Source organism: Cobetia sp. 4B, assembly GCF_018831605.1.
Classification (GTDB): Bacteria; Pseudomonadota; Gammaproteobacteria; order Pseudomonadales; family Halomonadaceae; genus Cobetia; species Cobetia amphilecti.
The window spans coordinates 1,779,283-1,835,824 of the sequence record NZ_CP059843.1 but is presented as its reverse complement, the minus strand read 5'-3'; the positions used below and the strand labels follow the sequence as shown (position 1 = coordinate 1,835,824).

The following is a 56,542-nucleotide window of genomic DNA, read 5'->3' as shown; positions in this document are numbered from 1 at the left end:
CACACGGCTCTGCGGCGTGATGGCTGCAGCCAGATCCTGTGGCTGCAAAACGAAGCCATGCTCCATGCGCAGCGGTACCGGCTGCAGGTCACCGCCGGCGCCGCGGATCACGCCCTCATAGGTGGCGTAGTAGGGGTCGCCGGTCAGCACGCCGGCCCCCTCCTCCACCAGCGCCAGCATCACCGCGAACAGCGCCGTCTGCGTGCCGGGGAAACACAGCACGTTGTCTGCGCTGATCTCGGGCATGCGCGCGGCGTAGCGCTCGGCCAGTGCCGCGACCAGCCCCGGCTCGCCACGGCCATCGGAGTAGCGGGTACGGCCAGCGCGCAGCGCCTCGACACAGTGCTCGACCAGAGCCGGATGCGTGGCGATATCCGGCTCGCCGATGGTCAGCTCGATGATCGGCTCGCCGGCTTGGATACGCTGACGGGCAGCGCTGTGAACGGCCCATTTGTCACCGCCCAGATCACTCAGTCGTTCGGTAATGGTGGCGTAGCGCATGCTCAACTCCTGTGAGGTGGGGGTGATGTCGTGATAGCGACGTGCTCAAGCAAGATGCCCTGTGGCAGCCGCAGAATGCCCTCTGCCGCCCGCATGGCGATCGCGGGCAGCCGCTCGACCGGATAGAGACCATGTTCCAGCCCGCCTTCCAGCCATAGGCCATCGATCAAGCCATTGAGGGCGATCGCCTGCTCCTGACAATCGCTCTCGGTGGCGGGCAGCGCGTGGGCGCTCAGCACCGGCTGAACCAGCTGTGCAAGCAGGTCGAGAAACTCGCGATAGGTTTCCTGGTGCACCGCCGAATAGCTGGCATCGTGGCGTACCCGGCCGATGAAGGTCGCCCATAGGGAGATCTTGTGGGCGGCCAGATTGGGCTGCGTGAGACTCGCCGCGATGAAGTTCGCCAGACGACACGCCGGGGATTCATCACTGGCCGGACTGGCATCGGCGATATCGGAGGTCAGCTGGCCCATCATGTAGGCGTAGGCGGCCCGCACCATGTCGTCTTTGGTGCCGAAATGATGGCGAATCAGTCCAGGCGAGACCCCGGCCGCCTCCGCCACGCGGCGCACGCTGGCGCCGGCCAGACCGTGCTGCGCGACACAGCTCAAGGTGGCTTCCAGCAGGTCGCGACGACGCTGATCCTGGGAAAGCCGCTGGAATGCCTTGCGACTCATCGTGATGTCTCCCGTCCTGTCGCTGTCCCACGCATCAGGCACTCAATGGCCTCTCTAACGACGATGCTTTTAGCGACGATGGCCTCAACGACGCGCCCTTCAACAACGATAGTCACAGCCAAGGCCCTCCAGCAGTCGCAGATGAGACTCCCACTCCAGCGCCAGATCTCCCTCCTCGTGAATGGCCATATCGTACTGACCGACCACATGCTCACAGATCTCAGGCGAGAGGCGGCGCACCGGCTGGCCCATGGACAGGGTCGCGACCTGGATCTCGCAGCTGCGCTCGAGATAGAACATGTTGTTGAACATCTCGGCGGCAGAGGCGCCGGTGGTCAGCAGGCCATGATTGCGCAGGATCAGCGCCGGATTGTCGCCAAGGCTCGCCACGATGCGTTCGCGTTCATCCAGATCCAGCGCGATACCCTCGTAATCGTGGTAGGAGACGCGGCCATGGAACTGCAGGGCGATCTGATTCAGTGGCAAGAGCCCTTCTTCCAGGCTCGACACCGCCACACCGGCGCGGGTATGGGTATGCATGATCCAGCTGGCTGAGTGACTTGCCGCATGAATCGCCGAGTGAATGGTGAAACCGGCCGGATTGACCCGCGCGGCACTGTCATCGACCTTCTGGCCGTTGACATCGATCTTGACCAGCGAGGACGCCGTGATCTCCTCCCAGCGCCAGCCATAGGGATTGATCAGAAAATGCCCTTCCTCATCCGGCACCCGCGCCGTGATGTGGGTGTAGATCAGGTCGGTCATGCGATAGTGCGCTGCCAACCGGTAGCAGGCCGCCAGGTCCAGGCGTGCTTGCCACTCCGCGTCACTCATGGTCGATGCCGGCATGTGCTGTCTCCTGTGGTCACAATGTCGCTGTCTGGGGTCGAGAAAGGCTCGGCTGAGCCTTGAGAGGCATTGAAGCGTTCACCTTCGGGGCTCAAGCGCCGCGGGTCTCAATCGCTGCGGCCCTCAATAGCCGCGCTGACGATCCACGCCCAGCGTGAGCGGCAGGTCATCGCGCAATTCACGCGCCGTGGCCACCACCTGCTCGGCCACCACCTCGGGGAGCGAGTCACTGGCCACATGCGGCGTGATGCGCAGGCGCGCGTCCTGCCACCAGCGGTGAGTGGGCGCCAGCGGCTCCTCGCGAAAGACATCCAGCGTCGCGCCTGCTAGTTGCCCGGCGTCGAGAGCGGCTTCAAGGTCCGCTTCCACCAGATGCTCGCCGCGGCCGATCTGCACCAGCCAGGCGCCACGGCGCAGCCGGGCAAACAAGGCAGCATTCAGCACGTTCTCGGTCACCGGTGTCAGCGGCAGGATATTGATCAGATAATCGGCACCGTCGGCCGCCGCCATGACGGCAGCGTCACCGGTCAGGTAACGCACACCCGGCACCGGCGCGGCCGGTTCATTGCGACAGGCGACCGTCACCGAGAATCCCAGGGTCGACAGCGAAGTGACCACGGCGCGCCCCATGCTGCCGTGGCCCAGCACGGCCACCTGTGCCTTCTCTGGCGCACGCATTGCCAAGGGCTGCCATTCGCCACGCGTGGCATTGTCGGCCATGACGGCAAACTCGCGCTCGCGATGCAGTACCTCGTGAGCGGCGAAACCGGCCATCAGATACGCCTGATGCGGGTCGCGCACCCGTGCGACCTGAACCTCGGCCGAGAGCCCCGGATGCCCCAGCAGGGCATCCACCCCCGCCGCGATCGACATGGCAAGCCGAAGATTCGGGTACGGCGTGAAGGCGTCCTCCCCCGGCTGCCAGCAGATGGCGAACCGCACCGCGCTCGGGTCCTCGATCTCATGCGGATGACGCAGCACGACATCGTCGCCCAGCTGGCGCAGCGCTTCACCGTAGAGGCTGTCCAGGTCCAGGGATTCACTCAGATAGACACCCAGAATCGGGGCTTGGCTTGGCATTGGCTCTCCTTGTGATACGACTGGCAGCGAGTGGGTTGCCATGGATTCACTCACACTATTACACACTCGTATAATTACTGCCAGCTGGCTTGCGCTCCCCCGTGCCTTCATCGCCCTGCTGGCGCAGCGCCGCCTTGAGCCACAAGGAGAGACGGAAACATCTCTTCACTCTCCTCCCTCAAATCGTGGCATCGCGGCGCCAGGGATTGAGCAAGCAAGAACGCCCGCGATCATCGAGCAAGTGCTCGTGAACGCGGGCGTCAGTCCTCAATGTCTCTTCACACGATTCAGTCCTGCTGATTCTCCAGCAGCGACTTCAGGCCATGCGGCTGGCAACGCAGGTACTGGGGCGAGGCCTTGAGGGTGTCACCCAGCTCAGCGGCCGCATGCCACGGCCAGCGCGGGTCATAGAGGATGCCACGCGCCAACGCGATGGCATCGGCACGCTCGTTCGCCAGAAGGTCTTCGGCCTGCTGCGGCTCGGTGATCAGGCCAACCGCAATCACCGGCATCTTCACCTGCGCCTTCAGGACCTGGGCGTGCGGCACCTGATAGTTGGGCGCTACCGGAATCTGCTGCTGCGCGCTGAGCCCGCCACTGGAGACATGCAGATAGTGGCAGCCACGACGGTCCAGCGCCTTGGCAAGTTCGATGCTCTGCTCGAGGTCCCAGCCGCCCTCGACCCAGTCCGTCGCGCTGATCCGGATACCCAGCATGACGTGCTCCGGGATCGCGGCCCGCACGGCGTCAAAGACCTCCAGCGTCAGCCGCATGCGGTTCTCGAGCGAGCCACCGTAGTCATCGTCGCGCTGATTGCTCAACGGCGACAGGAACTCATGCAGCAGATACCCATGCGCCGCATGCAGCTCGATGCCGTCCAGGCCAATCTCGACGGCGCGCTGTGCCGCCGCCACGAAGTCCGCGATGGTGCGGCGGATCTGCTCGCCACTCATCGCCTCGGGGAGCGGCCCGCCTTCGCTGAAGGGAATCGCACTGGGGGCAAGTACCTGCCAGCCATTGTCGTTGCCTGGCGCGATGGCAGCACCGCCATCCCAGGGCTTCTGGCAGGATGCCTTGCGTCCCGCATGACCGATCTGCACCGCCAGCGGCATCGGCGAATAGCGGCGGATACGCTCGACGACCCCCTGCATGGCTTGCTGGCAAGCCTCATCGTAGAGCCCGACATCGCCGTGGGTGATGCGCCCTTCCGGGGCAACGGCGCTGGCCTCGAAGATCAGAAGCCCAGCTCCGGACTGGGCGAGATTGCCAAGATGCTGATCATGCCAGGCCTGCATCTGGCCCTTCTCGGCGGAGTACTGACACATCGGCGCGATGATGATGCGATTGTCCAGCGTGAGCGGGCCGAGGGTGAGCGGTGAAAACAGTGTGGACATGGAGTTCCTCTGGATGCAGACAGGGCGGGTTCGGCAAGGCGCAGGCGCGAACATGGCGAGAAGGTCCGTGCTGCCAAAGCCAATGCAGTGCAAGCACAATGCGGGCACCGCGGAGGCGTCACAAGCGCAAGTTGGCCATGGTGGCGGCAACGCTGAGTTGCCCATGCTTCACGCACGCCCTGCCAGCGCCCCACCATCAGCGACTCGCCTCGCCCTCCAGCACTTCCTTGACCACCAGACGCCCGACATCGGCAATCGCGGCATTGCGCGCTGCCAGGTCCGCCTCGCTTTCGGTCAGATAGACCGCCACGATCAACGGGGCACGCAACGGCGGCCACAGGATGGCAACGTCATTGTTGGTGCCATATCCCCCGCCGCCGGTCTTGTCCGCGATCTGCCAGTCATCGGGCAAGGCCGCCCGCAGCTTGTCATCGCCAGTGGTGTTGGCCAGCATCCAGCCCTGCAGAGCCAGGCGCGATGGCTCGCTCAGCGCATCCCCCACCAGCAGTCGCTGCAGGGTGGCCGCCATCGCGTGCGGCGTGGTGGTATCGCGCGGGTCACCGGGAGTGGCCTCATTGAGCGCCGTTTCACGTCTGTCCAGCCGCGTGCTGTCATCGTCCAGGCGCCGCAGATAGGCCGTCAGTGCGGCCGGGCCGCCCAGGGCGTCGAGAATCAGGTTGCCCGCGGTATTGTCGCTAGTCGTGATGGTGGCATGGCACAACGCCTCGAGCGTCAGGCCTCCATCCCGGGTGTGGTGCTCGGTAATGGGGGAATAGGTCACGAGGCCCGCCGGGCGAATCTCCACCTTGCGTGACAACGATTCCTGGCCTTCGTCCACCCGGGAGAGCAGATGACCACAGGCCAGCACCTTGAAAGTGCTGCTCATGGGGAAGCGCTCATTCCCCCGCCAGCTGAAACGGGTGCCATCGGCGGTATCCAGAACAGTGACGCCGATTCGCGCGCCGACCTCTGATTCGATGTCATGAATGGCCGACGCCGAGAGCGGCTTGTCAGCGGCCTGTGCGCCCAGCGGCAGACAGGCAAGCGCGGCGACGGCCAGCCACTGTTTCCAGCACCTTGAGGGCCTGACGGCAGGCTTTGCCGCGAGGCTGGCGGAGTGCCAGCGAAACGAGGGGTGATCAGCACCGCACAGGCGCTGAGGGGATGAAGGCATCAATGACATGTCCTGATCATGGGGAGGGGCCGTCTCGCAAGACACGACCCAATATGCAGCATGCTACATGTACCATAGTCGCGTATGCGCGGACATGTCGGCCATCTCACCGCGGGCCGCGGTCTGGCAGAGACTTGATCTGGGTCAATGCCAGCGCACGCTGCCCTCACTCATCGAGAACCTTGAGCGTTTTGTTGCGCTTGGCGCCGGGCTTGGCATGCCATGACAGGCGAATATCGAGGCGATGATGATCATCCTCTCGCCGCGCCGTGACCTTGAGGGTCATCAGGCCGCGCGGTGCCAGCCGTATCTCGCCGTCCTCATCGCGAAATGACAGCAGTCCCTTGCCCAGCCCCTTGATGATGGCCTTGAGAATGTCCTGAACGCCATCGATGGACTGCAATGACTCATGTCGGAACAGCGACTTGTCCTGCTTGTCGTCTTTCACCTGCCTCTCCTGTGCGTGTTTCAGGGCGCGTAGACCTTGACCTCGGGATGGTCATTGCTGATGCCGACGATGCGTCCACAGGCTTCTATCAGCGTCGCCCCCATGCCCACGCCATCCAGCCCTTCCTTGCGGCGTGAATTGCGATCCAGGGTGACGTCACCCTCGATATGCAGCAGCCCGTGGCGCCAGCCCAGTTGCTGGCCCGCCTGATGATTGACGTGACCATGCATCACGGCACGAATGCCGACCTTGTGCAGGCGCTTGACGCCCGCGGCGCTCAGCACCATGTCGCTCTTGCGATATTTGGTGCGCAGTACATTGGCCAGCTCACCGTAATAGAAGGTGAACGGGTCTTCGCGCAGGATGCGCCGGAATTCCTGATTGACCTGCGAGACCTTCTGGCGGCCGAGTCGTCTGGCAAAGGCATCGTCCACGCCTGCATGGACATGCAGGAAGGCGCCACTGCGATAGGCGAGGCGCATCTCGTCGAAGAACCAGGCAAAGCGCCCGCCGGGCTTGAGAAACAGCTCGTGGGCCTTGAGCGCGGCGGCATAGGTCTGGCGCAACGAGAGACCATGTTTCTCACAGGCATGCTCGAAGCCATCGGCCTTGGCGCTCAGGCGAGTGATCTCCTTCTCCAGCGCCTCCCCCTTGAGCACATGGCCTGCCGATTTGCGAAACTGCTCCGCCCAGTCCGGCCCCGGGTACAGGCGCCGACGGCATTCACTTCGCGAGGGAATGCTCTTCATCGCCCGCGGTCTGTCCGCGAGATAGTGATCGAAGACTTCCTTGAGCAGCGCCAGGCCCTTGGCACCCATGCGCACGAACAGATGATCGGTCCGCGCCGAATCATCATGACTCAGCCGCATCAGCGCCAGCATCAGCCGCATGTCGTGATTGCCCGCCAACAACTTGAGACGCGCTCCGCTGCGCATCAAGGTGCGCAGGGCTTCCAGCAGTTCCAGATTGCTGGGCCCCTTGTCGAGGCAATCACCGCCGATGACGAAGACGCTGCGCTTGCCCCGCGCCGTCAACACCAGGTTGTCCCGCGAGGTCAGGCGCACACCGCCACTGGCCACCAGAGACGCGATGAAGGCTTCCGCGTCGGCATGCGCATCGGAGATGAAGATGACATCGCGGCGTGGCCAGTCCTTGCTGCCCAGCTTGCGAGCGGCGCGGGACACCTTGTCACCGGCGCGCAGGTGCTGATGTGTCTCGGGCCACTGAGCCGCGTGACTGGGCAGCGCCTTCAGATAGCGCGTCGGGCCTCGGTAACGCGGTACGGCGTCGCTCATGGGGGGACTGAGGGTCATTGGGCTATCTCCTTGTGGCATCTGCTTGCCTCGTTGAACTCACCGGCTTGTGGCAAGCAAGCGCCTTGCCGCTCCTTGGGGACCATCCGGGGGCATGCGGAATGAGGTCACGAGCACAGGGCGACAAGCTTATGACCGTTTGATCACAGAAAGATGACAGACTCGCATCACCCTGATGCGCTGGCCTGCTTCTCTGCTGTCAATGACTCCGCCCATACCCTGCTCTCCAGCACCCCGCCCGCTCACGGCACTTCAGTACCCCGCCGGCTGGCCGCCAACTCAGTCCTGCGCGGGCTCGTGACGCTGGCGCACCTTCCACTCGCCAGCCACATGCCGCCATGACCCTGACGGAGTTTCCTCGATGACCACCGGCCGCGCATGGTGCATGCTCAGCCCGGCAATCTGGTCGAAGTCCAGCACGCCCAGCAGATGCGCCGCATGGCGCAGCGCTGCGCCATGGCCGACGATCAGCGTCAGCGTGGCGCCCGGTGTGGGGGGTGATGTAGGAGCCGAAACAGAAGGTGTTGAGAAAGCCGGTAGCGAAGCAATGAAGTCGGCCACCCGCTGACCGGCCTGCATCAGGGATTCAGCCCCCGGCAGCGGCAGGCGAAAGTGGCTGTTGGATTTCCAGTCGGCCGGCAGGAAATCCACGCGCGGGTCATGACGCACCGCTTCGGCGATCTGTGCCGTGGTCAGATTGGCGGCGCTGCCCAGACTGCGCTCCCACAGGGCATCGTGTGCCATGAGCGAGAACTCACGCTCTGTCCTGTCACCCATGACCTCGTTCATCACCTGCGCCGTCTGCCAGGCACGCAACAAGCTGGAGGCATGTAACGTGCTGGCCGGTTGCCAGCCATGTGCCTGACACAGCGCCAGCACTTCCTCGGCTCCCTCACGCGCCTGACGCTCACCGCGACGGGTCAAGGGAAACGGCTGCAGCGCGCTCGGGGTATCAATCTGCTGGTGATAGTCGGCATGACGAATCAATGCCACACGTCGGATTGTCGGTTCATCAGTCATCGGCCGTCGCTCTTCCCGTCTTCACTCGGTATTGATTCATGCTGGCGGTCCTCGCCATGCGTCGACACGTAAGGTGCTAGTGGCGCCAATGGAGCTAAAGGCGCCAGTCTCCCGCGCTCACGTCGCCTGGCGCGACTGCTCAAGCCGTGCCAGCAACGCCATGGCGGCGTGCCCCATCTCGTGGTTCTTCAACAGGCTCGGCACGACCTCCGCCGCCACCCAGCGCCGACTGCGATGCGGTTCCTCCCGCTCGCTCTCTTCCTGCTCATGCACGACTCTCACGGCGTGCAGACTGGCCGCGACCGGAGCGCCCCACTTCTCGTAACTGAATTCCAGCGCTGCGTGGTCCAGCGCCTCCGCCTCGATGCCCGCTTCCTCGCGGGCTTCCTTGAGCGCGGATTCAAGCGGACTCATGCCCGGCTCGACGATCCCCTTGGGCAGGCTCCAGTGACGATTGGAGGAAGAGCCGATGAGCAGCACCTCCCACTGGGCATCGTCGCCTTCCCCCTGCAGACGACAGGGCAGGACGGCCGATTGACGGTAGTAATAGGCGGGGCGTTCGCGTCGCTCCTCACCGGCCGGGAATGGCCAGGGGAAGCCATCCGGCAAGGCACGCACGCGCTGGATCAGCTTCAGGCTCATCTGGCCGGAGCGCAGGTCTTCCCAGCGCCCCTCGAAGGTCAGCTTGACCACCGCCGCCGTCGGCAGCAGCTTGGTCTCCTTGGGCGGACGCGGCCGCTTGCCGGTCAGCCAGACCAGCGCATCTTCCAATGCCGGGTTATGGCCGATGATCATCAGTCGCTGCACGCTGTCCGGGCAGGCACGCACCGTCTTGAGCAGCGGCGCCTCGTCCTCGCAGTAAAGCGCAGGCTTGAGCTCGATCATGTCGACGCCGAGGCCCATCGACTTCACGCACTTTTCCGCCGTGGCGCGCGCGCGAAGGGCCGGCGAGCTCAGGATGGCATCCGGTACCAGCGCCTCCTGGGCAAGCCAGGCTCCCATGCGCTGGGCGCCGCGCTTGCCGCGCTCCTTGAGGGGGCGATGGAAGTCGTCAGCTGCCACTGACCAGTCCGACTTTCCGTGACGCATCAACAGCAGTTCACGACGCATGTTCAAGCCTCCAGCAAGGGGGTCAGGTGGTTCTCGACCAGCGCGGCGAAGTCCACGCGCCCGGTCACCTCAAGCACGCGGGTTGCCGCCAGGCGCTCCAGATACGGCGCGGGATCAAGGCTTGCGCCATTGGGCACGAAACGGCCATCCCGCTGCTGATGGAAGGGCCCAGGTGTCTTCATCACCGCGCGTATCAGCGCTTCGCTGCGGCTGACCTCGACCTCGCGCACCTCGAGCGGTGCCTCGCTGCCGCGCGTCCAGTTGAGTATCACCATGGCCGCAAGCTCGCCGCTGGCGCGGATACGCCCGGGCCCGTAGACGTCCTCGATGATCAGATCGTGCTTCTCTTCGAGACCCCACAGCGCTTCCTGCGGCATCGCTTCATAGCCTGCGATACGTGCGGGGTCCAGCAGCGGGCGCAGACGCGGATTGTTGAGCATGGTGCCCGGATTGATGCGTGGCAACTTGGCGACGCCGCGGGCACGCAGCGTCCCCTCCCGCCCGGGGCGGTCCAGGAACAGCCGGTCATTGCTGATGAAGTCGAACTCGGGATTGTCGAGCGCCTTCACCATGGTGGTGGACTTGCCGCCGCCCGAGAAGGCGGCGATGGCCACCGCGCGATCACCTTTCGACAGCGCCGAGGCGTGACAGATCAAGCCGTCATTCTGCTGCAGATGCGACATGTGCAGATTGAGCAGGAAGTTGATCACCTGGCTTTCATTGTCTTCACAGGGCCCGAACGCCAGGTTGTGGTCGTTGCTGCGCAGAAAGGCCATGCCCGTGCGCACCTTGTGGATCAGGCGCCCGTCGGCCAGGTCGATGATGGCATCCTTGCGGCGTGTCTTGCCGGGCTCCGGCATCCAGTCGACGAAGGCCTCGGGCACGATGCCGAGTCTCGCTGCCGCTGGCGTGTCCTTGAGGGCCGGCGCCTCGAGCACATGCACGAGCCTGGCTCCCCCCGGCACAGTGTCGAGCGCCACGATGCGCGCGCAATGGCGAAAATATGTCGCCAGACGTTGCAGCAGCCGAGACATGTCCGTCATCACGCACAGGCAAAAGTCATCCACCTCGAACAGCAGCGCCTCGCTCAGGCACTGGCGTGACGGCGTCAGCGCCGTGAAGCAGGCGGCGGCCGTCCACTCTGCAAAGGGCAGCGTGGCAAGACTGGCCGGGCTGTCACAGGTCGTCGCGCTCATGCCAGACACTCCATCACGTGATCGAGATAGGCGGTGGCCGCATCGACACCGGCACCTTCCAGCGCCCCGCGGAAGCCGCCGAAGGCCGAGACTTCGAAGATGATCGGGCCATTGTCGGTCAGCGCGACATCGACGGTGGTGAAGTCGAGCTTGAACGGTGCCTGGGCACGCTGCGCCAGCGCGATCAGCTCCTCGGAGGGCTCGAAGGGCGCGTACTTGCCACCGGCGTGGATGGTGGTATTCCAGGCATCGCCCCCACTGACACGGGCGTAGCTGCACAGATAACGGCCACCGACGAAGACCATGCCGTAATCCTGCCCCGGCAGGTCGAGGCGCTGCTGCAGATACATCATCGGGTGCTCGGCGGCGAACTCACGCACGGCAGCTTCCAGCGCGGCATCATCGCCGGTGTCCTCGATGATGCACATGCCCCGCGCCTTGGTGGAGAAAAGCGGCTTGAAGACGGCGGCCTTGAAGCGCTTGACGGCTTCGCAGGCCGCCGTCACGTCTTCGGTGACCAGCGTGGCCGGCATCGGGATGTCGGCATTGGCCAGCGTGACGGTGCAGCTCAGGCGGTCGATCAGGCGAATCATGCTCTCCGCGCTGCTGAAGACGCGCACGCCCCTGGCTTCGGCGACACGCAACAGCTCCAGGCGGTCCAGGCTGCCCGGGGAATATTCCGCGCTGATCTTCTTGACGATCAGGGCATCCAGCTCGGTCAGGTCATGACGCACCCCGGCAGAGTCACGGAATTCGAGGCAGTTGCGGGTCAGGTCCAGCGAGACGGCCGCCATGTCGATCACGAGACGAAAGCCCGTCCGTGCTTCGATGGCATCCGCCAGCACTTCGGTCGACCACTTGCCGGGAATACCCACGACGCCAATCTTGAAATCAGTCAACGAACAACTCCTCCAGGGGAATACGGTAATCGGCCGGCCGTTCAGGGTCGGCGCCAAGCACATGCTCGAGTATAAAGCGTGCGCGGTTGAACATGCGCCCTGCCAGCCCGGCATCGAGGATGAAACGTGTCGAGGTGGCAAAGGAGCGCGCCAGGCCAAGTGCCAGACGCCATTCAAAGGTGGTATCGCCCTGCTCATGGGCAAAGCGACGCATCTGCTGACCGAAACTCAGGGCCAGCGCCAGAATACGGGCCCGCAGCGCCGCATCCGTCAATTGAAGACGGTAATGGGACACCATGTGCACGGACACGTCCTGCACATAGTCCTGATAGGCCGAGCGGTGAAGATCGATGAAGCGGATGCTCTGCTTCGCCGGATCGAAGAGGATGTTGTCGACATTGAAGTCGCCGTGGATATAGACGGCGAAGGGAGCCTCGAGCGAACGTTCCAGACCTGCGGCCTGCTCGATCAACGCTTCCAGCGAGGGCATCTCGCGCCCACACAGCGAGGCACCGCAGTGGCGAAATTCCGGATGGATCTGATAGACATCACTCAGCCGCTTGAGCAGCTGGCGCATGTGCCCTGCAGTGACCGGCTTGTCGCGGCGGGTGGTGGTCCACACCGAGTGTAGCGTCTCGACCAGCGCCTGCTGGGCGGTACGATTGAGACGTGACGATTCATTGATCAACAGATGCTCGAGGGTCATGCCCGGCAGGTGCTCGATCAAGAGTGCCGCGCTGTCGCCCTGCTGATGGTGCGAGAGGATGCGGGGGGCGATGCCGGGATAGATGTCGTGCCAGCGCTCGACGCCCTGACGCTCCTCCTCGACCTTGCGCCCCAGGCCATCCTTGAAGATGGCCAGATACTCCGGCGAGGTCAGCGGCAGATCACCGGCTGACTTGCGGTCCCTGGATTTGCGGTCCCTGGATTTGCTGCCCTTTGACTCGCTCGCATCAGTCTTGCGGTCCTTTGACTTGCTGCCCTTTTGCTTGCTGCCCTTTTGCTTGCTGCCCTTTTGCTTGCTGCCCCCTGACTCGCCAGCCTTGCTGCCCTGTTGTTTGTCGTTGGCCGGCTTGCCCTTGTCATTGCCCTTGTCACTGACCTTCTCAACAGCCCTCTCACTGGGCTTCTCGCTGGCTATCCCCGAGATCCGGCTGCCGGAGCGTGTCTCGGCCAAAGTGTCGACGCGCATCTCGCCCGCCGTCTGACTGCCATCACCGAGTTCATTGACCAGGTGCGTCAGCGAGGCATAGCGCTCGAAGTTGAGTGACTGACCGAGGGTTGCCGAGATGACCGCCTCACCCAACTGCCCCAGCACCTCGCCCATCTGGCTGATTTCCCGGGCCACGAACAGCAGATGTGTCAGGTCTTCGGCGGGAGCGCGCTTCTTCTTGAGCTGGCCAGTGAGTGCCCGGATGCGGCCTTCACTGTCCCGCTTCAGCTTCTCGCGACTGCGCGCAAGCTTCAGGGCCAGGGACAGGGAGCCGTTCTCCAGCGACATCTCGCTGCGCAGAATGCCGCGACGCACACGGCGCAGTGACTTGACCAGCACGACATCATCGACCAGCTGGACATCATCGACGCGAATCAGCTGCTCCAGACAACTGCGCGCCAGCTCACTGAGCCGTGCCAGGCCACTGGCGACCTCGACCAGGCTCTGCTGGAAGCGGGCCCGCGCGTGCGAGCGCTTGTGGTTTCGGGCTTCAGGGCATGCCTGTTCGATACGCTGGCAGAGGTTCTCGGCGTACCCCTGGCGCTCCAGCAGCTTGCGCGCCATGGCCGCCGTCGGCGCGGACACGAACGCCTGCAGCCAGCCATATTGGCTATCCACTTCCGAACACAGAAATCGAAGGTTGTCGCGCGTGCTTTCAGGCCAGGCCTGATCCATGCCATCTCTCCATCCACTCGGAAATCATCCCAATGCCATAGTATTCCACGCAAAGATGACAATCCGCGACACGCGCTGGAGGAATCGACTGTCTTGTGGGTGGTCGGCCGGGCTGAAGCGCGGTTTTTTCATTGAATTCCACCACCCGAACGCCTCCCCCTAGACGTATCGCCTATAGCTGGACAAGACCGGATTCGGTGACAGTAGCGCAAGCGACCCTGCCAGCCCCCGCGTGACCCACCACGGATGGAGACCCGCATGACCATCACCTGCATCAATGACCTGCAACGCCTGGCGAAACGCCGCGTGCCGAAGATGTTCTACGACTATGCCGATTCCGGCTCGTGGACGGAGTCCACCTATCGGGCCAACGAGGCCGACTTCGCCGCGATCGGGCTGCGCCAACGGGTGATGGTCGACATGGACAATCGCACTCTGCGCACGAAGATGCTCGGCGAGGAGGTGGCCATGCCGGTGGCGATCGCGCCGACTGGCCTGACCGGCATGCAGCATGCCGATGGCGAGATGCTGGCCGCGCGCGCGGCGAGTGACTTCGGTATCCCCTTCACGCTCTCGACCATGAGCATCTGTTCCATCGAAGACGTCGCGTCGGTCAGCTCACGGCCCTTCTGGTTCCAGCTTTACGTGATGCGCGACAAGGATTACATCGGACGACTGATCGATCGCGCCAAGGCCGCGGAGTGTTCCGCGCTGGTACTCACCGCTGACCTGCAGATCATCGGCCAGCGCCACAAGGACCTGATCAACGGCCTGAGCGTGCCCCCTCGCCCAACCGTGGCAACCGTGCTCGACCTGGCCACCAAGTGGCGCTGGTGTGCCGGCATGCTCAAGACCAGGCGCCACACCTTCGGCAATATCGCCGGCCACGTGAAGGATGCCGAGAACCTGAGCTCCCTCTCGAAATGGACCGCCAGCCAGTTCGATCCGAGCCTGAGCTGGGACGACATCAAGTGGATCAAGGACCGCTGGGGCGGCAAGCTGATCATCAAGGGCATCATGGAGCCGGAAGATGCCGAGCTGGCCGTGCAGGCAGGCGCCGACGCGGTGATCGTCTCCAACCACGGCGGACGTCAGCTGGATGGTGCCGCCTCCTCCATCTCCGCCCTGCCGGACATTCTCGCGGCAGTCGGCGACAGGACAGAGGTCCACATGGACGGCGGCATCCGCTCCGGACAGGATGTGCTCAAGGCGGTGGCGATGGGCGCCAAGGGCGTCTATCTGGGGCGCGCCTTCCTCTATGGGCTCGGCGCCATGGGCGAACAAGGGGTGACCAAGTCCCTGGAGATCATCCACAAGGAACTCGACACCACGCTGGCCCTGTGCGGACTGCGTGATATCCATGACGTGGACACACGGATTCTCAGGCCCGGCACCTATCCGGTGGCCAGCTCGCAGAGAGAAGCTGAAGCAGCGCGAGAATCACGCCGCCGGGTGCCTCATGACCCGCTGGGCACGACCTCCTGAACACGACGGGGTAGCAATAACGCCCTGAAAAGCACAAGGCCGATATGCGCCGGTGGAATCCACCACGGCACATGTCGGCCTGTCATCACTGGGTAGCGACCCTCTCAAGACTCACTCAAGAGTCACTCTAGAATCACTCAAGACCCTCTCAGGGCACACTCAAGCTCCGCTCAAGACTCAATGCACCTTGAGACGCGGCCCCATGCTACGGCGCAGCACGTCACTGACCACCTCGGCGGAGCCCTTCAGCGGCCCCAGCAGCAGGAACTGGTGCTGGCGCTGCAGCCCTTGATAGGCGGCACGCGCGAAGCGTCCTCTCACCTGCAGATCATCATTGCCCTTGCTGCCCTGGGCATTGCCCAGCTTGTCACTCAACTTGCCGCTGAGCTCACCGACGCTGCCGGCACTGGAGAGTGACAGCAAGGTACCGCGGTCCTTGAACTCGAAGGCCTGAGCCGGCTCCCCCAGCTGGCGACGCGGCAGTTCCTCGGCGAGAAACTCGGCCTGCTCGCTGGCCACCTGAGCGGTGGGCGGCAGCGGTGTCTCATCGATGTTGGCACAATCGCCCAGCGCGAAGATGCTGTCGTGGCCGAGGCATTGCAGCCCGGGCGTCACCGTGAATTGACGCTTCTTGTTGCTTTCCAGGGCGCCGATTTCCTCGACGATGGCGGGCCCGACGCGCCCTCCCGCCCAGACCACCAGATCCGCGTCCCGCGTCACCGACTCGTCGCCTTCACTGATCTCGACACTGCCGGGAGACACCTTGGCGACCTGACGAGACAGTTCGATCTTGATGCCCTGCTCCTCGAGTCGCTGATGGATCGACTCGCGCAGTTCCTGTGAGACACCGGGCATGAAGGTCTCGGTGGCCTCGAGAATCGTGATCTCGACCTTCGCGCCCTTGGGTGCAGGGGCGTCATGCATGCCACGCGCCTCATGCAGGTAGGCGGCAAGTTCGACACCGGTGGCGCCGGAGCCGACGATCACCACCTGATACGGCCGCCCCGGGGACTGCTTGGCACTATCTTGCGTGCCTCCCTCAGTGCCCACCTGAGCGCCGCCCTGGCTGGCTGACAGGCCAGCATCGCCTGTCGGTGCTGTTTCCATCGCCACATGGTTGGCCAGCAGGCCACGCGAGAACTGCTGGGCGATGCGCTCGGCGTCGTCAGGGGAATCCAGCAGGCAGGCATGCTCCAGCACACCCTCGACCCCCATGTCCGGCGTCACACCGCCCAGGGCCAGCACCAGCTGACGATAGCCCCTGACGCGCGCCGGCACCTCGGCGCTCGCGTGATCTTCCCTGCCCGGGATCGCGGCCAGGGTGATCTGGTGCTGTTCAGGGTCCACGCCTGCTAGTGTGCCGCACTCATAGCGGAACCCCCACTGCTCGGCCAGACCGGCATACCCCAGCTCATCGACCTGACGCCGCCCGAGGCCCGCCGCGATCTCATGCAGTCGTGGCTTCCATACGTGACTGGTGTCGCGGTCTATCAGCAAGACGTCCTTGTGGCCTGCCTTGGCAAGGCGAACCGCCAGCTCCAGTCCGCCGGCACCGCCACCGACGATGACGATATCGGCGTCGCGCGTTGGCTGAGGATCATGCGTTTCCATAGAGGCCTCCTTTAGCGGGGTCGAATATAGAAACCTTATGTCAGACCACGCGCTTTTCAAGACTGACACACATGACTTCGCCAATGCGCTGCCTTTGATGCGACGCGTCATTGGCGTGATCGCCTGCGCAACGCTTGAGGCCACCTTGGGGTTTGACAGCGCTCGAGTCCGCGACTAAAGCTTATTTATACGAATAAATATAACTGACTCGCTGCCGCTCAGGACATCGCATGCCGACATCGCCCTCCCCCCTGGACACTTCACGTGCCAGCACCAGTGCCAACGCCTCCGGCGCCCACCTGCCCAAGCGGCAGAAGCTGGCCGAGCTGATCAGTGATGACCTGAGGCGCAGCATCGTGCGCGATGGGTTGAGCGAAGGTGACCGGCTGCCCAACGAGAAGGCGCTGATGGCCCAGTACGGCTGCGCCAAGGGCACGCTGCGCGAAGCCCTCAAGATTCTCGAGGTCGAGGGCTTGATCACCCTGAAGACGGGGCCCAATGGCGGCGCCGTGCTCAATGCGCCAAGCATGGAGCCGGCCAGCCGCATGCTGAGGAGCTTCCTGCATTTCAAGACACTCAATGGCGCTCAGGTCTATCAGCTACGCCGACTGCTGGAAGTCGAGATGGCGGTCTCGGTGGTGGGCCTGCTCAGCGAAGAGGACCTGGTGACGCTCGAGAACAATGTCCATGACTGCAGCTGTCACCAGCCACAGGACGAGGACCAGCGGCGCCAGCGCTTCCTGGAAATCGAATTCCATCAGGTGCTGGCCCGCGCCTGCCCCAACCCGCTGCTCAGCTTCATGTGCCAGTTCCTCAACGACATGCTGCATGAGCTGGTCGTCATCAAGAAGGCCTACCTGCCGGAGCGCAAGCAGTTCGACCAGGCCAATCAGCATTACCACTCCGGTCTGATCACGGCGTTTCGCCACGAGGACCATGAGCAGGTCAGACAGCTCATGACAGAACACATGCAGGATGCCGAGCACCACATGACGGCACTCGAGGTGGAGATGGCCGACCAGTTGCTCGTCACCCCCGCGCAGCTGATGGCCGACAGCAGAACCTGACCCGAAGCCTGGACCAAAACAAAAGCGGAACCGGAAGCACAACAACAATATCCACGAGAGGATGAAGCCGATGACCACTGCCCAGATGGACACATCACCCGCGAATACCCTGAGCGAGCTGCGTACCGACAGCGATCGCCTGTGGCAATCACTGATGACCCTGGCCGAGCTGGGCGCCACGCCCAAGGGCGGCGTCAACCGCCAGGCGCTGACCGAGCTGGACCGCCAGGCGCGCGACCTCTTCATTCAGTGGTGCAAGGCCGAGGGTTGCACGATCCGTATCGATGCCATCGGCAACATCTTCGCGCGCCGCGCCGGCACCGATCCGGACGCACCGGCGGTGATGACCGGCAGCCACATTGATACCCAGCCGACCGGCGGCAAGTTCGATGGCTGCTTCGGGGTGATGGCCGGGCTTGAGGTCCTGCGCAGCCTCAACCAGCACGACATCAAGACCCGCTGCCCGGTGGAAGTGGTGGTCTGGACCAATGAAGAAGGCTGTCGCTTCGCGCCCTGCATGATGGGGTCCGGCGTGCATACCGGCCAGTTGTCACTGCATGAGATGCTCGCCCAGCAGGACAGCGACGGCGTGACCGCCGGTGAGGCACTGGACGCCATCGGCTATCGCGGCAGCGATGAGATCCCCCGCGAGAACGTGCGCGCCTTCTTCGAGAGCCACATCGAGCAGGGCCCGATTCTGGAAGATGAAGCGACCACCATCGGCGTGGTGATGGGCGCGCTGGGCCAGCGCTGGTTCGATCTGACCCTGACCGGTCAGGAGGCGCACGCGGGCCCCACGCCCATGTCGCTGCGCCAGGATGCCATGCTTGGCGCGGCCGAGATCACCGTCGCCGTCAATCGCATCGCCATCGATCACGCGCCGCATGGCCGCGGTACCGTGGGCGTGATGCAGGTCCACCCGGGCTCGCGCAACGTCATCCCCGGGCAGGTCAACATGACCATCGACCTGCGCTCGCTGGAACCCGACTCCCTCACCGCGATGGTCGCGGAGCTGAAAGAAGTCGTCGAAGCCGTCAGTCAGCGGCATCGCCTGACCTACGAGCTTACCCCCACCGCCGACTTCGTGCCGGAACACTTCGCCGACAACTGCGTGAACGCGGTGCGCAATGCCGCCAGCCAGCTCGGCTACTCGCATCTCGACATCGTCAGCGGCGCTGGCCACGACGCCATCTTCATGGGCCGTATCGCCCCCGCCGGCATGATCTTCGTGCCCTGCGAAGGCGGCATCAGCCACAACGAGATCGAGAACGCCGCGCCCAAGGACCTGCACGCCGGCTGCAACGTGCTCTTCCATGCCATGCTCGATCAGGCCGAGATCGTCAGCTGAGCATCAGGCACGGCTCGCTGAACGCTGATCGCATAAGCTGCTGAAACGAAAGCCCCGCTCGAGTCGCCATCGAGCGGGGCTTTCGTGTCTTGCAGGCCAGCGGCTGTCAGGCATGCTCTGACACCTTCACGCCAGTGAGCGTTTCCAGAGACTCTCGATGCTGTCCATCTCCGCCGGACCGAACAGCGCCTCGGGTTCGCCGCGGTACCAGGCCCAGAGCTGATCACCGAAATCGAAGTGCCACCATTCGCTGGGCAGATTGGTAAACCCGGCCTCGGTCATGACGTGATAGAGCAGACGCCGGTTGTCGCGTGCCTCGGCCTGGGGCGTATCGCTGGCAGGCGGATGGCGCTCGAAATGATCGGCGTGGGACTCGGGGGTCGCCTCGTCAAACAGCGTCCCCATCTCGAGCAGCAAGCCATCGGCGTCACACAGGGTGACATCGACGGCGCCGCCGGTGAGATGCGGACTCGGCGCGTCCGGGTCACGGCTGGGCAGCGAGACGAATTCGCGCGTACGCGCCAGCAGCTGGGCCTCATCAAGCTCGGGGTCATGCGTCTTGAGCGACTGATACAGCGTCTCGAACAGATACTGCTGCACCCGCCAGGGACGCCAGCCATCCATCACCACCAACGACAGCCCTTGCGGCAAGGCGCGCGCGGCCTGCAACAGGCGCTGATACACCGCGCGCCGCACCAGACATTCATTGACCGCCCCGGGGATACCGAGGCGCGCGTAGGCAGGATAGACCTTCAGACATGCCGGCCCGAGACTGGTCGGCACCAGAGTACTGTCACAGCCCTTGACGGGGATTCGGGTGACCTGCGTCCAGTCCGGCTCGTCATGACTCGGGATGGTGGGAATTGGGCGATTCAATGTTGACGTCATGAGTTGTTATCCAGACAGGGTCGGCAACCACAGGGTAAGAGGCGGGAAGATGATCAGCATCAGCAGCACCGCGACCGCCACCAGCACGAACGGCCAGATGGTGCGAAACAGCGAGGTGATCTCGAGCTTGCTGACCGCGGCGGCCACGAACACGCAGGCGCCCATCGGCGGCGTGATCAGCGCGATGGTGATATTGAGCGTGATGATGACCCCCAGGTGCACGGGGTCGATGCCGGCGGCCATGGCCACGGGCACGAAGATCGGCGTCAACAGCATCAAGGCCGAGACTTCCTCCATGAACATGCCGGTAACGAAGGTGATGGCGCTGAGCAGCAGCAGGATCAGGATCGGGCTGTCGATATAGGGTGTCAGCAATGCCACGAACTGATTGGGCACCTGGGCATAGGACAGCAGCCAGCTGACGATGGACGACACCGCCATGATCACGAAGATGGCGCTGGTCAGACGCGCCGTGTCCTTGATGGCACCCCACACATCGACAAGCTTGAGCGGCCCTTGGCACAAGCCGCAGAGCAGCACATAGGCCACGATCAAGGCGCCGGATTCGGTCGGGGTCACGATGCCCAGCACGATACCGGAGACGATGATCACCGGTGCCACCAGCGCAGGCAGTGCCCCGATGACTGCTGCGATCACTTCGCGACGCGCCGCTGCCTGGCCACGTGCCTGCAGACCATGACGCCGGGCATACCAGGCATTCATCGCCATGAATGCCACCGCCAGCACCAGACCGGGTACGACACCGGCCAGGAACAGGCTGCCCACGGAGGTGTTGGTCAGCGAAGCGTAGAGGATCATGAAGATGCTGGGCGGGATGATCGGCCCGATCAACGAGCTGCCCGCCGTCAGACCTGCGGCAAAGGAAGTCGAATAGCCCTCCTTGCGCATGGCCGGCACCAGTAGCGAGCCCAGCGCGGAAGTATCGGCGACCGCCGAACCATTGACGCCAGCGAAGAACACGCTGGAGACGACATTGACATGGCCCATGCCACCGCGCAGATGTCCGACCATCAGGCGTGCAAGACGCATGAGGCGTTCGGTCAGGCCACTGATGTTCATCAGGTTGCCGGCGAGAATGAACAGCGGAATCGCCATCAGCGAGAAGGCATTGATGCCACCGAAGAACTGCTGTGGCCCGAGGCGCTCCAGCATCGAAATATCGACGAACAGGAAGCCGGTCACGGCGGTGACGAGCAGGGAGAGAAACAGCGGCAGGCCCAGCAGCACGTGCACGACGAAGATGGCCAACATTGCCCAGATCATGTGCGTGGCCCTCCATTCCTGTCATCGTGTGTCGCAGGCTCGTCGACCTCCTCGTCCGGCGCGATCTCAAGCGCCGGGGATGTCAGTGGCCGTGGGCCATGCAGCAGCACCTGGGCCGTGATCAGCGCGAAGCCGATCGGCATCGACAGCATCGGCACGCTGCGGCTGACGCCCAGCCCCATGGTGCGGAACATGCTCGCCGACATGGCGTAGTGCCAGGTCATCCAGGTCGCGCCCGCCATCAGCACGAGCGTCAGCCACCACTGGTAATGGATCAGCGCCGTGGCCATGCGCGGAGGCAGACGCCGTTCCAGCAGCGCCACCCGCATGTGCGCCCCTTCTGCCCAGACGACGCCGATCGCCAGCATGACACTGGCGATGATGAGATAGCGGGTCAGCTCATCGACCCAGATGGGCGCGCCGCCCAGTACATAGCGCATCACCACGCCGTAAAGCATGATCAGCACCGTGGAAGCCAGCAGTACTGCCGCTATCGCCAGTGTCACGCGGCCACAGGCAAGCAGCAGGCCTTCCCGCAGGGAAGGCTGTCGTGAAGGAGTCATGGAAGTCATTTACCGCAATCCACCAGCAAGGAGGGAAATTCAGAGCCTCGATGCCCGGACTGTCATTGCCCGGGCACCGGGTACCGCAGCGGGATGCTCGCTGATGCCTGAGCGTCACTCGCCTTTCATCGAGTCAGCGTGTCAGTTCATCTCGAAGGGCCATCGCAACAGACCATCGCGACAAGCCATCTCGAAAGACCATCGCGACAGGCCATCACGAGGACAGGCCGGCATCCTTCATGGCGGTATCAATCAGCTCTGGCGCGATGTCCTGGCTCTTAAGCCACTCGAGATAGGCCGGCTGGCCCTTGCTGCGAAATGCCTCGAGATCAGCCTCACTGGGACGGATCACTTGCATGCCCTGCTCTTCCAGCGAGGCGATGCGTGATTCGACCTGTCTCTGGTTGTCCTGACGGGCCTGGGCATTGGCTTCCTGAACCGCCTCGAGAAGTGCCGTGCGCTCCTCATCCGACAGGCTCTCGAGCAGCTGACCATTGGCGACCAGGAACTGATCGGAATACTGGATGTTGGCCAGTGTCAGGTACTTCTGCACTTCCTGCAGACTGCCCAGCAGGATGTACATCGGCGGGTTCATCTGACCATCCGCCACCCCCGTGCGCAGCGCCATGTAAACCTCCGTCCACGGAATCGGCGTGCCCGAGGCGCCGAAGGCCTCGTAGAGCGCTACCTGACTTGGGTCCATCGCGCGAAAACGCAGGCCTTCGAAATCATCAGGGCTGGTGATTGGGCGCTTGTCGTTGGTGAAGGCCAGAAAGCCCCCTTCCTCCACGACGGCCAGTATCTCGGCGCCATTGGTGCGCTCGCTGAACAGCTGCTGCACCTGCTGCCAGTACTGACCCTCATCGAAGAAACGGCGCGCCTCATCAAAGCCGTCGAACATGAACGGCGTCGCGCTGACATAGACTTCCGGCACGATGGGGGCCATGCCCGCGAAGGAGGCGATGTTCAGGTTCGGGGCGCTGATCACCTGCTCCATGCGCTCCTGCTCCTCGCCCAGCATGCTGTTGGGATAGAGCTTGAGTTCCAGCTCGCCGTCGGTCTTCTCTTCCACCAGGGTCTTCAGATTGCTGGCGAAGACATGCACCGCGTTCTTGTCGGCATCCGGCGCACCGTTGTAGCTGAGGTTGATGGTCTGGGCCTGAACGCTGGCCGCCAGCAGGCTGAGCGCCAGAGTGGAACCGGTGAGCGTCTTGCGCAGCAGAGATGTCTTGGACAAGGACATGTGGATTCCCTTTTGTTGTTGTAAATATTCGTTGTATGCGGCGGGAGTGACGCCGCCTTTGTCAGTGTGGCCCTGCGGCCAGTCAAGGTGAGGGACTTTCGCCTTCACACCTCGAAAGTAGCGTTGCCGCTGTAGACTAATCAATTGCCTGAGTGTTGTTTTTTCGTCCACACCTGAAAAAGCGCCTGAAAAGTGCGCTTCCTGACGACGACTGCCCCGCCAGCATGGGCTGTACGGGGCAGTCGGGACGTTCTGTGACATGCTGCACTGAGAGAGAGAATGGCCAGTGCAATGGGACAGTCATGTGAGGAGATAGAGCTGAACAAGCGCCCGTCAGCACCAATACCCTGGCCTGTGCGTCGAGCGATGCTGCTTGAATATCACGTGGCGAATGGCACTTGTCGAACGTCACTTGCCCAGCAGGCGTGGCGCATCCGCGGTAAAGAATCGCAGGCCCTGCTGAAGATGGGTGACGCAGGCCTCGACGGCGACGGTCATCTCGCGCCCACGCCGCGTACACATCTGCGCACGGGTCGTCGCCAGCGCGGGGTGCTGCATCGGCAGCAGGCAGATATCGCCGCGCCGCAGCTCCTCCACCACGCTCAACTCCGGCATGAAGGTCACGCCGATTCCCGAACGCACGAAATTCTTGAGCACCGACACGGAATTGGTTCGCAACTGCGCGCGCAGCGAAACCCGCTCCTGCTGCGCCGCCTGATTGACCATCTGACGCATGCCGGTGCATTCATCGATCAACGCCAGCGGCCATTGCGCCACCTGCGAAAGCGTCAACGGCTCTGCGATCTCGAGTAGTGGATGCTCCGCCGGCACGATCAGATCCAGCGGCTGGCAGGTCTCCACATGGCAGCAAAGAATCGGATCGACGGGCGGGGCATAGAGCAGCGCGATATCCACCTCGAAGTCGCGCAACAGTTCGGTCGCCTCATTCACCCCCGCCATGCGTACCACGACCTCGATGCCGGGATGACGTGCCATGAAGCTCTGCAACGGCAGCGAGATCAGATCGGCAATGAAGCCTTCGCCCACCGCGATTCTCACCTCACCACTGCGCAGGCCCTGCAAGGCGCTCAGCTGCGAGAGCGCTGCCGCCTCCGCCGCCTGCTGGCGATGAAAGTGATCCAGCAGCAACACCCCGGCCTGGGTGGCGCGCATGCCCGTCTCGCTGCGCTCGCACAGCGCGACACCCACCTCTTCTTCCAGCTGCTTGATCTGGCGGCTCACCGCTGAAGGGTCGAAATTCAGATGTCGCGCCGCTCGGCGCAGTGAGCCCCGGCGGATGATTTCATTCAGCGCCGTCAGCGCCTTGGGATTGAGCATGGAGACAGTACCCGCCAGCAGCAGTGGAGGAAGAGGCAAGACTCGGATCACGCAGGATATCCTTGCAGACCGAGCGACTCCAGAGGCCCATATCGGGAAGCGATCGACAACGAAAAAGGAGCCGCATGAGCGGCTCCTTCTGGTTCGACGTGATCAGCAGTTACCTTTCTTGGCCTGCCCCGGCGGGCAGAAGTCACCGCCTCCACGCTTGTGGTCATGGTGTCCATCACCGATCTCGATGATTGGCTCGGCATCGATCCGCGCCGGTGTATAACTGCACCCTGCCACGAAAAGGGCACTCAGCATCACCAGGCTGACAACTCGCACGCTAGACTTCATCATCATTCCTTTTCATGAAAATACGCATTTCTCGATGCTCCACATCGTACCGGAATGTACGCCATCGAGAACGCAATTTCTCAACGAGTGGTAATGTGAGCCTCAAGCTTGCGGCATCAATCACGACAGGATCTGGCCATGTTCGATTTCAAGGAAGTGGAAGCCTTCGTGTGGATCACGCGCCTGGGGTCGTTCCGGCTGGCCGCTCAGCACCTGCATCTGACCCAGCCCTCGATTTCCGAACGCATCAACAAGCTGGAAACCACGCTGGAGACACGCCTGCTGGAGCGCACTCGCCGACCGGTACAGCCGACGCTCAAGGGGCGCGAATTCTATCGCCACGCCGAGGCGTTGCTGGAGGCGCGCCAGAAAGCGCTGTCCATGATGGAGTTGAATACGCCCTTCCAGGGCGTGCTGCGACTGGGCGTCGTCGAGACCGTCGCGCATAGCTGGCTGCCCGGCTTTCTGGCCGAACTGGCGCGCCGCTATCCGGACCTCACGCTGGAACTCGAGGTCGACAGCTCCCCGGGACTTGCCGCCATGCTCACCGCCGGCGATATCGACCTCGCCTTTCTGATGGGGCCGGTGACGGCAGAGAGCGTGCTCAATCGTTTTCTCTGCAACTACACGATGGGCTTCGTGATCAGCCCCGCGCTGGGCTTCACCGAAGACAATTTCTCGTTGCGGCGCCTGAATTCTCTGCCGCTGATCTCGTTTGCCCGCAACAGCCGCCCCCACCATGAACTTGGCTCCATGCTCCATCAGATGGGGCTGGATGACGTGAAGCTGCATTGCTCAAGCTCGCTGTGGACCATCGTGCGCATGACCCTGGATGGCCTGGGCGTCGGCGCCATCCCGCCACGTATCGTCGCCGAGGAAATCCGCCAGGGCACCCTGCTCAGCCTGCCCTGCGACCTGCCCGAGCTGACCTTCACCGCCTCCTGGCCGACCCATATGGAAAGCGCCCTCGCCGAAGGCGTGTGTGAACTCGCCATCGAGATCGCCCGCCAGGATCAGGAGGCGCATTCACGAATCGCCTGATCTTCCAGGGCTTTCATACCCTGCATAGCCTCCCTTTCGACCAGAATGTCTCTACTGACTCACGCCACATGAAAGGAATTTCCGATGGCTTGACTCGATAAAAATCGATTGGATTTATCCGGGTGCGCTTCTTATGGTGAAGACAGACAACAACAACTTCACAAGAAGCCCCCACGATGCCCCAGACACTTCTCAGTGCCGCGTCGTCCCCCCGCGAGGCGCGCGAGCAGATCCGCAGCGGTCATTGGGCCAGCCACACCAGCGGTATCGCTGCCGGCTACGCCCAGACCAACCTGATCATCCTGCCAGCCGAGGCTGCCGGCGAATTTCTGCAATTCTGCCAGGCCAATCCCAAGGCCTGCCCGCTGCTGGATGTCACGGCCGTCGGTTCTCCCGCCCCGACAGGGCTCGGTGAGAACATCGACCTGCGCCACGACCTGCCGGCCTATCACATCTATCGTCACGGCAAGCTTGAGGAAACGCGCGAGGATATCGCCGCCCTTTGGCAGGACGATTTCGTGGCGTTTTCCATCGGCTGCTCGTTCTCGTTCGAAGAGGCGCTGCTCAACGAGGGTGTCGAGGTTCGCCATACGCGCCTGAAGCGCAACGTGCCGATGTATCGCACCAATATCCCGCTGATCAGTGCCGGGCGTTTCCACGGCAACCTGGTGGTGTCCCTGCGCCCGATGTCGGCGGCGCACGCCATTCGCGCGATCCAGATCACCACCGACATGCCTCGTGTGCACGGTGCCCCCGTCCATCTGGGCGACCCCGCCTTGATCGGTATTTCCGATATCGAAAGCCCCGACTTCGGCGATGCGCCTACGCTTGAGACAGGCGACCTGCCGGTGTTCTGGGCCTGTGGCGTCACGCCACAACTGGCGCTGGAGAATGCCCGACTGCCATTGGCGATCGCGCATAGCCCGGGCCACATGCTGATTACCGACATTCCCAATCATCGTCTCAAGTACGGATGACCTGCTGCCAGGCGTGCTGCCGGGCGTACTGCCGGGCATGAGAGAAATCCGCACTCATCACGCCCGGCGCAGTGCAGGGACGCACCGCGAATCGAAACACAGCACAGCAACGCACAGGACAGCAGCGGGAAAGACACACCCCGCAAAGATGCAGCCAACAAGCTTTTCCGATAACACCAGATGCACAACAACAATGGTGATTCCCATGAAGACACGTTTTGCCCTCTCCGCCCTTGGTCTCGCACTCGCCGCCGCCGGTAGCGCCAATGCTGCCGATACCCTCAACGTGGTAGGCAGCTGGAGCAGCCTGGAGCTCAACCGTCAGTTCGAGAAGCCGTTCTGGAGCGAGACCCTCCCGGCCGCCAGCAGCGGTGAACTCAGCACCCAGGTGACCACCTTCGACCAGATGGGCATCCCCGGCTCCGACGTCTATCGCTATCTGGGCGATGGTGTCTTCGATGTCGGCATGACCGTGGCCGACTACACCGTGTCCGATGCGCCGGAACTCGAAGGGCTGGACCTGCCGATGATGGCCCCCACTGCCGAGGAAGCGCAGCAGGTCGCCGAGGCCTTCCGCCCCCTGGCGGAGTCCACCATGAACAAGCGCTTCAACAGCCACGTGCTGGCCATCGTGCCGTATCCGGCCCAGGTGCTGTTCTGCAACACCCCGATCGAAGGGCTCGATGACCTGCAGGACAAGAAGGTGCGTGCCAGCGGCCGCTCCACCGGTGAGTTCATCGAGGCGCTGGGCGCACAGAGCCTCAACATCGCCTTCAACGAGGTGCCCGGTTCCCTGGAGCGCGGCGTCATCGACTGCGCCGTCACCGGTTCGCTCTCCGGCTACAGCGCCGGCTGGCATGAAGTGTCCAGCCACCTGATGCCGCTGCCGCTGGGTGGCTGGGATTACGTGATCACCGCCATCAATCAGGACAAGTGGCAGGGCCTGGGCGCCGAGACCCAGACCCTGATCCAGCAGCAGGTGGATAGCGAGTTCACCGCGCCGGTGTGGGAAAACGCGCGTGGCGAGACCGCGCGTGGCGTGGCCTGCCTGACCGGTGAAGGCGATTGCCCGCTGGGCAAGAGCGCCGACATGACGCTGGTCGACTTCAGCGATGACGACGCCAAGCGCGCACGTGCGGCGCTCGAAGACACCGTCCTGCCTGCCTGGGCGGCGCGTGTCGATGCCGAGACCCGCAAGACCTGGAACGAGAGCGTCGGCAAGGTCGTCGGCCTGACCGCTAGCGCGGAGTGATCCAACGGCACCTGCTCACCGAAGCCTGTTCGCGAGCAGGTGCCGATAGCCCCGCCCTGTCCCGACGTGGCAGACATGTTCCCCAGAGACGTAGCGCTGAACGACTCGCGCCTGTGTATTCAAGCGCAAGCTTTCAAAAGCAGGCTTCATAAGCAGGCTTTCTCGAGAAAGCGGCCTTCGTTCAGCGCCCCAGCAGGACCCGACTCATGAACTCCTTCCTTCACGCACTCGATGTCCTCGTGTCGCTGACACGCGCGATATCACGCCACGCCGCACGCCTGATGGGCCTGTTGTTGCTGGCCGTCGTGGTCTTCATCGGCGCCGAAATCCTGATGCGCCAACTGTTCAATCATCCGCTGCCCGGCGTGCACGAATATGCCGGATATGTGCTGGCGATGCTCTCGGCGTGGGGCCTTTCCCACACCCTGATGGAGCGCGCCCACATCCGTATCGATGTCGTGCACGGCAAGCTGCCGGCCTTCTCGCGCCACACCCTGGATATCCTCGCGATGCTGGCGCTGAACCTGGTGGCCTGGGTGATTCTGATCAATGCCTGGCCGGTGCTCGGCAAGTCGTTGAGCAACGGCTCCACCGCCAACACCCCGCTGGCGACACCGCTGTGGATTCCGCAGCTGCTGTGGCTGTCCGGTTATGCCTGGTTCGCGATCACCACCAGCGTGCTGGGACTGCGCGTTCTCGTTGCCGCCTGTCTGCGTGACACCACCACGCTCGAGAAACTGGCCGGCCCCGATCACGGAGAAAGCGAAGGGGCTCTGGCCCAGGCTGCCTCCACGACCAAGGAGACTCGCTGATGTTGGGCTTTCTTTCGGTGGGTATCCTCACCCTACTGCTGGCCGGCATTCCCGTTGCGGTCACGCTCTTCCTGCTCGCCTTCGGGATCGACCAGTTCTATTCCTTCTTCCCGCTGACCAAGGCGCTGGGCCAGAACCTGTGGTCTGCCGCGGACTCCTTCCTGCTGATCGCGATTCCGTTGTTCGTGCTGATGGGCGAGATCATCGTGCGCGCCGGCATCGCCGAGAAGGCCTACCGCGCCATGGACCACTGGCTGTCGTGGCTGCCGGGCGGCCTGCTGCACGCCAATATCACCACCTCGGCGCTGTTCTCGGCGACCTCCGGCTCCTCGGTGGCAACGGCGGCGACGGTATCGACCGTGGCACTCCCCCAGGGCAAGAAGCTCGGCTATGACGCCAAGCTGTTCTGCGGCAGCATCGCCGCGGGCGGCACCCTGGGCATCCTGATTCCCCCGTCGATCAACCTGATCGTCTATGGCTTCCTGACCGAGACGTCCATCCCGAAGCTGTTCATGGCCGGCCTCGTGCCGGGCCTCGGCCTGGCGGCGCTGTTCATGCTGGCCTCGCTGCTGCTGTGTGTCTGGAAGCCGTCACTGGGCGGCCCGCGTCAGAGCGCCAGCTGGAGCACCCGCATCAAGAGCCTGTCATTCCTGCTGCCGTTGCTGGTGCTGTTCATCGTCATCGTCGGCTCCATCTATCTGGGCTGGGCGACCCCGACCGAAGCCGCCGCCATCGGTGTGCTGGCCTCGCTGGGCCTCGCCGCCATCAACCGCTCGCTGAATATGGCGATGATCAGCCGCGCGCTGGACGGCACCGTCAAGACCACCTCGATGATCCTGTTCATCATCATGGCGGCCTCCTTCCTCAACTTCGCGCTGGCCTCCTCCGGCATGGTCCAGCAGGTCACCGGCCTGCTCGAAGCCTATGACCTGGGACCCTTCGCGCTTCTGATGGCGGTGATCGCACTGTTCATCGTGCTCGGTTTCTTCATCGAGACCCTGTCGCTGATGGTCATCACCATTCCCATCGTCACTCCGCTGATCGCGGCGGCCGGTTACGACAAGGTATGGTTCGGCATCGTGATGATCCTGTTCGTCGAGCTGGCACTGATCACCCCGCCAGTCGGCCTGAACCTCTACATCGTGCAGGCCTCACGACGTGGTGAAGCCTTCTCGGACGTCATCATCGGCACCCTGCCGTATCTGGGCGCGATGCTGGTGATGGCCGCGCTGCTGGTGGCCTTCCCACAGATCGCGCTGTGGCTGCCTTCGGCGCTGTAAAGCCGCTTTTGCCTGACACCTGCTGGCAAGCCGGCAGGTGTCATTGACGCAACACCGTTCACTCAAGACTTCCTGCACAGAACAACGACAACCCCCGATAACGGAGCGATTCCCATGCTGACCTTTACCCATGACAACGGCGAATTCACCCTTGATGTCCAGCGCGTCGCGATTGCCGGCTGGGCCGGACGCGACCAGGCGGGCGTGCAGCACCATATCGACGAGCTCAAGCTGCTGGGCGTAGCGCCGCCCTCCCAGACCCCGCTGTTCTACCGCGTGACCCGCGAGACCCTGACCCAGGCCTCTCAGGTCGCGATGCTCGGCGGCGAAGGCTCCGGTGAGGTCGAGACCTGTCTGGTCAGCGACGCCGAGGGCACCCTGTGGGTGACGATCGCCTCGGACCACACCGACCGCAAGCTCGAAGCCGTCGGCGTCGCCGAATCCAAGCAGCTGTGCGCCAAGCCGATTGCCCGCCATGCCTGGAAGCTCAGTGAGGTCATCGACCACTGGGACAGCCTCGAGATCGAAAGCGAGATCGAAGACGCCGGCAAGACCGTGCGCTATCAGCAGGGCACCCTCGCCGAGCTGCTGCCGGTCGCCACCCTGATGGAGCGCCTGCCGGCCGGCATCGCCAAGGACGGCAGCCTGGCCCCCAACAGCGTGCTGCTGTGCGGCACCGTGCCGGCGATCGGTGGCATCCGCCCCAGCCCGAGCTTTACCATGCGACTGATCGACCCGCAGACCGGTCGTCGCATCGAGCACCGTTACGAGGTGGAAGAACTTGAGGTGGTGGCATGAGTGATGAGAACAAGCGCCTTGAGCAGGCGCGTGAATTCTGGGCGCGCCCGCCCCGCCAGCGCAGGTTGACGCAATTGCTGGAGGCCTATCAGACAGGCAGTTTCGGCCCCGAGCAGACCGCCACGGTGCTTGCCGAGCGCCATCAGGCCCTGGGTGAGAGCGCCAGCCACAGCATCATCAGCCGCGATGATGCAGGCATGAGCGTGCAGGCCGCCGCTCAGCAGCAACTCAAGGCGGCTGCGACGTCGTTGCCGCTGGGGGGTGTTCCGGTCTCGATCAAGGACCTCTTCGACGAGACCGGCATGACGACGCTGGCAGGCTCGCGGGCACTGGCAGAGAGTCACCCCGCTGATCAGGACGCTGTGGCACTGAGCCGCCTGAAAGCCGCCGGGATCCTGCATGCCGGCCGCACCAGCATGAGCGAGTTCGCGTTCTCTGGCCTGGGCCTGAACCCGCATGTCGGCACGCCGCCCAACCCCTTCGATGGCGAGCGCATCACCGGCGGTTCGACCTCCGGCGGAGCCGCCTCCGTCGCCTTCGGGCTGGCAGCCGCGACCCTGGGCAGCGATACCGGCGGCTCGCTGCGGATTCCGGCGGCCTTCTGTGGCCTGACGGGATTCAAGCCGTCACAGGCCAGCGTGCCGGGAGATGGCGCCTTCCCGCTGTCACCCAGCCTGGACTGCATCGGCCCTATCGCGCCCAGCGTCGCCTGCTGTCGCCGCCTGTGGGAAGTCCTGAGCGGTGAGGCCGCTGACGCGACGCCGCTCACTCGCCCGCTGACGCTGCTGGTGCCGGAGAGCGAGCTGGTCAGTGAAGTGGACGCCGATGTGGCCGCCGACTTCGCCGCCCTGCTGGAACGGCTCGAGGGGCTGGGGGTTCGCCTCCAGCGTGCACCGGTCGAGGCCATCGAGGCCGCTTACGCCATCAATCAGCGCGGCGGCCTGGTCATTCCGGAAGCGGCCGCCGTGCATCACGAACTGCTGGCCGCCCACGAAGCCCAGTATGATCCGCTGATCGCCGAACGCCTGAACGGCGGGCGCGACATCACCTCCAGCGAGTATCTGGCACGCCTGTGGCCGCGCACCGCCATCCAGCAACGCTTCGCTCAGCAGGTGCAGGACGTCGATGCGGTGCTGATGCCGACCGTTGCTATGCGTGCTCCGCGTCGTGACCTGCTGGAGCAGGATGGCGCGCTCTTCGCCCAGCTCAACAAGCGCGCGCTGCGCAACACCAGCGTCTTCAACTACCTGGATGCCAGCTCGATCTCGATTCCGGCGCCAGCAGCGGTGAACGAAGAGCCGCTGGGCCTGATGCTGTCACGCCCTCAGGGCCAGGATGTGGCGCTGCTGCGCGTCGCCCAGGCGCTGGAGACACTGCTCGCGCAATAGTGCTGTGCCGGCCGAGCGCAAAAACGCAAAAGGGGCCTCCATCTGGAGGCCCCTTTTTCATGACTCGGACAGTCTGACTGTCCTCAATGATTGAGAATGATCGCGGTAATGGCACCGCCCGCCACGGCCGCCAGCACATAGCGACCATCGATGTTCAACCAGCGGTGCCCCTGCGGCGGCGCAGACAGCTTGTGAGCACGCCAGTCACTCACCCAGTAACGCTTGTTGGAGTAGTAGCTGCGCGGCACATGGTCGCCGCGACGCCAGTTGTGTGACTTCTGACCTTGATGCCTGGCCTGCGCCTGATGCTTTTGCTGATTATGACGCTGAGACTGGTCGTGACGCGTCTGCTGCTTTTTCTTCTGATGCCCATTGCCGTGGTTGTTGTGCTGGTTGCCTTGGCTATTGTGTTGACCGCCACGATTATCGCGGTCGTTGGGCGATGCCTGCGCCAGCGACGCGGTCATCAGGGTGAAGATCATCATCATTACGGTCAGGGTGCGATTGCGCATGTCTGGCCTCCTCGTCGTACTCGGCATCAAGGAATGCCGAGGCAGTGAATCAGGGATCATGAAACGGGGTCATGAGCCAGAGTTAAGAAACAGTGTTAACAAACGGTGTGAGAGAACACTATCGCCTCGTGTTCGCCACGGCAAGCCAGCACACCAACCTCCACTTTTGCGCACAATTCGCAACGAATTGTCGCCAATTGGCGCATCCTTGTTGCGCAATGACGACATCGAGAAGCAGATATTCGTAATGGCTGATATGACGCGCCATGGCGCGGGGCAAGCATTGATGGCTGCGCATTCCACGGTCGCAAGGGGGTGGGCGCCCCATCAGAGCGTCGCCAGATGAGGACAGCTTGCATCAGAGATAGGTAATGTCATCGCTGCCCGCGGCATCACTGCTCGAGCACGATCTCATCGATGACTTGGCTTTCGGTATTCATCAGCACGAAGGCATTCTTGAGCTGCAGCCAGCGCTGGTTGGCGCCGGGTTCCGAGAGCTTGTGCTGCTGCCAGTTCTCGACCCGAAGGCCATCATCCCGGGCGACAGTGTCCGGCACCTTGCCGCCCCGCTTCCAGACATGTGTCGGCGAAGCCTCTGCCACTGCTTTCTTCTCAGCCAGCTTTTCCTGGTGCTGAATCTTCTTCAATTCCCGCATCTGTTGCGCCTGAACGCGCTGCGCCTTTACCTGACCTTCCAGATCATGATGCTTCTGGCGCAGACGCTCCTCGTCCTTGTCATCATTGCCATCACCCGCCGAGTCAGCCTGCACGAGGCCAGCACCCAGCAACGACAACACCAGGGTCAGTACCGCAAATGACCGCTTCGCCATGTTGGCCTCCTCGGCAGATTGCGTATGCGTGCGCTGTGCTGAGTCCAGCTCAGGCCATCTTGCTGACGGCTGGACACCCTGCGTTCCAGATCGCCATTCCCTACCATCAGCTTATCGCGTCAGCGGCGCAATTTGCGGTTGGATAACGCACGATCTACACGCTTTCCTCAAGTCTGGCAGCCCCTTGGCGCCAGATATGACCTCCTAGCGCCAGATATGACCTCCAAGAGCCAGTTCAGGCCACGGCGCGGCAGGGTGCGGTGGCAAAATCGAGATGCAGATGATTGCCGTCCGGGTCTCGCATGTGCAGTTGCACTAGCCCGCCATCCGCGAGCGCGATCCGCTGATAGTGCGTACGGGACGCCGCCAGACGCGCCTCGAATGCCTCGATATCCGTGGCGGCAAGCGAGAAATGCTCAAGCCGGAGACTGGCATCACTGCTGATCGCTGGCCGGCAACCGATGTCGATGAGATGGATGACCGCCACCTCCCCGGCGTAAAGCCAGGCACCGGCGAAGGGGAAATCGGGTCGCGGCCCGCTGTGCAGCCCCAGCACATCGCCATACCACTGGAGCATGGCACTCAGTTGTCCGGTTCGCAGGTTCACATGATCAAGGCGCTGTATGCCCATGACAGGGTTCCATCATTGTATCAGTCGCCCGGCACTCGCCAGCAGACAAGGCGGCTTGCGAGTGCCGGGTGGCAATGAGAGTGTCTTTCACGAAAAGGAGTGCGACCGGTTGCCCGGCCGCACTCCTTTCACATCACCGCCTCAAAAGTGGCTTCGATCAGAAGCCTTCGAGGACGATCTTGCCCTTGGCCTTGCCGCTTTCCAGCAAGGCATGCGCGCGCTTGAGGTTCTCGGCGTTGATGGTGCCGAAGGTTTCCGTCGCGGTGGAGGTGATTCTGCCAGTGTCCAGCAGTCCCGCCACCTTGGTGAGGATCTCGCCCTGACGCGTGATATCGGCGGTGGTGAACAGTGAACGAGTGAACATCAGCTCCCAATGGATGGAAACGGCCTTGGGCTTGAACGGCACCACATCGAGGGTCTGTGGGTCGTCGATCATGCCGAAACGGCCCTGCGGTGCGATCAATTCGGCGACCTGCGGCGCGTAGTGCTCGGAGAAGTTGGTCGAGAACACGAAGGCCGGTGCACCGATGCCCAGCGCCTCGATCTGCGCCGGCAGCGGCTGGCTGTGGTCGATGACGTGATGCGCGCCCAGTGACTTCACCCACTCGCGGGTCTGGGGACGTGACGCCGTGGCGATGATGGTCAGATCGGTCAGCTCACGCAGCAGCTGGATGGTGATGGAGCCCACGCCACCGGCCCCGCCGATGATCAGGATGGCACGTGCAGCGCCCGGCACCGGCTCGGTGACACGCAGACGATCGAACAGCATCTCGAAGCCGGTCAGCGTGGTCAGCGGCAGCGCAGCCGCCTCATGGGCCGCCACGGATTTGGGCGCATGGCCGACGATGCGCTCATCCACCAGGTGGAATTCGCTGTTGGTGCCGGCGCGGGTGAGATCACCGGCATACCAGACCTTGTCGCCCGGGGCGAAGGCTGTGACCTGGTCACCGATGGCGACGACTTCACCCACGGCGTCCCACCCGATGACGGCAGCTTCGCCGGCGGCCGGATTGCGGCTCTCACGAATCTTGTAATCCACCGGATTCACAGACACCGCGGCAACCTTGACCAGCAGGTCGTGACCGGTGGCGACCGGTGTCTCGAGTTCGATATCGACCAGGGCGTCGTCACGATCAACGGAACCGGCAGCGTAGTAACCAATGGCTTTCATCAGAGTCTCTCCTAAAGATCATGTCAGTCACGGCAGCACTGAATGGCCTTGCCGTGATGCGATGACAGCATGTTAACTCTCTGGCCTTGGCGTAAAAACAGCCCTCACCCGCAAGGTTAATCCGGATAAAGCGGATAATATATGGCGAGTTTGCGTGTTGCGTGCAGGGAGACGCCGACAGGTCATCGGCTTGCGATGCGAGATGCGCCGGCCAGACACAAAAACGACAACGCAGGACGGTCGTGAGACACGTCCTGCGCAGATCACAGGCTAGCGAGGCAGCCATGGCGTCAAGGCAATGAGTTGCCCGAGGACCAAGGCCCAAGGGAGCAAGGGCGCAAGGGTCAGTTGGCGGGTGTCAGCTTGAGCAGGTAGTAATGCTTGTCACTGCCGTCCACGCCCTGATTGAGTGCCGGGTGGGCATTCAACTGGTTGGTGGTGAGGTAGAGGCTGCCATCCGGCGCGAAGGCGAAGCCATCCGGCCAGCGCAGACGCTCGTCATCCTGGGCGATCACCGACATGCCCTCCGGCGATGAGAAGGTCAGTGCGTTGTGCTCCGCATCACCGGCGATGATGCCGCCGCGGCGGCCATCGAAGATGAAGCCATCATTGGGGCGCTTGGGGGCGTAAGGCGTGATGGCGCGAGCCAGTTCCGCCGCCGTGGCAGTGTCATCGGCCAGCTCAGCCGCCGGCAGGCGATAGATCTCACTGCCGTTCACGCCACCGAAATAGACGACGTCATCCGCCGGATCGAAGGCGATGGCGTTCAAGCCCAGGTACCAGGGCTTCGGCTCACCATTCTTGTCGCCCTTGGCCGCCATCAGATGGCCATTGATGACCATGTCGTGTTCCACCGGCATCAGCCTTTCATCGCTCTGCAGCACGCGACGCGTCTTGCCGCTGGCGATATCCACCACCACGAAGGCCGGTTTCATGCTGGAGGCAGGCGCGGTAAAGGTCATGTCAGCGATATAGATCTTGCCGCGCTGCTCATCGATGACGAAATCCTGCAGGAAGGAGATCGGCAGTACGCTGTCACCGGCAAGTGAAATCACCTGCTTGAGCGAATCACTGCGGGTATCCCAGCCCACCAGCTTGGGCGCACTGTCCTGGCTGCCCATGTCGAGCATCCACACCACGCCCTGACTGTCAGAGTGCACGCCGATGATCGAGGCGATGCCGACTTCGCCCATTTCCGGGCCATCGGCCCAGTCCAGGTTCGGGAACGGCACACGCTTGCCGTCCTGGGTGATCTCGACCACGCGCAGTGCCGGTGCATCGAGAGGCTGCTGGGACATGATCAAGCGGCCATCCGGCGTGAAGGTGATGTTGCCGGGGCGGGTGTCCGAATATTCGGCGACGGTGGTCAGCGTGCCGTCGCGCAGGGAGGCGGCTTGCGCATTCTGGGGGGGCACGGCCGTGCTGTCAGCGGCCGCCTGAGTGGCGCCGGCGACAGTGGCAACGCCCAGCGAGGCGATGAGAATGGCAGTCTTGAGGCGAGAAAACGGCATGGGGACTCCTTGCCCGCCGGTTGGCGCTGTGCGCTGCACCGGCAGGGTCGATGATGATGAGATGAAGAGACTGGGCGGTGACGTGGCCATCGCCCGGGGTTAGTCGAGATTCAGGCGAGATAAATCAGGTGCGACGCATCAGGCGCGGCGACGCAGGTCGTCTTCCAGTTCGCTCAAGCGAGGATTGCCGATGTAGAGCTGAGAGAGGTCCTTGAGGGCCGCGGCGCCGATGCGCAGGCGAGCCTCCTTGCGCACCACCAGCGTGGCGTCATCCCGGGTACCCAGCAGCCCCTTGGGCTCCTTGAGGGCGCGAATCCGGTAGCGGTGATGCAGAAACTGCGGATGCCACAGCGGCACCACGACCCAACGTCCCTGCGCCACCGCCGCTTCGTAACGATCGAAACAGTCCGCTTCGCTGCCGGTGCGGAAGACATACCCGGCGGCGTCCAGACCATATTGCTTGATCATCTCGGCCGAGAAGCGACTGATGCCGGCCCCCGGATTGATGCCCTGGATGATCAGCTCCAGCTTGCTGAGCGCCGGTTCCCGCAGCAGGTCCGTGACGCTTGCCACCGCGCTTTGTGGCACGTAATCCGGCACTCCCCAGATGCAATACGGCTCATAGATGACGGCGAGCTTGTCGACGTCATCCAGCATGGGGGCCAGGTAGGCCTCATGACTCGACGGCAACCAGGCGGAGGCCAGAATGTCGACCTCCCCTCGCCCCAGCATCGCGAAGGCCTCTTCGTGGGGAGCAGAGGCGAAGGTCACCTCATGGCCGTGGCTCTCCAGAACACGCGCCACTTCCCGAGCACTGGCCTCATGGAAGGACAACGCGATATGGCCGATACGGATGGGGTCTGTCATGACTGCCTCGAGTGGGTTGTTGAAGGAGAAAGAAAGCGAGCAGGCCTGCATGGCCGCAGTGGTAAGCCAGGGCCCATATCCAGGGCCATATCCAAGGCCCAGGCCCGCCCTCAGTCGAAGGCCGTCATTTCATGCAGGGTGAATTCGCTGACCGCGCCTTCGGTCGCTGCCACATACTCTTCCAGGTGCGGGGCCTGCATGTGCTGCTGCCAGAGCTCCCGCGAGGCCCAATTCTCATGAAAGGTGAAGTGCGCCGGGTTATCGTTGTTCTGGTGCAGGGTGTAGCCAAGGCAGCCTTCCTCGGCACGGGTGATCGGCACCAGTGCCAGAAGCGCTGCTTTGACCTGCTCGATCTGGTCCGGCTTGGCATGGATATTGGCGATGATGGTCAGCTGGGTCATGAAAGGCACTCCGTGGCGTGATCGGGAAGCTTGAGTTGCGCAAGCGATGTGGTCATCCTAGCCACAAGCCTCATCCGTATAAACATCCAACTTACGCAAAGATAATTCGGAAAAACCGTACAATGCTGCTGGATAATATCGCCCTGTTCCTGACCATCATCGAGAAAGGCAGTCTGACCGCCGCAGGACGCGAGACGGGGCTGTCGCCCACCACCGTGTCCGAGCGCCTCGCCGCGCTGGAAGCCCATTACGGGGTGGTGCTGCTCAACCGCACCACGCGCGCCATCAGCCTGACCGAAGAAGGCCGGACACTGATGGAAGAAGCTCGCGGCCTGCTCGACAGCGTCTCGGAACTGGAGACCCGCATCCGCCTGGGCGCCCAGACTCTCACCGGCCGCATTCGCGTCAGTGCGCCGAGCGACCTGGGCCGCAATGCCCTGTCACGCGCCATCACCGAATTCCAGCATCTGCACCCCACCATCGAGATAGAACTGCTGCTGTCAGACAGCTACGTGGATATCGTCGGCCAGGGGATCGATCTTGCCCTGCGCTTCGGCACCATCATGGACAGTACGCTGCGCGTGCGGCATCTGGGCCAGAAACGCCGCCTGCTATGCGCCTCCCCCGCCTATCTGGCGCAGCATCCTGCGCCGCTGACGCCGGTGGACCTCAAGCACCACAACTGCCTGGTGATGCGCTTCGGCAAGAGCCTCGACAACGAGTGGCGCTTCGGCAGCCACAAGGTGCCGCAGATCGTCACCGTCAGTGGCAACCGGATCGCCAATGACGGCGAACTGGTGCGCCAGTGGTGCCTGGAAGGGTTGGGCATCGCCCTGAAATCGGAAGTCGATGTGAAGGAGGATCTGCGTGCGGGTCGCCTGATCGAACTGCTGCCGGAACATGCCGCGCCGCCCTCGCCGCTGCAGCTGCTGTTTCCGCCGGCGCGCGCCCAACCTCGTCGCGTGCAGGCATTTGCCCAGCACCTGGTCGAGACCTTCAGCGAATCACTATCGCATCCGCAATAGCCTGAAACGCAAAAGCCCCCGGCAACCAAAGGCTGCGGGGGGAGCTTTCATCATCCGGCACCCTACACTAGCCACCGTCTCCTTAAGAGCGTATAGCTGCTTCCACCCGCCAGCTGGGCGACTTCTCTGACCCCGACACGCTTGGACTTGTTCGTAGCTTACTCTCCCTCGCCGACTACACTCTTCGAGCTGGTTTCGCTTGGCGCAGGGTATCCAGCTCCTTCAGATAACGCTCCAGCACCAGATTGGGTGGGCGGCTCTTGCGCGTGATGGCGCTGTAATAGGTGACATAGGAGTTGGCCACCGGGCTGAGCGCCTGCATCTGGCCATCGCGCACCCAGCGCTCGGCATAGTGGGTGGGCAGATAGCCGAGATAGCGCCCGGAAAGCACCAGGAAGGCGATGCCCTCGCGGTCAGTCGCGGAGGCGGCGGCCTTGAGCGGCTCATGCAGCGCCTTGATCGCAGGCGTCTGGGCGTAGGCCGGCAGCACCGCATCATGCTGGCGAATCTCTTCCTCGCCCACCGGACGTCCCCGCGCGAGGGTATCGCCCGCGCGGGGTTCACGAAACAGCACATGGCCCCGTGCGCAGTAAAGGCAGGAGGTTTCCTCGTAGAGCGAGCGATACTCGAGCCCCGGCAGCGTCTTGAGCGTCGGGATCACCCCGGTATGCAGACGGCCATCCAGCACGGCGCGCTCGATCTCGTTGGGGGGAATCATGCGGATGTTGATCATCACCTCCGGGCCGTGACCCTTCAGCGCACTCAGCGCATCCGTGATGTGCATCTCGGGCATGGTGACCAGATTGTCGGTGATGCCGATGTTCAGCTCACCCTTGAGCCAGGCATGCAGACCATTGATGCGTGTGCGAAAGCCCTCTGCCGCCGCCAGCATCTGCATCGCGGCCTCGTGGACTTCCCGCCCCTCATTGGTGAGAGCAAACCCGCTGCGCCCGCGCTGACAGAGCTTGAGGCCCAGCCGCGTCTCCAGGTCACTCATCGCCATGCTGATGGCGGAGCGACTGATGTTGAGCTCGATCTCGGCCGCTGAGAAGCCACCACACTCCACCACCTTGCGAAAGATACGCAGCAGACGCAGGTCGGTATCGCCGAGCTGCCCCCGCATGACCTCGCCTCGCATAGGCCCGCGCCTCCTGTTATTGAACGGTTCCGCGACAGACGGCGCCTGACTGCGCCGAGATGGCGTAGCGAACGCCAGCGGAAAGTTAAGTAAATGCTTTCCTGAAGGTAAAGACAATGGCATTTATCTTACCAAAAGGACTTCCTAATCTAGTTGGACAGGAGCCGAGAACCAACAACAACACTCTGTGGGAGACATCATGACCGCCTTCGATACATCCCCTTCCGCCCAGGCAGGCTTGAGCCAGGAGCAGCTCGATGCCTACTGGATGCCCTACACGGCCAACCGCCAGTTCAAGCAGGACCCGCGCATCATCACCAAGGCGCAGGGGGCCTACTTCACGGACTCCCAGGGCCGTCAGATCTTCGATGGCCTGTCGGGTCTCTGGACCTGCGGTGCCGGCCATTGCCGCCCGGAAATCGCCGAGGCGGTCAGTGCGCAGCTGCGCGAGCTGGATTACGCGCCCGCCTTCCAGTACGGCCATCCCAAGGCCTTCGAGCTGGCGCATCGCATCAAGACGCTGATGCCTGAGGGGCTGGATCACGTCTTCTTCACCGGCTCCGGCTCCGAGAGTGCCGACACCTCACTGAAAATCGCGCGTGCCTACTGGCGCAAGAAAGGCAAGCCGACCAAGACCAAGCTGATCGGACGCAGCAAGGGCTATCACGGCGTCAACTTCGGGGGCTTCAGTGTCGGTGGCATCGGGGCCAACCGCTCGCTCTACGGTCAGGGGGTCGATGCCGATCACCTGCCGCATACCCTGCTCAAGGAAAATGTCTTCACGCCCGGCATGCCCAGGACCGGTGCCGAGCGCGCCGATGAGCTGCTGGAGCTGATCGCGCTGCATGATGCCTCCAATATCGCCGCCGTCATCGTCGAGCCGATGGCAGGCTCCGCCGGCGTGCTGCCACCGCCAGTAGGCTATCTCAAGCGCCTTCGCGAGATATGCGACCAGCACGACATCCTGTTGATCTTCGATGAGGTCATCACCGGCTTCGGACGCATGGGCGCCATGAGTGGCGCCGAGGAATTCGGGGTCACGCCGGACATCCTCAACGTCGCCAAGCAGATCACCAATGGCGCGGTGCCGATGGGCGCCGTGGTCGTCAAGGGCGACATCTACCAGACCTTCATGGACAACGGCGGCCCCGACTACATGATGGAGATTCCCCACGGCTACACCTACTCCGGTCACCCGGTGGCGTGTGCCGCGGCGCTGGCAGCCCTCGACGTGCTCGAGAACGACCAGCTCATCTCCCGTGTCCGCGAGCTGAGTCCGGTGTTCGAGAAGAAGCTGCACGAGCTCAAGGGCACGCGCTACATCAGCGACATCCGCAACTACGGTCTGGCCGGTGCCCTGCAGGTCGAGGCCTATCCCGGCGAGCCGGCGCGGCGCCCGTATGAGATTGCCATGCACTGCTGGAAGGCCGGTTTCTATGTCCGTTACGGCGGCGACACCATCCAGCTGGGCCTGCCGTTCATCACCGAACACGACGAGCTGGACCGTCTGATCAATGCCCTCGGCGATGCCTTCGCCGCCCAGGACTGACGCTCGAAGCTCAAGGCTGACGGTCGACGCTCAAGGCTGACCATCGACGTTCAAGACTGACCATCAACATTCAGAACTGACGATCAACACCACTTCATTCATCGCCATTCATTTCACAAGTCATCTCAGGGAGACCCACCCAATGAAGACGCTCGGACACCTCATCAACGGCAACATCGATCACAGCGAAGGCCGTACCCAGGACATCTTCAATCCCTCCACCGGCGAAGTCGGCGGTCAGGTGCGCCTGGCCAGCAAGGCGACGGTCGAGGAAGCCATCGCGGCCGCCGAGGCCGCCTTCCCGGAGTGGCGCAACACGCCGCCGATCAAGCGCGCCCGAGTGATGTTCCGCTTCAAGCAGCTGCTGGAAGAACATGCCGACGAGATCGCCCGCCTGATCGGTCAGGAGCACGGCAAGATCTGTCACGATGCGCTGGGCGAATTGCAGCGCGGCATCGAGAATGTCGAATATGCCTGCAGCGCCCCGGAACTGCTCAAGGGCGAGCACAGCCGCAATACCGGCCCGGGCATCGATTCCTGGAGTGAATTCCAGCCGCTGGGCGTGGTTGCCGGCATCACGCCGTTCAACTTCCCGGCCATGGTGCCGCTGTGGATGTACCCGATGGCGATCGCCTGCGGCAATACCTTCGTCCTCAAGCCCTCCGAGCGCGACCCGACCTCCACGCTGTTCATCGCCGAGCTGCTGATGGAGGCCGGTCTGCCGGCCGGCGTCATGAATGTCGTCAATGGCGACAAGGAAGCCGTCGATACGCTGCTGGACGACCCGCGCATTCAGGCGGTCAGCTTCGTCGGCTCCACCCCGATCGCTGAATACATCTACAGCCGCGCCGCAGCCAACGGCAAACGCTGTCAGGCCCTCGGTGGCGCCAAGAACCACGCCATCGTGATGCCGGACGCCGACATGGAATACGTGGCCAACTCACTGAATGGCGCCGCCTTCGGCTCCTCCGGTGAGCGCTGCATGGCACTGTCCGTCGCGGTGGCCGTGGGCGATGACGCCGCCGACAAGCTGATCGCGCAGATGAAGCAGCAGATGGAAGGCCTCAAGGTCGGCATCTACAGCGACAAGGGCAATGATTTCGGCCCGCTGATCACCGCGGCCCATCGTGACAAGGTGGTCGGCTACATCGACAGCGCCGAGCAGCAAGGCGCGACGGTGGTGGTCGATGGCCGCAATCCGCAGGTCGAAGGCGGCGAGAACGGCTTCTTCGTCGGCGGCACCCTGATCGATGGCGTCACCCCGGAGATGACCTGCTACCAGGAAGAGATCTTCGGCCCGGTGCTGCTGGTCGTGCGCGCCGATTCGATGGAAGCCGCCATGCAGCTGATCAATGATCACGAATACGGCAACGGCACCTGCATCTACACCCGTGATGGCGAAGCCGCCCGCTACTTCAGTGATCACATCCAGGTCGGCATGGTCGGCATCAACGTGCCGCTGCCGGTACCGGTTGCCTATCACAGCTTCGGCGGCTGGAAGCGCTCGCTGTTCGGCGATCTGTCCGCCTACGGCCCGGATGCGGTGCGCTTCTACACTCGCCGCAAGACCATCACCCAGCGCTGGCCTTCCGCCGGTCTGCGTGAAGGCGCCCAGTTCGCCTTCCCGTCCTGATCCATCGCCTTCGCTTTCTGATCCATCACGAACGCGGATCATCGTCTGATGACAACTGCGCCGGACAGCCCTGCTGTCCGGCGCTTTCATGTGCTAATCATGCAGGGTCATGCCGGCAGTCAGCCCCTGCCCCTTGCAGTGGCCAGAAACGGCTCCACATAGTCAGGACATCTCATCACGAGAATCCCGACAACATCGGCGGTCAGCACCGTCACAAGGAGCCAAGATGATCTGGGTAATCGCCACCGTTACCGCCAAGGAAGGCCACGTTCAGGATGTCTTCAATGAACTCTGCGCCGTCGCGCCCACCGTGCGCGAGGAAGATGGCTGCCACGCCTACCACCCGTGCCTGGACTCCGAACGCGCCGCCGACAAGGACAACGACCCACGCCCCGACACCATCACCGTGGTGGAAGCCTGGGAATCCCACGATGCGCTGCAGGCCCACCGTGAGACCGAACACATGCAGCGCTTCCGCGACAACGCCGGTGACTGGATCGCCGATGGCGATATCCGCATCCTGAGCCCGGCGGGCTGATAGACAGAACAGCATTGGGAAAGACCCAAAAAAGCCCGACCTCCAGGAGGCCGGGCTTTTTTATCGGGCTTGCTGTCATGACGGCATATCATTTACCGCTACAACCCCGGTTTCACTCCTGCGGCTGATCCTCGGACAATTGCATGATCATGCGCGTCGTCAGGTAAAGGCGTGGCACGACGCTATCGACCAGCACGAACTCCTGATCGCTGTGATAGCCGCCGCCGACGAGACCCAGGGATTCGAGCACTGCCGGTTTATCGGAATCTGCATGATAGGCGTAGGCTGCATCGGTGCCGCCACCGATCTCGACCGCTTGCAGTGTCTGCCCCAACTCTTGATAGATCTTCTGGGCCTGCTCGGCCAGCTGCTGACTCTGCGGATTGTCAGGCAGCGGCGGACGCCCCTTCTCGAGGTGGAACTCCACTTCGGTATCATCGATCAACTGGTTCTTCGTGATGGCCTGCGCTTCTTCCAGGACACGCTGATACTCGCTGCTATCGAAGTAGCGCATATCACCTTCCGCCCTGGCATGCTCCGGAATCACGTTGCGCTTGACGCCGCCCTCGACGATCGTCCAGTTGAGCGTCGTCTCCTTGTCCGCATCATCAAGCTCATTCAACTGCAGCAGCTGATGAGACAGCTCCATGATGGCGTTGCGCCCTTCCTCTGGTGCGCCACCGGCATGGGAGGCACGGCCCTTCACCTCGAGAAACGCATAGTTGATGCCCTTGGTGACGACGGTGACGGCATCAACTCCCGGGTCAGCGAAGGTAGGCTCGAATACCAGCACGGCATCCTGATCTGCCGATAGCTCATGAATCAGGTCATGCGAGCCAGGCGAGCCCTTCTCCTCATCAGGATTGAAGACAACCGTCACCTGGCCATAGTCATCAAACCCGAGCGACTTCAGCGCCTCGAGACTGTGCAGAATAACGGCTGCGCCACCCTTGGCATCGCCCACGCCCGGGCCATAGGCACGCCCATCCTCGATACGGAAGGCACGCTCCGTGGCGGCGCCTTCATCGAAGACGGTGTCGTAGTGAATCATCAACATTATCTTGCGACTGCCATCTCCCTGCAGGCGACCGACAATCGTATTGCCGCCATAGGTCTTGGCAGGGTGCGTTTCCACCTGTGCGCCAAGCGCTTCGAGATGCTGGGTCAGCATTGCCTCAACGTCATTCAAGCCTTCACGGTAGCCCGTTCCCGAATCCAAGTTGACCAGTGATTCCAGCGTCTCCAGCAGAGGTGCTCGCTGTTGCTCGACGGCATCCTGCACATCCTGATAGTCCGCCGCTTGCGCACTGGCACTGCACATACCGCATGCCAAACCCACCGCCAACATCGGAAGCCGCATTTTCCACCTCTAATATTTTTATATAAGGAATAACGAAGGTAAGGCGGATATCAGGCAAACGCAAACGCGAGGCCTACCGGGAAATTTTTTCTGCTAGCAGCTTTACCTGCCGTCCACCATTGAACACAGGTGCACTTCATCTGATCTGCGTCTCGTGAATGTGCAGCACTCGCAGGGATTATCGGTTGCCTGAGGGCTTCTCAGCGCCGATACTGTATATGAATACAGTATCGAAAGGAGACCCCACCCATGACCGTATCTGCCGCTCAACCGTCCCACGCCTCGCTGGCTCGCCCTCATCCAGCGCCGGAGCCCTGTGCGCTGCCGCACCCTCACATCACGGGGCGCGCTGGCATTTCCGGCTTCCCCTCGCCGGCCGAGGATTACGCGGGGCGCACGCTGGACCTCAACGAGCGGCTGATCAAGCGCCCGGCAGCGACCTTCTTCATGACGGTGGCGGGTGACAGCATGGAAGGCTTCGGCATCTATGAGGGTGACACCCTGGTGGTAGACCGCTCCATCGATGCCCGCCCCGGGCATATCGTGGTGGCACTGGTCGAGGGTGAGGTGGTGGTCAAGCGTTATGAGCTGATCGGTCAGCGCCCCTATCTGAGCTCCGGCAATGCTCTGTATCCGCCGGTCGCGATCTTCGACCTCGAATGCCAGGTCTGGGGGGTGGTGCGTTCCGTCATCCACGAATACGCGGTATGAAGACGCCGATGATCGGACTGGTCGACTGCAACAACTTCTACGCCAGCTGCGAGCGAGTGTTCGACCCGCGCCTGGAGGGCCGCCCTGTCGGCGTGATGTCCAACAATGACGGCTGCGTGATCGCGCGCTCCAACGAACTCAAGGCGCTGGGCGTGGAGATGGGCACCCCCGCCTTCCAGCTACAGTCACTCGTCCGTGAGGGGCGCATCCACCTGCTCTCCTCCAACTATGAGCTGTATGGCGACATGTCGGCGCGCGTGCGTGAGGTGCTGGAGGAATATTCCGCCGGGGTCGAGCCCTACTCCATCGATGAGATGTTCGTGCGTTTCGATGGCTTTGATCGCAACTCGATGCTGACATTGAGCCGCACCCTGCACCGTAATGTCCGCAAGTTCACCGGCATTCCCGTATGTGTCGGGGTCGCGCCAACTCGAACGCTGGCCAAGTTGGCCAATCGCGCTGCCAAGAAACGTCCGGAATTCGGCGGTGTCTGCGTGCTGGAACCCGATGAAGTCGGCACCCAGCGCCTGCTGGCCGATACGCCACTGGGCGATGTCTGGGGCGTGGGCCGACGATTGGTCGAACGCCTGGCACTGCAAGGCCTGCACACTGCTTGGGACCTGCGCTGCGCCGACCCGCGCGCCATCGGCCAGCGGTATTCCGTGGTTCTGGAACGCACCGCGCGCGAACTGCAAGGCACGCCCTGCTTCGAGATGAATGATGCCGATGACGCTCGCCAGCGCATCATGACCTCGCGCTCCTTCGGGCGCATGACCGGTGACTTGAATGAACTCAGGGACGCCATCCGCCAACATGCCCAGCGCGGCGCCGAGAAGCTGCGCCATCAAGGCAGCCTGACACGCGCCGTGCTGGTCTTCCTCAAGAGCAATCGCCACCGACCCGACCTGCCGCAATACTCACCCAGCACCATCGTCGAGCTGCCCGCCCCCACCAATGACAGCCGCGAGATACTCGCCGCCGCGCAACAGGCGCTGGAGCATATCTACCTGCGCGGTTATCGCTTCATGAAGGCTGGCGTGATGCTGCTCGACCTCATCGACCAGCCACGCGAGCAACTCTCGTTGCTCGACGACGAAGCGGATATCGCCAGGCGTGAACGCAGTCAGCAGCTGATGGCGACACTGGACGCCATGAATCAGAAGATGGGCCGCGGCACCGTGCGTCTGGGCGTCGCACGCCCCGACGCCGCCTGGCAACTGCGCTGCGCCCACCGCAGCGCCCGCTACACCACCAACTGGCAGGAATTGAAGCGGTTGCGTTAGTGGACTTGGCCGAAAGCTCTGAGCGCAATTCCGAGTGCCCCAACCATCAGCAATACAATCCCTTTCCTCGGCGCTCATACCGCAGAAGGCATGAAGGGAGTGAATGCGTAGATATCGCGCGCAACCTGATCGGATTGTTGCACCCACAGCAAAGGTGTTTTACGCCAGCGCCGCTTTATCAATGACTTGCGAACACTCATGCTGTGCGCCATTGCTGAAAAGCCAACAGTTGTGGAGTACCCGGCATGAAGATTCTACTGATCAACGGCGGCAAGGCCTTTGCCCATTCCAATGGCGAGCTGAACGCGACGCTGCATGAGCTGGCGCGCGGTGAGCTGGCCGAGCTGGGTCATGAAGTGCGTGAAACCGTCATCGAGGAAGGCTTCGAGGCCAAGGCGGAAATCGAGAAGCAGCTGTGGGCGGACCTGATCATCTATCAGACCCCAGGTTGGTGGATGGGTCTGCCGTGGACCGTGAAGAAGTATCTCGATGACATCCTGACTGAGGGCCACGGCTCTCTATATGCCAGCGATGGGCGTCATCGCACCAGTCCGACCCAGGGCTATGGCACTGGCGGCTTGATGCAGGGCCGCCAGTACATGCTGTCACTGACCTGGAATGCGCCACTTGAGGCCTTTGATGAAGAAGGCAACTTCTTCGAGGGCAAGGGCATCGATGGCGTCTACTTCCCGGTGCACAAGGCGATGGAATTCCTCGGCATGACGGCCTTGCCGACCTACCTGGCCACTGATGTAATCAAGAATCCTGACCTGGCAGCCTACACCCAGGCCTACCGCACGCACCTGCGCGAGCACGTCGGCCGCGCCTGAAGGCTCGGGGCGTCATACAGTCTGAGCTGATGACGCCTCTCCCAAGCTCTCGAATACACGAAAGGCTGCCCATGGGCAGCCTTTCGTCGTTGAGTAGCCGTCATTCAGCCATCAAGTAGCGATAATCCGGCGCTCGAGGAAACCTATCAAGGCCCGACCTGGCTCAGTGCCCCGCTCTGGCGAGAGACGAGCGAGACGTGATCCAGAAACAGGCGGAACATCTGGGCCTGGCTCGAAACGGCCAGACGCTGATAGATATGCTTGCGATGTACCTTGACGGTGCCATCGCTGATTGCGAGTTCACGCGCGGCAGATTTGGTGGAGTGTCCGGCCAGCAACAACTTGACGATGTCCTGCTCACGCTGCGTCAGAAGACCATCACCAAAGCTATCGAAGGCGGCCTCTACCGGCTCATGATGCTCCAGGCGATCCACGAAACTGACGCCCTGCCACTTCCAATACTCGCGCGCGAGGGGCTCGATGATCGGTTGCAGGTTCTTGAGCGCCAGCAGTGATTTTCGAGTCAGCGGCAGAGAGGTCTCATGCAATCCCAGCGAAAACACCATCACGATGTCGCCGGGCAGTTGTATGAAGATGCCAATTTCATCCTTGAGTCCCAACGCGCCGTAATAATGCTTGTAGTACTCACTGTCTTCGAAGCAATCAGGCGCCAGCTCACTCAGGCGGTAGACGCCGGGACGACAGCTTTGCTGGGTCGAGGTATAGAAGGGATCCAATATGTAGGCATCGCCAATATAACGTTCTACCCCCTGCTGCCGACGCTCAGGAGGATAATTGTCGTAGATCAGGATGGGTGCGCACCCTTGCTTGTAGGTGCTGACCAGTATCGTGTCAAAAGGCAGAATGTCGTGGAAGACGTCCTGCAGCAAGCGAGGGAATTCCGCCGAAGATGCCGATGTCATCAGCTTCGCCAGCACGCAATGCCAGCTCGATAGTTCTGGAGCGCACAACAACTCTTTGTGAATCATGAGCCGACCCTGGTGACGTATCGAGACATCCTAGCATAGCCAACGAAGGTATAACGCTGGCGCATCCGGAGCCATCACGCCCCGAACGCCAATGAAAGCGCCAGGCATGAGCCTGGCGCTTTCATTGCAAGACGCTTGTTCGTGTCAGAACGTCCAGCACGGATCATCCCCGCCACCACCATTCAGGTAATGGCCAACCAGATGGACTTCGTCTCGGTATATTCACCGAGTGTCTGCAGTGACTTGTCGCGGCCATTGCCGGACTGCTTCACACCACCAAAGGGCATCGTCATGTCCGGCCCTGCCCAGTTGTTGATATAGACCTGTCCAGACTGCAATCGGCGCGCGACACGAATCACCCGGTTGACGTCCTGACTCCAGAGCCCTGCTGCCAACCCATAGTCAGAGTCATTGGCGATCGCAATCGCTTCTTCCTCATCATCAAACCCCATGACGGCGAGAACCGGGCCAAAGATTTCCTCGTTGGCGATGGCCATGTCTGCCGTCACGCCAGTGAAGATGGTCGGCGCTATGAAACAGCCCTCAACCTGGCGATTGTCATCCGTGATGATCGCCTCACGTCTTGCCCCTTGCTGCTCACCGAGCGCAATGTAGCTGGCAATCTTGTCGTACTGTTCCTGATCGACGATGGCGCCCATGAAGCTTTGCGGGTCCAATGGGTCCCCCGGCTGCATGCTCCTGGCAGCTTCACACAGCGCACGAACGAATGGCTCGCGAATACGGTTATGCACCAACAGGCGAGAACCTGCGATGCAAACCTCTCCCTGATTATGGAAGATGGCGGCAGCGGCCTGACGTGCGACGCACGGGATGTCAGCACAGTCTTCGAACACGATATTCGGGCTCTTGCCACCACACTCGAGGAAAGTCCGTTTCAGATTCGACTGACCCGCATATTGCGTCAGAAGCTTGCCCACCTGAGTCGAGCCAGTAAAGGCAATGGCATCGACCTGCATCGAAAGCGCCAGCGCCTTACCGACATCTGTGCCGAAGCCTGGCAGTACCTGAAAGACTCCCTTGGGTATCTCCGTCAGCGCGATCAGTTGCGCCAGGCGCAGCGCCGAGAGCGATGACTTCTCGGAGGGTTTGAGAATGACACTGTTGCCAGTCGCCAAGGCTGGAGCAATCTTCCAGATCGTCATCATCAGCGGGAAGTTCCAGGGCACGATGGAGACGACCACGCCCAGGGGTTCACGCACGATCAGTCCCAACGCCTCTTCGCCGGTCGGCGCGACCTGACCATAGAGCTTGTCCAGGGACTCCGCGGTATAGCGTAGACATTCAATGGCAGAGGCCACATCGCCCAGCGCACTGGTGATCGGCTTGCCCATGTCGAGTGTATCGAGCAGTGCGAGCTCCTGCTGATGCTCGGCGATGAGTTCTGCCAGATGCAGCAAGGTGCGCTTGCGGGCTGCCGGTGCCAGCCGCGACCAATCGCCCTTGTCGAAGGCAGCTCTGGCACAAGCCACGGCGCGTTCTGCCTCGGGCGCCTCGCAGCGGGCCACCTGCGCCAGAGTGTCGCCCGTCGCAGGATTGAGAGAGGGAAAGGTCTTGCCACTGGCGGCGTGTGTGAACTCGCCATCGAGATAGGCGCGAGTTTCAAAGGACAGCTGGCTGGCACGTTGCTGCCATTGGGCCTGAGTGAGTGGCATGGTATGGCTCCGAGGGATGACTGTGGCGGAAAAGACGTGAGAACGGGATGGCAACGGTGGAGAAATCAGCGACCCGCACGCGCCAGCACGGATTCCAGCAGTACCTGGCAGCCGAGGGCACAGTCTTCAGGTGAAGCATATTCCGCCTCGTTGTGGCTGATGCCATCGAGACACGGCACGAAGATCATTGCCGTCGGCGCCACGCGCGAAACATAGACGGCGTCATGGCCAGCACCGCTCATCATCTCTCGTGAGGGCGCATCCTGATTGGCGACGGCCTGCCTGACGACCTCGATACATGCCTCATCGAAGTCGACGACTTCTGACTTCCAGATGCGCTCCTGCGTCACACTGACACCATATTCCTCCGACACCTTCTCAAGCATCGACATGAACGTGGCTTCCAGTGTCTCAAGCTCGGCTTCTTTCACATGGCGCAGGTCCACCGTCATGCTGACCTCGCCCGGAATGACGTTGCGCGAGGCGGAGGGAATATTCAGGGTGCCCACCGTGACACGTGCATTCCCTGTCGGGTCTGATTGCACATGCTGGTGGATCTGATCCATCAAGCGCGCAGCCGCCATCATCGCATCACGGCGGTAACGCATCGGCGTCGGCCCTGCATGTGCCGCGACACCAGAAATCGTGACATCAAACCAGCGAATTCCCTGAACGCCGGTGACAACCCCCAGTGACTTGCCTTCCTGTTCCAGCACCGGCCCCTGTTCAATGTGGAGCTCAAAATAACTGTCCAACCTGGGGCCCGTCTTGAAATCTGGCGTGCGCAGTCCGGTGCTCGCCAGCGCTTCGCCATAGGTAATGCCTGCGCTGTCTTCACGCGCCAGGGTATAAGTCGGCTCAAAGACGCCCGCATAGGTGCCGGACGCTACCATCGCCGGGGAGAAGCGACTGCCTTCTTCATTGCCCCATACGATCAATTCCAGTGGCCGGCGCGTGACAATGCCCTGCGCATCCAGCACTCGAAAGACCTCAAGTCCTGCCAGTACACCGAGAATGCCATCAAAACGTCCGCCCTTGGGCTGAGTGTCCAGGTGGCTGCCGGTCGAGACCGGGGCCAGCGACGGCTCGCTGCCCTCACGACGAATGAACAGGTTTCCGACCTCATCGACACGCATCTCGCAACCAAGTGCCTCGCACCACTGCATCAGCAGGCGGCGCCCCTGGGTATCCTCCTCGCTGAACGCAAGACGACAGGAGCCGCCCTTGGCCGTGGCCCCGATCTTCGCCATATCCATCAGGCTATCCCAGAGACGTTGCTGGTCGATCCTGAACGGCTGAACCTCTTGTGCAACTGCCTGCATGCTTGCGTCCTCTTGTTCTTGTGTCCGTATGTCGATGGGCGTGTACCGACCTGTCACTCAGCACCCCGCCGTCACATCGTGTAGACCGTCACCTTAGAAACTCACGCACCAGGAGCGGAATACCCCCATTGGGATATACCGGGCGGCTATCCGATCTGGATACGCTGGTTCCAGTGAACGATTGCAGCGAGAGCGACAGTGAAGAGCGCTTGGCACGCTGCATGACACCAGACCCCAGACAATCGCTGGCTCTCCGCCATCACCAACAACAAGAGACAACACTGATGACCACCAACACTCTGGATCACACCTCATCTATCGATGCACCATCCGAACATTCTGCCCATGGCCTGAGCGGCGATGCTCAAGCTGTCTGGGAGAAGGACAGAGATCACTTCATCCACCCCTTCACTGACTTCTCGACCTTCCACGAGCAGGGTTGCGACATCATCAGTGATAGCGACGGTATCTACGTGTCAGATATCGAAGGCAACCGTTTCATCGATGGTATTGCGGGGCTGTGGTGCGTGAACGTGGGGCATGGTCGCAAGGAAATTGGTGACGCGATGGCGGAACAGGCCACACGCATGGCCTACTTCTCTACCTTCAACAATCTGACCAATATTCCGGCAGCGGAATTATCGGCCAAGCTTGCCAGTCTGGCACCGGCACACCTCAACCACGTCTTCTATACCTGTGGAGGCTCCACCGCGAATGATGTCGCCATTCGTCTGGTGCATTACTACTACAACCGTATCGGAAAGCCGCAGAAGAAGAAGATCATCTCCCGCAAGAATGCCTATCACGGTACCACCTACATGGCGGCCACCCTGACAGGCATCGAAAGCAACAACTGGATGTTCGATACCCTGGACTCCCATGTCAGCTATCTCAGCGAAGCCAACTGTTATCGTCGTCCGAAGGGCATGAGTGAAGCTGACTATTGCGACCAACTGGTGAATGAATTCGAGAACAGAATCGAAACACTGGGCGCTGACAATATCGCCGCTTTCATCATGGAGCCCATCATGGGCGCAGGCGGTGTTCTCGTCGCTCCCGAGGGTTACCACACTCGCATGCAGGCCCTCTGCCGCCAGCACGACATCCTGTTGATCGTCGATGAAGTCGTGACAGCCTTCGGACGTCTCGGCCACTTCTTCAGCAGCGAAAAGGTCTTCGGTCTCAGCCCGGACATCATTACCTGCGCCAAGGGACTTTCCTCAGGCTATGTGCCGCTTGGCGCAACGCTGATTTCAGACTCCCTCTATGAGGTGCTGGGTACTCCCCAGGGTAAAGGTGGTGTATTGAGTACAGGGTTTACCTATTCAGGCCATCCGGTCAGCTGTGCCGCCGCGCTCAAGAACATCGAGATCATGGAAAGAGAAGCGCTGTGCGAAAACATCCAGCGAGTCGGCCCCTATCTTGAGGCGCAGTTGAAAACCCTGAAGCATCACGCTACCGTTGGCGACGTTCGCGGCAGTAACTTCATGATGTGCTTGGAAAATGTGGCAGACAAGACAACCGGCGAGCTCTTGCCACTGGAAGCACGTGTCGGGGATAGGGTCGCTGCAGAAGCACAGAAGCGAGGCTTGATCATTCGCCCTGTCGGCCACCTCAACATCATCTCTCCGCCGTTGATCTGGGATGAAGCCGTGATCGATCAGGTCGTGGCCATCCTCGATGCCTCATTCTCGGCAGTCACCGAATCACTCACGCAAGACGGTTATCTGTAACAGTCCAGAAAATGGATTGATGTGACGCGGCCTCGCCCAGGTTATCGCGTGTTGCCGACATTGCCGCTGGCCCTTGAACTTCGCTGCGCCAGCGGCATCGGCCGTCACATATGTATAAAAAATTATAATGACAAAAGGTATGTTATGGACAATTTTGGATACATGAGCCTGATCCCCACAGGCATCGTGCTCATCATGGCGCTCATTACACGCAGGACAATCGAATCACTCATGACAGGGGCAATCGTCGGCTTGTTGATGATTGACCCTTACAATGCCATTTCAGATGGCGCAGATACCATGCTGACGGTGCTGGCCAACGATACCGTCACCTGGATCATTCTCGTATGTGGTCTATTTGGCAGCTTCATCGCCTTGTTGGTAAAGACAGGCGGTGTACTCAGCTTCGGGGCAGCACTTGGCAGCCGAATCCGGACCAGGAATCAAAGCTTGCTGGCAACCTGGGTGCTGGGCCTGGTGATCTTCGTCGATGACTATCTGAATGCGCTGACCATCAGCGCCTCGATGAAGAAGATTACCGATAGATTCAACATCTCACGCGAAAAACTCGCCTACATCGTCGACTCCACCGCTGCACCAGTCTGTGTATTGGTACCCTTCTCGACCTGGGCAGTCTTCTTTTCGGGCCTGCTGGAAGAAAATGGCATCCCGGGAAATGGCATATCCATGTATATCGAAGCCATTCCTTACATGTTCTACGCCTGGGTAGCGGCAGCTATCGTACCGATGGTCGCCATGGGCTGGATTCCCAATATCGGCCCGATGAAAGCCGCCGAACTGCGTGCCGCCTCTGGGCAGACCATCCCCGATGACAGCACTGACACGACACTGGAAGTCGAAGATACCGGCAAGACACCGCCACACCTGCTCAACTTCCTGGTGCCGATGTTCGCGCTGGTCTTCTTCACCTGGTATTTCGACACTGACATTCTACGCGGCGTGATAGTGGCACTGCTGGTACTGTTCGTGATGATCTTTGCGCAGCGTCTGCTCAGCTTCAATGACACCTTCGACACGGCACTGGAAGGTTTCAAATCGATGCTGCTGCCTCTGGGAACACTGGTTGCCGGCTTCTTCCTGAAAGAGGTCAATGACACCCTGGGGCTGACCACATTCGTCATCACTCATGTGCAACCCATCATGACGCCGGGGCTGCTGCCGATGGTCATCTTCCTGACCATGGCCTTGCTGGCCTTTGCAACCGCCTCTTTCTGGGGCCTCTTTGCGGTGGCAATGCCGATCGTCTTGCCGCTCGCCATGAGCATGGATGCCAACATGCCACTGGTCGTGGGCGCACTGATCTCGGCCAGCGCCTTCGGCAGTCACGCCTGCTTCTATGGTGACTCCACAGTGCTCTCGGCACAGGGCAGTGGCTGCTCTCCCATGTCGCATGCCTTGACCCAACTGCCTTACGTCTTGATCGCGGCATCGATATCCGCGCTTATCTTCCTTGCCGCCGGCTACCTGTGAGACGAACATCATGACCCGCTTCTCCCCCTCTCATTCTCTTGATGTCTTCACTCCAGGCTCACCTGCTGCCAAGGGCTTCTTCATGCCTGCCGAATATGCCAGACATGATGCCTGCTGGATGCTGTGGCCACAGCGGCCGGACACCTGGCGTTACGGTGCCAAGCCTGCCCAACAGGCTTTCGTGGATGTCGCCACGGCCATCGCCGGCAGCGAGACCGTCATCGTCGGCGTCAATGATGAGCAGTACGAAAACGCACGCAATGAGCTGCCCGCGCATGTGCGTGTCGTCGAGATATCCAGCAACGACGCCTGGATGCGCGATGTCGGCCCAACCTTCCTGACTCATCCGGATGGCCGTATTGCCATGATCGACTGGGAGTTCAATGCCTGGGGCGGCCTCAATGGAGGACTCTATTTCCCCTGGGACAAGGACCGCAGAATCCGCACCAAGATCTCGCAGATTCTGGATGTTCCGCGCTTTGATGCCTCGATCATGCTGGAAGGCGGTGCCATTCATGTCGACGGCGAAGGGACGCTGATCACGACTGAAGAGTGCCTGCTCAACGCCAATCGCAACCCTGATCTGAGTCGCGAGCAGATAGAGCAGATCCTCAAGGACCATCTCGGTGTCACCACCATCATCTGGCTTCCCAATGGCTGCCATCTGGATGAGACCGATGGCCACGTGGATAACCTGTGCTGCTTCGTCGGGCCTGCAGAAGTCGCCCTCAATTGGAGCGATGATCCCCAGGACCCACAGCATTCGATCTCCAAGGCGGCGCTTGAGGTTCTCGAGAACTCCGTGGATGCCAGAGGGCGTGCCTTCAAGGTGCATCTGCTCCCACAGCCCGGCCCTCTGTATATCCAGGAAGATGAAGCCAATGGCCTGGACCGCCTGGGTAGCTCACACCCGAGACGCCCCGGCGACCGGATGGCGGGTTCCTACGTGAACTTCTACATCGCCAACGAAGCCATCGTCATGCCATTGCTTGACCCGGCGCTGGATGATGTCGCGCGCGAGAAACTGCAAGCCATCTTCCCGACTCGGCAGATTCTTGGCGTCAATGCTCGTGAAATTCTG

General features: G+C 62.2%; 52 protein-coding genes (2 of these 52 running past the window's edge). 20 read left to right on the top strand and 32 right to left on the bottom strand.

All coding sequences use genetic code 11. The annotated features are described in order from the left end of the window. The 13 genes from H2O77_RS07845 to H2O77_RS07785 form a co-directional block, all read right to left on the bottom strand. On the bottom strand, positions 1 to 501 hold the 5' end (the start) of the coding sequence (locus H2O77_RS07845) for a pyridoxal phosphate-dependent aminotransferase (RefSeq protein ID WP_215824321.1). Its footprint begins 684 nt before the window's first position; 501 of the gene's 1,185 nt are visible here — the first part of the coding sequence; its start codon is at positions 499 to 501; its stop codon lies off the left edge, out of view. A 2-nt stretch (positions 502 to 503) separates the two neighbouring features. After that, the gene (locus H2O77_RS07840; RefSeq protein WP_215824320.1) at positions 504 to 1,178 is read right to left on the bottom strand and encodes a TetR family transcriptional regulator C-terminal domain-containing protein; all 675 of its coding nucleotides are present in this window, start codon (positions 1,176 to 1,178) and stop codon (positions 504 to 506) included. Between the two features lie 99 nt (positions 1,179 to 1,277). After that, positions 1,278 to 2,027 carry a class II aldolase/adducin family protein gene (locus H2O77_RS07835; RefSeq protein WP_215824319.1) on the bottom strand — a complete coding sequence of 250 codons (750 nt, stop codon included), beginning with the start codon at positions 2,025 to 2,027 and terminating at the stop codon, positions 1,278 to 1,280. A 123-nt stretch (positions 2,028 to 2,150) separates the two neighbouring features. Continuing rightward, on the bottom strand, positions 2,151 to 3,107 hold the full coding sequence (locus H2O77_RS07830; RefSeq protein ID WP_215824318.1) for an NAD(P)-dependent oxidoreductase: 957 nt from the start codon (positions 3,105 to 3,107) through the stop codon (positions 2,151 to 2,153). A 287-nt stretch (positions 3,108 to 3,394) separates the two neighbouring features. Further along, positions 3,395 to 4,501 (bottom strand): NADH:flavin oxidoreductase/NADH oxidase, encoded by a 1,107-nt coding sequence (locus H2O77_RS07825; protein ID WP_215824317.1) that lies wholly within the window; start codon positions 4,499 to 4,501, stop codon positions 3,395 to 3,397. A gap of 196 nt (positions 4,502 to 4,697) precedes the next feature. Further along, positions 4,698 to 5,675 carry a class A beta-lactamase gene (bla, locus tag H2O77_RS07820; RefSeq protein WP_215824316.1) on the bottom strand — a complete coding sequence of 326 codons (978 nt, stop codon included), beginning with the start codon at positions 5,673 to 5,675 and terminating at the stop codon, positions 4,698 to 4,700. 166 nt (positions 5,676 to 5,841) lie between these two features. Next, positions 5,842 to 6,123, bottom strand: coding sequence for an amphi-Trp domain-containing protein (locus H2O77_RS07815; protein WP_054555998.1), 282 nt, complete (start codon positions 6,121 to 6,123; stop codon positions 5,842 to 5,844). A 20-nt stretch (positions 6,124 to 6,143) separates the two neighbouring features. Further along, the gene (locus H2O77_RS07810) at positions 6,144 to 7,436 is read right to left on the bottom strand and encodes a metallophosphoesterase (RefSeq protein ID WP_054555997.1); all 1,293 of its coding nucleotides are present in this window, start codon (positions 7,434 to 7,436) and stop codon (positions 6,144 to 6,146) included. A gap of 279 nt (positions 7,437 to 7,715) precedes the next feature. Beyond that, a complete protein-coding gene (locus H2O77_RS07805; protein WP_215824315.1) occupies positions 7,716 to 8,456 on the bottom strand; it encodes a histidine phosphatase family protein in 741 nt (246 codons plus the stop codon). Positions 8,457 to 8,573: 117 nt separating this feature from the next. Further along, positions 8,574 to 9,566, bottom strand: coding sequence for an NUDIX domain-containing protein (locus tag H2O77_RS07800; RefSeq protein WP_215824314.1), 993 nt, complete (start codon positions 9,564 to 9,566; stop codon positions 8,574 to 8,576). A 2-nt stretch (positions 9,567 to 9,568) separates the two neighbouring features. Continuing rightward, positions 9,569 to 10,762 carry an HprK-related kinase B gene (locus H2O77_RS07795; RefSeq protein WP_215824313.1) on the bottom strand — a complete coding sequence of 398 codons (1,194 nt, stop codon included), beginning with the start codon at positions 10,760 to 10,762 and terminating at the stop codon, positions 9,569 to 9,571. Next, positions 10,759 to 11,661 (bottom strand): GAK system ATP-grasp enzyme, encoded by a 903-nt coding sequence (locus H2O77_RS07790; protein ID WP_215824312.1) that lies wholly within the window; start codon positions 11,659 to 11,661, stop codon positions 10,759 to 10,761. The genes H2O77_RS07795 and H2O77_RS07790 overlap by 4 nt, the downstream gene beginning before the upstream one ends. Continuing rightward, positions 11,654 to 13,549 carry an aminoglycoside phosphotransferase family protein gene (locus H2O77_RS07785; RefSeq protein ID WP_215824311.1) on the bottom strand — a complete coding sequence of 632 codons (1,896 nt, stop codon included), beginning with the start codon at positions 13,547 to 13,549 and terminating at the stop codon, positions 11,654 to 11,656. The genes H2O77_RS07790 and H2O77_RS07785 overlap by 8 nt, the downstream gene beginning before the upstream one ends. A 258-nt stretch (positions 13,550 to 13,807) precedes the next feature. On the opposite strand from H2O77_RS07785, the gene H2O77_RS07780 reads away from it, so the two are divergent. Continuing rightward, complete coding sequence (locus H2O77_RS07780) at positions 13,808 to 15,034, top strand: alpha-hydroxy acid oxidase (protein ID WP_215824310.1); 1,227 nt, start codon at positions 13,808 to 13,810, stop codon at positions 15,032 to 15,034. Positions 15,035 to 15,211: 177 nt separating this feature from the next. Here H2O77_RS07780 and H2O77_RS07775 read toward each other — a convergent pair whose 3' ends face one another. Beyond that, positions 15,212 to 16,645, bottom strand: a complete 1,434-nt coding sequence (locus H2O77_RS07775) for an FAD-dependent oxidoreductase (protein ID WP_215824309.1) — start codon at positions 16,643 to 16,645, stop codon at positions 15,212 to 15,214. Positions 16,646 to 16,875: 230 nt separating this feature from the next. Between H2O77_RS07775 and H2O77_RS07770 the strand changes: the two genes are divergently transcribed. Then, complete coding sequence (locus tag H2O77_RS07770; protein ID WP_215824308.1) at positions 16,876 to 17,712, top strand: FCD domain-containing protein; 837 nt, start codon at positions 16,876 to 16,878, stop codon at positions 17,710 to 17,712. Positions 17,713 to 17,782: 70 nt separating this feature from the next. Continuing rightward, a complete protein-coding gene (locus H2O77_RS07765; RefSeq protein ID WP_215824307.1) occupies positions 17,783 to 19,060 on the top strand; it encodes a Zn-dependent hydrolase in 1,278 nt (425 codons plus the stop codon). Positions 19,061 to 19,186: 126 nt separating this feature from the next. Here H2O77_RS07765 and H2O77_RS07760 read toward each other — a convergent pair whose 3' ends face one another. The 6 genes from H2O77_RS07760 to H2O77_RS07735 all read right to left on the bottom strand — a co-directional run bounded on the left by H2O77_RS07760 (position 19,187) and on the right by H2O77_RS07735 (position 24,721). After that, positions 19,187 to 19,948, bottom strand: a complete 762-nt coding sequence (locus H2O77_RS07760; protein ID WP_215824306.1) for a M15 family metallopeptidase — start codon at positions 19,946 to 19,948, stop codon at positions 19,187 to 19,189. A 6-nt stretch (positions 19,949 to 19,954) separates the two neighbouring features. Continuing rightward, on the bottom strand, positions 19,955 to 21,232 hold the full coding sequence (locus H2O77_RS07755; RefSeq protein WP_215824305.1) for a TRAP transporter large permease: 1,278 nt from the start codon (positions 21,230 to 21,232) through the stop codon (positions 19,955 to 19,957). Then, entirely contained in the window at positions 21,229 to 21,795 is a 567-nt protein-coding gene (locus H2O77_RS07750) for a TRAP transporter small permease (RefSeq protein ID WP_215824304.1), read from the bottom strand. The genes H2O77_RS07755 and H2O77_RS07750 overlap by 4 nt, the downstream gene beginning before the upstream one ends. 214 nt (positions 21,796 to 22,009) lie before the next feature. Next, on the bottom strand, positions 22,010 to 23,038 hold the full coding sequence (dctP, locus tag H2O77_RS07745) for a TRAP transporter substrate-binding protein DctP (RefSeq protein WP_215824303.1): 1,029 nt from the start codon (positions 23,036 to 23,038) through the stop codon (positions 22,010 to 22,012). A gap of 408 nt (positions 23,039 to 23,446) precedes the next feature. Further along, positions 23,447 to 24,415 (bottom strand): LysR family transcriptional regulator, encoded by a 969-nt coding sequence (locus tag H2O77_RS07740; protein WP_240548750.1) that lies wholly within the window; start codon positions 24,413 to 24,415, stop codon positions 23,447 to 23,449. A 114-nt stretch (positions 24,416 to 24,529) separates the two neighbouring features. Then, entirely contained in the window at positions 24,530 to 24,721 is a 192-nt protein-coding gene (locus H2O77_RS07735; RefSeq protein ID WP_043332127.1) for a hypothetical protein, read from the bottom strand. Positions 24,722 to 24,853: 132 nt separating this feature from the next. Here H2O77_RS07735 and H2O77_RS07730 point away from each other — a divergent pair, with 132 nt between their 5' ends. The 7 genes from H2O77_RS07730 (at position 24,854) to H2O77_RS07700 (ending at position 32,263) form a co-directional block, all read left to right on the top strand. Continuing rightward, entirely contained in the window at positions 24,854 to 25,756 is a 903-nt protein-coding gene (locus tag H2O77_RS07730) for a LysR family transcriptional regulator (RefSeq protein ID WP_064503238.1), read from the top strand. Between the two features lie 176 nt (positions 25,757 to 25,932). Further along, on the top strand, positions 25,933 to 26,733 hold the full coding sequence (locus H2O77_RS07725; protein WP_215824302.1) for a putative hydro-lyase: 801 nt from the start codon (positions 25,933 to 25,935) through the stop codon (positions 26,731 to 26,733). A gap of 205 nt (positions 26,734 to 26,938) precedes the next feature. Further along, entirely contained in the window at positions 26,939 to 27,985 is a 1,047-nt protein-coding gene (locus tag H2O77_RS07720) for a TRAP transporter substrate-binding protein (RefSeq protein ID WP_043332132.1), read from the top strand. 206 nt (positions 27,986 to 28,191) lie between these two features. Then, complete coding sequence (locus H2O77_RS07715; RefSeq protein ID WP_043332134.1) at positions 28,192 to 28,797, top strand: TRAP transporter small permease; 606 nt, start codon at positions 28,192 to 28,194, stop codon at positions 28,795 to 28,797. Beyond that, positions 28,797 to 30,077: a TRAP transporter large permease gene (locus H2O77_RS07710; RefSeq protein ID WP_043332137.1), complete on the top strand. Its 1,281-nt coding sequence runs from the start codon at positions 28,797 to 28,799 to the stop codon at positions 30,075 to 30,077. Before H2O77_RS07715 ends, H2O77_RS07710 begins: the two co-directional genes overlap by 1 nt. A 114-nt stretch (positions 30,078 to 30,191) precedes the next feature. Further along, the gene (locus tag H2O77_RS07705; RefSeq protein WP_052384353.1) at positions 30,192 to 30,875 is read left to right on the top strand and encodes a DUF2848 domain-containing protein; all 684 of its coding nucleotides are present in this window, start codon (positions 30,192 to 30,194) and stop codon (positions 30,873 to 30,875) included. After that, entirely contained in the window at positions 30,872 to 32,263 is a 1,392-nt protein-coding gene (locus H2O77_RS07700) for an amidase family protein (RefSeq protein WP_052384354.1), read from the top strand. Before H2O77_RS07705 ends, H2O77_RS07700 begins: the two co-directional genes overlap by 4 nt. Positions 32,264 to 32,346: 83 nt before the next feature. On the opposite strand, the gene H2O77_RS07695 is transcribed toward H2O77_RS07700, so the two are convergent. From H2O77_RS07695 to H2O77_RS07665, 7 genes are all read right to left on the bottom strand, one after another. Then, a complete protein-coding gene (locus tag H2O77_RS07695; protein WP_052384355.1) occupies positions 32,347 to 32,775 on the bottom strand; it encodes an RcnB family protein in 429 nt (142 codons plus the stop codon). A 392-nt stretch (positions 32,776 to 33,167) separates the two neighbouring features. After that, a complete protein-coding gene (locus H2O77_RS07690) occupies positions 33,168 to 33,605 on the bottom strand; it encodes an RcnB family protein (protein WP_043332139.1) in 438 nt (145 codons plus the stop codon). A gap of 235 nt (positions 33,606 to 33,840) precedes the next feature. Beyond that, the gene (locus H2O77_RS07685; RefSeq protein ID WP_043332141.1) at positions 33,841 to 34,236 is read right to left on the bottom strand and encodes a VOC family protein; all 396 of its coding nucleotides are present in this window, start codon (positions 34,234 to 34,236) and stop codon (positions 33,841 to 33,843) included. Between the two features lie 157 nt (positions 34,237 to 34,393). Then, positions 34,394 to 35,407, bottom strand: coding sequence for a zinc-binding alcohol dehydrogenase family protein (locus H2O77_RS07680; protein ID WP_043332145.1), 1,014 nt, complete (start codon positions 35,405 to 35,407; stop codon positions 34,394 to 34,396). A gap of 344 nt (positions 35,408 to 35,751) precedes the next feature. Then, positions 35,752 to 36,918: an L-dopachrome tautomerase-related protein gene (locus H2O77_RS07675; RefSeq protein WP_043332147.1), complete on the bottom strand. Its 1,167-nt coding sequence runs from the start codon at positions 36,916 to 36,918 to the stop codon at positions 35,752 to 35,754. A gap of 138 nt (positions 36,919 to 37,056) precedes the next feature. Further along, a complete protein-coding gene (locus tag H2O77_RS07670) occupies positions 37,057 to 37,785 on the bottom strand; it encodes a glycine betaine ABC transporter substrate-binding protein (protein ID WP_043332337.1) in 729 nt (242 codons plus the stop codon). A gap of 110 nt (positions 37,786 to 37,895) precedes the next feature. Next, positions 37,896 to 38,186 carry a putative quinol monooxygenase gene (locus H2O77_RS07665; protein ID WP_043332148.1) on the bottom strand — a complete coding sequence of 97 codons (291 nt, stop codon included), beginning with the start codon at positions 38,184 to 38,186 and terminating at the stop codon, positions 37,896 to 37,898. A gap of 122 nt (positions 38,187 to 38,308) precedes the next feature. Here H2O77_RS07665 and H2O77_RS07660 point away from each other — a divergent pair, with 122 nt between their 5' ends. Continuing rightward, entirely contained in the window at positions 38,309 to 39,211 is a 903-nt protein-coding gene (locus H2O77_RS07660; RefSeq protein ID WP_043332149.1) for a LysR family transcriptional regulator, read from the top strand. 175 nt (positions 39,212 to 39,386) lie between these two features. Here H2O77_RS07660 and H2O77_RS07655 read toward each other — a convergent pair whose 3' ends face one another. Next, on the bottom strand, positions 39,387 to 40,349 hold the full coding sequence (locus H2O77_RS07655) for a LysR family transcriptional regulator (RefSeq protein WP_043332151.1): 963 nt from the start codon (positions 40,347 to 40,349) through the stop codon (positions 39,387 to 39,389). Positions 40,350 to 40,548: 199 nt separating this feature from the next. Between H2O77_RS07655 and H2O77_RS07650 the strand changes: the two genes are divergently transcribed. The 3 genes from H2O77_RS07650 to H2O77_RS07640 all read left to right on the top strand — a co-directional run bounded on the left by H2O77_RS07650 (position 40,549) and on the right by H2O77_RS07640 (position 44,069). Further along, entirely contained in the window at positions 40,549 to 41,898 is a 1,350-nt protein-coding gene (locus H2O77_RS07650) for an aspartate aminotransferase family protein (RefSeq protein ID WP_043332339.1), read from the top strand. 142 nt (positions 41,899 to 42,040) lie between these two features. Further along, positions 42,041 to 43,531, top strand: a complete 1,491-nt coding sequence (locus tag H2O77_RS07645) for a CoA-acylating methylmalonate-semialdehyde dehydrogenase (RefSeq protein WP_043332153.1) — start codon at positions 42,041 to 42,043, stop codon at positions 43,529 to 43,531. Positions 43,532 to 43,757: 226 nt separating this feature from the next. Continuing rightward, positions 43,758 to 44,069, top strand: a complete 312-nt coding sequence (locus H2O77_RS07640) for a putative quinol monooxygenase (protein WP_043332154.1) — start codon at positions 43,758 to 43,760, stop codon at positions 44,067 to 44,069. A 112-nt stretch (positions 44,070 to 44,181) separates the two neighbouring features. On the opposite strand, the gene H2O77_RS07635 is transcribed toward H2O77_RS07640, so the two are convergent. Continuing rightward, positions 44,182 to 45,390: a glutamate carboxypeptidase gene (locus tag H2O77_RS07635; RefSeq protein ID WP_240548749.1), complete on the bottom strand. Its 1,209-nt coding sequence runs from the start codon at positions 45,388 to 45,390 to the stop codon at positions 44,182 to 44,184. A gap of 288 nt (positions 45,391 to 45,678) precedes the next feature. Here H2O77_RS07635 and umuD point away from each other — a divergent pair, with 288 nt between their 5' ends. The 3 genes from umuD to H2O77_RS07620 all read left to right on the top strand — a co-directional run bounded on the left by umuD (position 45,679) and on the right by H2O77_RS07620 (position 48,253). Then, positions 45,679 to 46,140: a translesion error-prone DNA polymerase V autoproteolytic subunit gene (umuD, locus tag H2O77_RS07630; RefSeq protein ID WP_043332158.1), complete on the top strand. Its 462-nt coding sequence runs from the start codon at positions 45,679 to 45,681 to the stop codon at positions 46,138 to 46,140. Positions 46,141 to 46,148: 8 nt separating this feature from the next. Continuing rightward, positions 46,149 to 47,423 carry a Y-family DNA polymerase gene (locus tag H2O77_RS07625; RefSeq protein WP_043332341.1) on the top strand — a complete coding sequence of 425 codons (1,275 nt, stop codon included), beginning with the start codon at positions 46,149 to 46,151 and terminating at the stop codon, positions 47,421 to 47,423. 245 nt (positions 47,424 to 47,668) lie between these two features. After that, positions 47,669 to 48,253 (top strand): NAD(P)H-dependent oxidoreductase, encoded by a 585-nt coding sequence (locus H2O77_RS07620; RefSeq protein ID WP_043332160.1) that lies wholly within the window; start codon positions 47,669 to 47,671, stop codon positions 48,251 to 48,253. Positions 48,254 to 48,399: 146 nt separating this feature from the next. Here the strand turns inward: H2O77_RS07620 and H2O77_RS07615 are convergent, their stop codons facing one another. The 3 genes from H2O77_RS07615 to H2O77_RS07605 form a co-directional block, all read right to left on the bottom strand. Continuing rightward, a complete protein-coding gene (locus H2O77_RS07615; protein ID WP_043332162.1) occupies positions 48,400 to 49,242 on the bottom strand; it encodes a helix-turn-helix transcriptional regulator in 843 nt (280 codons plus the stop codon). Positions 49,243 to 49,424: 182 nt separating this feature from the next. Further along, the gene (locus tag H2O77_RS07610) at positions 49,425 to 50,915 is read right to left on the bottom strand and encodes an aldehyde dehydrogenase (RefSeq protein ID WP_215824301.1); all 1,491 of its coding nucleotides are present in this window, start codon (positions 50,913 to 50,915) and stop codon (positions 49,425 to 49,427) included. 65 nt (positions 50,916 to 50,980) lie between these two features. Continuing rightward, on the bottom strand, positions 50,981 to 52,237 hold the full coding sequence (locus tag H2O77_RS07605; RefSeq protein ID WP_052384357.1) for a Zn-dependent hydrolase: 1,257 nt from the start codon (positions 52,235 to 52,237) through the stop codon (positions 50,981 to 50,983). Positions 52,238 to 52,521: 284 nt separating this feature from the next. On the opposite strand from H2O77_RS07605, the gene H2O77_RS07600 reads away from it, so the two are divergent. From H2O77_RS07600 to aguA, 3 genes are all read left to right on the top strand, one after another. Then, the gene (locus H2O77_RS07600) at positions 52,522 to 53,970 is read left to right on the top strand and encodes an aminotransferase (protein WP_082388492.1); all 1,449 of its coding nucleotides are present in this window, start codon (positions 52,522 to 52,524) and stop codon (positions 53,968 to 53,970) included. A gap of 162 nt (positions 53,971 to 54,132) precedes the next feature. Beyond that, positions 54,133 to 55,461: a Na+/H+ antiporter NhaC family protein gene (locus H2O77_RS07595; protein WP_225996407.1), complete on the top strand. Its 1,329-nt coding sequence runs from the start codon at positions 54,133 to 54,135 to the stop codon at positions 55,459 to 55,461. 10 nt (positions 55,462 to 55,471) lie between these two features. Further along, positions 55,472 to 56,542 carry the 5' portion of an agmatine deiminase gene (gene aguA / locus H2O77_RS07590; RefSeq protein WP_052384358.1) on the top strand. 66 nt of this gene lie beyond the right edge of the window, so the window shows 1,071 of its 1,137 coding nt (coding positions 1–1,071); it begins with the start codon at positions 55,472 to 55,474; the stop codon falls past the right edge of the window.

What these genes read in the sequence shown, in the direction of transcription:
- H2O77_RS07840 (WP_215824320.1), bottom strand. Translation starts at nt 1,178, where the DNA reads ATGAGTCGCAAGGCATTCCAGCGGCTTTCCCAGGATCAGCGTCGTCGC.
- H2O77_RS07835 (WP_215824319.1), bottom strand. Translation starts at nt 2,027, where the DNA reads ATGCCGGCATCGACCATGAGTGACGCGGAGTGGCAAGCACGCCTGGAC.
- H2O77_RS07830 (WP_215824318.1), bottom strand. Translation starts at nt 3,107, where the DNA reads ATGCCAAGCCAAGCCCCGATTCTGGGTGTCTATCTGAGTGAATCCCTG.
- H2O77_RS07825 (WP_215824317.1), bottom strand. Translation starts at nt 4,501, where the DNA reads ATGTCCACACTGTTTTCACCGCTCACCCTCGGCCCGCTCACGCTGGAC.
- bla (WP_215824316.1), bottom strand. Translation starts at nt 5,675, where the DNA reads ATGCCTTCATCCCCTCAGCGCCTGTGCGGTGCTGATCACCCCTCGTTT.
- H2O77_RS07810 (WP_054555997.1), bottom strand. Translation starts at nt 7,436, where the DNA reads ATGACCCTCAGTCCCCCCATGAGCGACGCCGTACCGCGTTACCGAGGC.
- H2O77_RS07805 (WP_215824315.1), bottom strand. Translation starts at nt 8,456, where the DNA reads ATGACTGATGAACCGACAATCCGACGTGTGGCATTGATTCGTCATGCC.
- H2O77_RS07800 (WP_215824314.1), bottom strand. Translation starts at nt 9,566, where the DNA reads ATGCGTCGTGAACTGCTGTTGATGCGTCACGGAAAGTCGGACTGGTCA.
- H2O77_RS07795 (WP_215824313.1), bottom strand. Translation starts at nt 10,762, where the DNA reads ATGAGCGCGACGACCTGTGACAGCCCGGCCAGTCTTGCCACGCTGCCC.
- H2O77_RS07785 (WP_215824311.1), bottom strand. Translation starts at nt 13,549, where the DNA reads ATGGATCAGGCCTGGCCTGAAAGCACGCGCGACAACCTTCGATTTCTG.
- H2O77_RS07780 (WP_215824310.1), top strand. Translation starts at nt 13,808, where the DNA reads ATGACCATCACCTGCATCAATGACCTGCAACGCCTGGCGAAACGCCGC.
- H2O77_RS07775 (WP_215824309.1), bottom strand. Translation starts at nt 16,645, where the DNA reads ATGGAAACGCATGATCCTCAGCCAACGCGCGACGCCGATATCGTCATC.
- H2O77_RS07770 (WP_215824308.1), top strand. Translation starts at nt 16,876, where the DNA reads ATGCCGACATCGCCCTCCCCCCTGGACACTTCACGTGCCAGCACCAGT.
- H2O77_RS07765 (WP_215824307.1), top strand. Translation starts at nt 17,783, where the DNA reads ATGACCACTGCCCAGATGGACACATCACCCGCGAATACCCTGAGCGAG.
- H2O77_RS07760 (WP_215824306.1), bottom strand. Translation starts at nt 19,948, where the DNA reads ATGACGTCAACATTGAATCGCCCAATTCCCACCATCCCGAGTCATGAC.
- H2O77_RS07755 (WP_215824305.1), bottom strand. Translation starts at nt 21,232, where the DNA reads ATGATCTGGGCAATGTTGGCCATCTTCGTCGTGCACGTGCTGCTGGGC.
- H2O77_RS07750 (WP_215824304.1), bottom strand. Translation starts at nt 21,795, where the DNA reads ATGACTCCTTCACGACAGCCTTCCCTGCGGGAAGGCCTGCTGCTTGCC.
- dctP (WP_215824303.1), bottom strand. Translation starts at nt 23,038, where the DNA reads ATGTCCTTGTCCAAGACATCTCTGCTGCGCAAGACGCTCACCGGTTCC.
- H2O77_RS07735 (WP_043332127.1), bottom strand. Translation starts at nt 24,721, where the DNA reads ATGATGATGAAGTCTAGCGTGCGAGTTGTCAGCCTGGTGATGCTGAGT.
- H2O77_RS07730 (WP_064503238.1), top strand. Translation starts at nt 24,854, where the DNA reads ATGTTCGATTTCAAGGAAGTGGAAGCCTTCGTGTGGATCACGCGCCTG.
- H2O77_RS07725 (WP_215824302.1), top strand. Translation starts at nt 25,933, where the DNA reads ATGCCCCAGACACTTCTCAGTGCCGCGTCGTCCCCCCGCGAGGCGCGC.
- H2O77_RS07720 (WP_043332132.1), top strand. Translation starts at nt 26,939, where the DNA reads ATGAAGACACGTTTTGCCCTCTCCGCCCTTGGTCTCGCACTCGCCGCC.
- H2O77_RS07715 (WP_043332134.1), top strand. Translation starts at nt 28,192, where the DNA reads ATGAACTCCTTCCTTCACGCACTCGATGTCCTCGTGTCGCTGACACGC.
- H2O77_RS07710 (WP_043332137.1), top strand. Translation starts at nt 28,797, where the DNA reads ATGTTGGGCTTTCTTTCGGTGGGTATCCTCACCCTACTGCTGGCCGGC.
- H2O77_RS07705 (WP_052384353.1), top strand. Translation starts at nt 30,192, where the DNA reads ATGCTGACCTTTACCCATGACAACGGCGAATTCACCCTTGATGTCCAG.
- H2O77_RS07700 (WP_052384354.1), top strand. Translation starts at nt 30,872, where the DNA reads ATGAGTGATGAGAACAAGCGCCTTGAGCAGGCGCGTGAATTCTGGGCG.
- H2O77_RS07695 (WP_052384355.1), bottom strand. Translation starts at nt 32,775, where the DNA reads ATGCGCAATCGCACCCTGACCGTAATGATGATGATCTTCACCCTGATG.
- H2O77_RS07690 (WP_043332139.1), bottom strand. Translation starts at nt 33,605, where the DNA reads ATGGCGAAGCGGTCATTTGCGGTACTGACCCTGGTGTTGTCGTTGCTG.
- H2O77_RS07685 (WP_043332141.1), bottom strand. Translation starts at nt 34,236, where the DNA reads ATGGGCATACAGCGCCTTGATCATGTGAACCTGCGAACCGGACAACTG.
- H2O77_RS07680 (WP_043332145.1), bottom strand. Translation starts at nt 35,407, where the DNA reads ATGAAAGCCATTGGTTACTACGCTGCCGGTTCCGTTGATCGTGACGAC.
- H2O77_RS07675 (WP_043332147.1), bottom strand. Translation starts at nt 36,918, where the DNA reads ATGCCGTTTTCTCGCCTCAAGACTGCCATTCTCATCGCCTCGCTGGGC.
- H2O77_RS07670 (WP_043332337.1), bottom strand. Translation starts at nt 37,785, where the DNA reads ATGACAGACCCCATCCGTATCGGCCATATCGCGTTGTCCTTCCATGAG.
- H2O77_RS07665 (WP_043332148.1), bottom strand. Translation starts at nt 38,186, where the DNA reads ATGACCCAGCTGACCATCATCGCCAATATCCATGCCAAGCCGGACCAG.
- H2O77_RS07660 (WP_043332149.1), top strand. Translation starts at nt 38,309, where the DNA reads ATGCTGCTGGATAATATCGCCCTGTTCCTGACCATCATCGAGAAAGGC.
- H2O77_RS07655 (WP_043332151.1), bottom strand. Translation starts at nt 40,349, where the DNA reads ATGCGAGGCGAGGTCATGCGGGGGCAGCTCGGCGATACCGACCTGCGT.
- H2O77_RS07650 (WP_043332339.1), top strand. Translation starts at nt 40,549, where the DNA reads ATGACCGCCTTCGATACATCCCCTTCCGCCCAGGCAGGCTTGAGCCAG.
- H2O77_RS07645 (WP_043332153.1), top strand. Translation starts at nt 42,041, where the DNA reads ATGAAGACGCTCGGACACCTCATCAACGGCAACATCGATCACAGCGAA.
- H2O77_RS07640 (WP_043332154.1), top strand. Translation starts at nt 43,758, where the DNA reads ATGATCTGGGTAATCGCCACCGTTACCGCCAAGGAAGGCCACGTTCAG.
- H2O77_RS07635 (WP_240548749.1), bottom strand. Translation starts at nt 45,390, where the DNA reads ATGTGCAGTGCCAGTGCGCAAGCGGCGGACTATCAGGATGTGCAGGAT.
- umuD (WP_043332158.1), top strand. Translation starts at nt 45,679, where the DNA reads ATGACCGTATCTGCCGCTCAACCGTCCCACGCCTCGCTGGCTCGCCCT.
- H2O77_RS07625 (WP_043332341.1), top strand. Translation starts at nt 46,149, where the DNA reads ATGATCGGACTGGTCGACTGCAACAACTTCTACGCCAGCTGCGAGCGA.
- H2O77_RS07620 (WP_043332160.1), top strand. Translation starts at nt 47,669, where the DNA reads ATGAAGATTCTACTGATCAACGGCGGCAAGGCCTTTGCCCATTCCAAT.
- H2O77_RS07615 (WP_043332162.1), bottom strand. Translation starts at nt 49,242, where the DNA reads ATGATTCACAAAGAGTTGTTGTGCGCTCCAGAACTATCGAGCTGGCAT.
- H2O77_RS07610 (WP_215824301.1), bottom strand. Translation starts at nt 50,915, where the DNA reads ATGCCACTCACTCAGGCCCAATGGCAGCAACGTGCCAGCCAGCTGTCC.
- H2O77_RS07605 (WP_052384357.1), bottom strand. Translation starts at nt 52,237, where the DNA reads ATGCAGGCAGTTGCACAAGAGGTTCAGCCGTTCAGGATCGACCAGCAA.
- H2O77_RS07600 (WP_082388492.1), top strand. Translation starts at nt 52,522, where the DNA reads ATGACCACCAACACTCTGGATCACACCTCATCTATCGATGCACCATCC.
- H2O77_RS07595 (WP_225996407.1), top strand. Translation starts at nt 54,133, where the DNA reads ATGAGCCTGATCCCCACAGGCATCGTGCTCATCATGGCGCTCATTACA.